The following is a 55,714-nucleotide window of genomic DNA, read 5'->3' as shown; positions in this document are numbered from 1 at the left end:
GCCCCATCACCGCCGCCCCCTGCACTTGCGCTTCCACGCTCTGCGGGTTGACCGCCAGGTTGCAGTGCACGCCCGCCGTCACTTGGTGCAATGTGGGCGTGCCGTCCTTCACCGAGGCTTCGACGACATAGGCCACCACCGAGTCGAACGACTCGTGCACCGCCACGCCCCAGGCCCGGCCCGCTTCGAGCTTCTTCTTGCCGTAGCCGGACTTGTCCACGGCGAGCTGCAGCGCCGCCTTGTGGCGCGGGTGCTGGTCGCCGATGAGCTTCATGCGGTACGCCACCGGGTCTTGCTTGGTGGTGCGGGCGATCTCGTCGAGCAGCGTCTCCATGACGAAGGCGGTGTGGGTCGAGCCCACGCTGCGCCACCAGAGCACCGGCACGTTGAGCTTGGGGTGGTGCACCGTGAGCCGCATCGGGATGTCGTACGGCTCCTTCATGCCCTCGACGGCGGTGGCGTCGATGCCGTCCTTGACCATCATCTGCTCGAACAGGGTGCCCATCAGCAGAGACTGGCCGACGATGGCGTGGTCCCAGGCCGTGACCTTGCCCTGCGCGTCGAAGCCGATCTTCGCGGTGTGCAGATGCATCGGGCGGTAATAGCCGCCCTTGATGTCGTCCTCGCGGCTCCACAGCGTGCGGATCGGCGCCTTGATGCCCGCCGCCTGCGCGGCCTTGACGACGCCGCAGGCCTCGGCCACGAAGTCGCTGGTCAGCAGGCCGCGACGGCCGAAGCCGCCGCCCGCCATCTGCACGTTGACCTTGACGTTCTGCGGCGGCACGCCCAGCACCGTGGCGGCCGCCATGCCGTCGATGCCGGGCATCTGCGTGCCGGTCCACACTTCGGCCTTGTTGCCGACCAGGTGGACGGTGCAGTTGAGCGGCTCCATCGGCGCGTGCGCCAGGTAGGGGAACACGAACTCGGCGTTGATCTTGTGCGGCGCGCTGGGCAGCTTCGAGACATCGGCGTTGTACTTGCGCGGGCCCGGCAGGGTCGCGAGCTCGCGGTACTGCGCGAGCTGCTTCTCGCTGTCGACCTTGTCGACGCCGCTGGTGTCCCAGTCGATCTTGAGCGCATCGCGGCCCTGCTTGGCGGCCCAGTAGCCATCGGCGACCACGGCCACGCCCTGGGCGCCGCGGTCGAGCGGCACGCGCAGCACGGCCTTGACGCCCTTGACCGCCTTCGCGGCGCTGTCGTCCACCGACCTGAGCTTGGCGCCGAACACCGGCGGATGGGACACGACGGCGGTCAGCATGCCGGGCAGGCGCATGTCGATGCCGTAGTTCTGGTGGCCGCTGGACTTGGCCTGCGCGTCGAGCCGGCCGGTGGGCTTGCCGATGAGGCGGAAGTCCTTCGGGTCCTTGAGCTTGACGGTCTCGGGCACGGGCAGCTTCATCGCGGCTTCGGCCAGTTCGCCGTAGCCCAGCTTCTTGCCGCCGGGGCCGATGACGAAGCCATCGCGCGTCTGCAGCGTGGCGGGGTCGACCTTCCACTTGGCCGCCGCCGCGCCGACCAGCATGGCGCGCGTGCGGGCGCCGAGCTCGCGGTACTGCGTGTACGAGTTCTTGATCGAGCCCGAGCCGCCCGTGATGTGCATGCCGAACATCGGATCGATGTACGCCGGATCGTTGGTGCCGTGCACGCTCTTGACCTTGGACCAGTCGGCGTCGAGTTCTTCCGCCAAGATCATCGGCAGCCCGGTCTGCACGCCCTGCCCGAAGTCGAGCCGGTTGATGGTGATGGTGGTGGTGCCGTCGCGGTCGATGCGCACGAACGCCGACGGCTGCTGCAGCGGCTTCAGGCCGGCCGGCTTGGCGGCGGCCGCCGCCGCTGCGCTCGTGTCCTGCGCCAGCGCGCCCACGGGGAAGACGCCGAGCGCGAAGCCGCTCACCGCCGTGATCTTCAGGAAGCTGCGCCGCGCGAGGCCTTGGGATTCGGTGCCGGTGCGGTCGTCGTCGCGCGTCATCAGCGCGCGAAGGTGGGCGGGCAGCTCGAAGGTGTTGGGGTCGAAGTTCATGGTGGTCTCCCTTTTCTTCAGGCCAGCGTCTTGGCGGCGTCGGCGACCGCGGCACGGATGCGCGCGTAGGTGCCGCAGCGGCAGATGTTGCCGGCCATGGCCGAATCGATGTCGGCCTCGCTGGGCAGCTTGCCGGGCGGGAGCGTCTTCAGGAAGGCGGTGGCCGACATGATCTGGCCGCTCTGGCAGTAGCCGCACTGCGCCACGTCATGCTTGACCCAGGCCGCGGAGACGGCCTTGCCGACCTTGTCGCCGCCGTCGGTGACGGCTTCGATGGTGGTGATCTTCTGGCCCGCCGCGGCGGAGATGGGCGTCACGCACGAGCGGATCGGCTGGCCGTTGAGATGCACCGTGCAGGCGCCGCACAGCGCCGCGCCGCAGCCGAACTTGGTGCCGGTCATGCCGAGCGTGTCGCGCAGGGCCCAGAGGATGGGGGTGGAGGGATCGGCGTCGACCTGACGATCCTTGCCGTTGATGTGGAGGGTGGTCATGGTGGGGCTCTCTCTTCGATGAATAACGGTTCGGGTAAACAATAGACCTGTGGCGGGATCAGGTCAAGCGGCCAGGCCGGTCTTTCAGGCCTTGATGCCGTCCCAGCAGAGCCCGAAGGCCATCGCCAGGTTGGCGTCGGTGCGCTCGAGCGCGCCGGAGCGAAGCAGGTTGGCGGTCTCGCGCACCGAGCCGGCGAAGCTGTTGATCAGCAGCACGGTGGGCACGTCCTTCAGGATCTGCTGCGCCTTGGCGGTGTCGATCAGGTCGATCCAGCCCTTGATGAGCCGGGCGGAGAGGTTGCGGCTCTCTTCGCTGAACCAGGGCGAGTTGTAGTACTGCTCCAGGAACACGACCTGCGCATAGTGCGTGAGGCGGTGCTCGAGCCAGTTCATCCACATGTGCCGGAAGCGGCTGCGCAACGGCGCCTTGGGGTCGTCGCCGTGCAGGAGGCTGGCGGTGGTGTTTGTCTTGGCCTGCTCGTAGAGCGCGACCATCAGCTCTTCCTTGGACTTGAAGTAGACGTACAGCGTGCCCGTGGCCAGGCCCGCCTCGCGCGCGATGGCCGCCATGGTCAGGCCGCTCAGGCCGGTCTGCTCGACCAGCGTGAACGTGGCTTCGGCAATGGCGCGGAGTTTTTCGTCGTCCTTGGGCTTCACGGGGCGATCTTAGCGCCTTCTGGTCTTTGGGCGAACAAAAATTCGCTTAAAGAGCAAGAACTGCACTGCGGCCGGCCTGACCGCGACCGGTCGCCCGGGCTCGGGTCAGGTCTCGCGCGGCGGCCGCGCGTCCTTGCCGGCAGGGTCACCGCCCTCGTCGCGATAGCGCAGTTCGTTGCCGACTCGGCTCGGGTACTTCAGCGCGTCCATCGAGCCTGCGCGCCCCGTGAAAGGGCGCATCTCGCTGCCGGTGTACGTTTCGCGGCGCAAGGGGGGCCGGGGTCCGGTCGTCGGCACCGCAGCGGTGACGCGCTGCTCGTCCTGGCCCAGCAGCGCTTCGCGCCCCTTGGCCGTGATCGCGTGCAGATGGCTTGCCGTCCCGTCCTGTCGGGGGCTGGAAACTTCCCGGACGTAGCCCTGTGTGCGCAGTGCCGCCAGATCGTCGGAAACCGGTCGACCCAGGCTCTGGCCGATGACGGTGCCGAGGGACAGGTCCATGCGGGCAACCGCGCGCAAAACGGCGAGATGGTCGGGGGTGAGGATGGCGGGGGATGGGGCGGTCATCTCGCATTGTCCACGCGTCGCGCCCCAAAGCGAAATCGACCACCCGACGAAGCGTCGGCGGCCGCGCGACCACGGCCCTGCGCAGGCAAGCCCTCATAGGGGTTATGCGAGCCGACGTATCGCGCGCCCGTATTTTTCGATGAGACTGCTTGCGGCCCGAACGGCGCCGATTCACTCTTCACGAACCTCCCCATGCACACGACCGCGCACGCGCCTCGCACAGAAAGAATACGCAGCTTGCCCAAGGCGGAGGTGCATGCGCATCTGGAGGGATGCTTTCAGCCCGCCGTTCTCGCGCAATGGGCGACGGAGGCAGGCGTTCCGATGCCCAGGCCCCGCGAGCATCTGCTGGCGTTCGAAGGGCTTGCCGATTTTCTGCATTTCCTCGACTGGGCCTGTGGGCTGGCTTCGACGCGGGAGCGCCTGGCCGAGTTGAGCTACGGCTTCAGCCAGCGGCTGGCCGAGAGCGGCGCGGGCTACGCCGACGTGATCGTCAACCCGACCCACTGGAAGGCGTGGCACGGGCGTCTGCCCGAGATGATCGACGCCATCGATGCCGGCTTTGCGTCCGCCGAGCAAGACGGCCTGCCACCCGTCGGCTTGTGCGTCAGCCTGCTGCGCACGCAATCGTCGGACGCGGCGGCGGAGCTGGTCGACGCGCTGATTGCCCTTGGGCATCCACGCGTGGTGGCGCTTTCGATCGACGGTAACGAGGCTGCGGCCGGCCGGACCAGTCCGCGGTTCGCAGAGGCGTTCCGCCGCGCCGGCGCCGCGGGCCTGCGTCGCACCGTGCACGCCGGCGAGTCCAGCGGCCCGGAGGGCGTGCGCGACGCCATCGAACTGCTGGGCGCGGATCGCATCGATCATGGCGTGCGCGCGATCGAGGATCCAGCGCTCGTGGCACTGCTGGCCGAGCGGCGGATTCCCCTTGGCATCTGCCCGACTTCCAACCTGAAGCTGGGGGTCTATGCGTCGATCGACGACCATCCGATCGACCGGTTGCGCCGCGCCGGCGTGGTCGTTTCGATCAACACCGACGACCCGGTCTTGCTGGGCGCGAGCCTGGAGGGCGAATACGCGCTGTGCAGCGACGCATTCGGCTGGTCGGACGAGGATCTTCGAACCCTCGCGCGCCATTCGATCGACGCCAGCTTTGCCAACGCCGACGTCAAGGCGAAGCTCCTCGAGCGCCTGTCGCGCTGGTGAGAGCAACAGCCGCTACGACCGCTCAGCGGGGCGCGCTGGCTGCGGCGCCGCCGCGTTCCGGTCCACCAGGAACATCCTGACCAGCCGGCCTTCGCCGAGTGCTTCGGCAAGGACCTGGAAGGCGAAGTAGGGAATCAGCACCAGCAGCAGGATCAGCATGCCGGACAGCGACTCCGCGAGCCGGCGGCCGAGAAAATCGTTCATGGAATCGCCGATCGACCGGTGATGGACAAGGCCCACGACGGCCTCCTCGACGACCGTCAGGACGACCAGGAACACCAGGAAGGCGAAGGCCTTGCGCAGCGTCGGCCAGATCAGCGCCCTGGCACGGTTGTGCTCGCCGATCTTGAGCGTCTTGCCCAGCATGATGAACTTGGCCAGCAGCAGCGCCTTGACGAAACCGGCGCCCCAGTGGACCAGCTCGATGCCCTCGGCGTGCAGCACGGCGGCCTTCATCACGTTGATCGCGCCGAAGACGATGAAGAGGTAGCCCGTGAGGACCCCGATTTCCTTGAGCTCGTTGATGGCCCGCTGTCGCAAGGGCGGTTTGACACTGGGGGGCTTGGCAGCCATGGCGCTCTCCAATTGGGGCAAAAGTTCGCCGCAACATGCTGTGAGAAGCGGCAGGTTTTGAATATAGGTCCCAAGCGCACTTGCGGCGGGTCCGCTGAGGGACAGCACGCCGCAAGCCCATGCCGATCGTTCGGTTTTGCCGAAAGCCAGCATCGGCATTCGACGTCTGGTGCAAACGGTCCGCGGCCCGCACACTGACTGCAGCCCCTCAGTCTACCCAAAGGATCCCACCGTGAACCGTCTCGAAGGAAAAGTCGCTCTCATCACCGGCGCCAGCGCCGGCATCGGCCATGCCACCGCCAAGCTCTTCGCGGCCGAAGGCGCCAGGCTGGTCGTCGGCGCGCGGCGGGCGGCCGAACTCGACCAGCTCGTCGCCGAGATCCGCGCCGCCGGCGGCGAGGCCGTCGCGCTCGCCGGCGACGTGCGCTCGGAAGACTACGCGCGCGCCCTCGTCGCATTGGCCGTTTCGACCTACGGCCGCCTCGACATCGCCTTCAACAACGCAGGCGTCCTGGGCGAAGGCGGCCCCAGCACGGGCGTCACCGAAGCCGGCTGGACCGACACCCTGGCGATCAACCTGACCGGCGCCTTCCTCGGCGCCAAGCACCAGATCGCGCAGATGCTCGAGAACGGGGGCGGCTCGGTCATCTTCACCTCCACCTTCGTCGGCCACACCTTCGCGTTTCCGGGCGTCGCCGCCTATGCGGCGAGCAAGTCCGGCCTCATCGGCCTCACGCAGGCGCTGGCCGCCGAATACGGCCCGCAAGGTGTGCGCGTCAATGCGATCCTGCCGGGCGCCGTCGACACCGACATGTACCGCGGCATGAACGACACCAAGGAGTCGCAGGCCTTCGTCACGAATCTCCATGCGCTCAAGCGCGTGGCGCAGCCGCAGGAGCTGGCTCGCTCCGTGCTCTACCTGGCTTCGGACGATTCGTCTTTCGTCACCGGTACCGCATCGCTGGTCGATGGCGGTGCATCCATCACCCGCACCTGATCGGAAAACCGCCATGAAACTGTCCAGCCTCCTCGGCGCTCTCGCGCTCACCGTCGCCGCGTTCTCGATGCCGGCGCACGCGCAGGTCAAGCCCTATCCGGCCGGCTTCCGCACCGAGACCATCGACGCCGCGGAAGGCGCCAGGCTGCACGTGCGCATCGGCGGCACCGGGCCTGCCGTCCTGCTGCTGCACGGCTTCGGAGACACCGGCGACATGTGGTCCCCGATGGCCGCCGCCCTGGCGCGCGACCACACGGTGGTGGTGCCCGACCTGCGCGGCATGGGCCTGTCGTCCAGGCCGCAAGGCGGCTACGACAAACGCACGCAGGCGGCCGACATGCGGGCGGTGCTCGACAAGCTGGGCATCGACAAGGCGGATGTGGTGGGCCACGACATCGGCACGATGGTGGCCTACGCCTACGCCGCGCGCTATCCCGACAAGACCACGCGCCTGGTCGTGATGGATGCGCCCGTGCCCGGCATCGCACCGTGGGACGAGATCGTCCGCTCGCCCCAGCTGTGGCATTTCGACTTCGGCGGCGCGGACATGCTGCGACTGGTGAAGGGGCGCGAGCGCATCTACCTCGACCGGTTCTGGAACGAGTTCGCCGGCGACCCGCGCAAGGTCGACGAGGCCACGCGCGCGCACTACGCCAAGCTCTATGCGCGCCCCGGGGCGATGCAGGCGGCTTTTGCGCAGTTCCTTGCGTTCCGGCAGGACGCGAAGGACAACGCCGAGTCCGGAAAAACCAAGCTGGCGATGCCGGTGCTGGCCATCGGCGGAGAGAAATCATTCGGCGCCATGGAGGCGGTGGTGATGCGCAACGCCGCCAGCCACGTGACCGAGCTGGTCGTCCCGGGCTCGGGCCACTGGCTGATGGAAGAGGCGCCCGACAAGACCATCGGCGCCGTGCAGGCCTTCTTCGCCCAGTGATCGCGCATGCGGGCCCTTGGCGCCCGGCAAACACGACTACAGTGCTTGCCGGACGTAGCAACAAGGACTTTGCGCATGTTGAAGCTGGATGGCTTGGCCACCTTCGTGGCGGTCGCGGAGTCGGGCTCCCTCAGCGAAGCATCGCGGCGACTGAACCTCTCCAAGTCGGTCGTGAGCGAGCGCCTCGCCGACCTTGAAAAGGAGCTTGGCGTTCGTCTTCTGCACCGCTCGACGCGTAAGCTCACGCTCACCGAGGACGGCACCACCTTCCTGGCGCGCGCCTCGGCCATCATGCGGGATGTCGAGGAGGCCGCGGCCGAACTGGCGCAGCGGCGCGGCGCGCTGGTCGGGCCGCTGCGGATTTCCGCGCCGGTCACCTTCGGCCGCATGCACCTGGGTCCGGCGCTGTATCCGTTCATCGCGGCCCATCCCGGCGTCGAGCTGACGCTGGAGCTCGACGATCGACGCGTCGATGCCGCATCGGACGGCTACGACGGCGTGGTTCGGCACGGACCCCTCGTCGATTCGCGCCTGGTCGCGTGGACGCTGGCCCGCAGCCGCCGGGCGCTGGTCGCCTCGCCGGACTACATCGAGCGGCAAGGCCGGCCCGCCAGCGCCGAGGACCTGCAGCGCCACCGTGGCGTCTTCTATACGAACCGCGGCGTGGCCGACTGGCAGTTTCGCCGCGATGGCGAGCTCGTGTCGGTGCGCGCGTCGCGCGCCCTGCGCGTGAACAACGGCGACATGATGCGGGACGCCTGCGAGGCGGGCCTGGGCATCGCGCTGCTGCCCACGTTCATTGTCGGAGAGTCCCTGCGCGCCGGCAGGCTGCTCGCCGTCGACATCGGCCTTCCCTCGGAGGAAGAGTTCCTGTACGTGGCGCATCCGGAAGGCCGGTCGCCCTCGGCGAAGCTGCGGGCGATGACGGATGCGCTCAGGACCGCGTTCGGCGACCCGCCCTATTGGGATTCGGACCCCAGCATCACGGAACCGACATAGGCACGTCATGCACGGCATCTAAACTCGAACACGCTCGACAAGGGTCGAGAAGATTGAATCGAAGTTAGAACTGCTACCGAGTGAAGAGTATCAAGGGCGAAGTCACCATTCCGTTCGTGCATCCGATCTACGTCCGATGCGTCCTGGACTGCCTGAACAACCGCGGCGTGCGGCCCTCCGAGGTTCTCGCGAGTGCGGGCCTGGCCTGGCAGGACCTCTGCGACGGCAAGCCGTTGTTGGATTTTTCCGTGTTCCGGCGCTTTGTCGCCCACGCCATCAAGTGCAGCGGCGAGCCCGCGCTGGGTCTCATCGCAGGCTCGATGATCCTGCCGTATCACAGCCCGGTCGGCATCGCGGCCGTGACCAGCGAAACGCTGGGGCAAGGCCTTCAGTTCGTGAACAAGCACGCCAATCTGATCTTCCGGAGCATGGACTTCCACATGGAGAACGGACCGCGATGGAGCACCATCCGGGTCAGGCCGTTGCGCCCCTTGTGCGAGACGCATGTGTTCGTGATGCAGTCCATCGTCGGGGCGCACTGCCAGCTGGTCGAGGCGATCCTGGGGCGGCCGACCGACGAGCTCACGGTGGGGTTGCCATACGCCCGCCCGGCCGGAACCGATGTGCCCTGCCTGCGCTACGTCCGAAAGGTGGAGTTCGATCAGAAGTACCTGACGCTCCAGTTGCCGACCCAGCTGCTTTCCGAGCGTGCGCCCTCCGCCGATGCAAAGGCATTCGAGGCCGCGGCGCAGGATTGCCGAACCATGGAAGCCGAGCTCGGGCACGTCGAGTTCATCCAGCGCGTCAAGCAGGCGCTTCTCGAACGCCTCACGACCAACCCCGAGCTGAGCGATCTGGCGCCGGACCTGGGAGTGTCCTCGCGGACGCTGGTGCGCAGGCTCGCCGATGCGGACCTCACCTACTCCGACATGAAGGATGGCTTGCGCAAGACGCACGCCGCCTGGTACCTGGAACACACCGAGCTGTCGATCGAAGCCATTGCTTCACAGCTGGGATACAACGACCACACCAATTTCAGTCGCAAGTTCAAGGACTGGTATCGCGTCCCTCCCAGCAAGATGCGGCAGGCCCTCCGAAGCAGCCGGCACTGAGGATGCGGAGAGCGGCAACTGGCTTGACCAGTCGCCGGTTTCCTTGAAGTGCGGCCTATGTCGTCGCGCCGAACCGGCCGACGACCTGTTGCCGGCTGCCGTGGCCGGCACCCAGCCGGACCTGGAGGCGGCCCATCGAGAGCAGCGGCTTGCGCTCCGCGGCGCCCATGCCCTTCGGACCGGCCAGCGCACCAGCCCCGGACCTGACTGAAAGGCTCTGGGGCGCGGTGCCGTCGATGCCGCCCACGTACCCGATCGTTTCGTTGACGCGCGCGAGCATCTCGACGCAACGTTCTTTCAGATCAATGCCACGCTGGGTCAGCAGGACCTTGCGGGTCGTGCGCTGAAGCAATGGCTCTTCCAGCATGGCTTCGAGCCGCGCAATGCTCCTGCTCACGCTCGACTTGTGGATCTGCAATGCGTCGGCAGCCGAGGAGAAGCTGCCGAGCGAGGCGACATACGCAAAGATCCGGAGATCGTTGAGGTCGATCATCTTGTCTGGCATATGCCTGAATGGGGTACTGTTTTGCACTTGGTACTCTCCCTTGCCGATTCCTGAACTCGCCGCAGCGAGCCGATGAATGAAAGCAGGCTGCCCGACATCGGTCGGGCAGCCTTCAGGGATCACCTGGTGATTCTGACTTGTGCGCTTGTCAGATCAGAAAGAGTGACGGATGCCGAGGTCGTAGCCCGTCGAGCTCTTCGGGGTCAGCGTGCCGGTCAGGGCGTTGGTCGTCGTGTAGAAGCTCGGGCCGCCCACGGTCAGGTCGGCGCCGTTCTTGTTGCTGATGCGCGCCACCGTGGCGTACAGGGCCGTACGCTTCGAGAGGTTGTGCACATAGCCCAGGGCGAACTTGTCGGCCTTCGGGTCCGGACGGAAGCCGAACAGCTGGTTGATGTACGTGCCGGTGTTCTTGTACTCCACTGCCGAGTACGAAACACGGATCACGCCGGGACCGACCGGAACGGTTGCACCGATCAGCCAGCCGTCAGCGCCGGGTTCACGGAAGCCGAAGGGGTTGGTCGCACCGGCAACGATGCCGCTCGACGTGTCTTGCTTCTGCTTGGCGTTCGAGTACTCGCCGAACAGCTTGACCACGCCGAAGTCGTACGAAGCGCCGAGGTTCCAGGTGTCGAGGTTGTTCGTGGTGCCAGCGTAGTAGTTCGACGCGATGGTGCTCTGTGCGTAGGCGAGAGCGACGTCCAGAGGACCGTTGGCGTAGCCGATGCGGCCACCGACATAGCGACCGGCGCGTTCGTTGCCGGCCGTGTTCAGCAATGCCGGGTTGTTCACGATGGCCGCGGCGGTCGGAGGGGTCAGCGCGCCCGGGTCGTAGCTCGTCTTCTCGTTGAAGGCGTACATCACCTGGCCGTAGAAACCACCCAGGTTCGGCGGCAGGAAGTAGCCGATCGAGTTGCTGGCACGGCTGTAGGTCGTGTTCTGGATGAAGCCGCCTTGCGAGATCACGCTGCCCGGATTGTTGTAGCCGTTGGCGGTCACGATCAGGTTGGTACCCACGCCGTTGGCGCCGAACGGATCGAACACGGTGTCGTTCCAGTACGTCGGTGTGTAGTCGCGACCGAGGCGCACTTCACCGAAAGCACCCGAGAGGCTCACGGTCGAACGACGCTGGAAGTTCAGGCCGCCGCCGCCCGCAGCACCGGTGCCGTCGTCGTTGTTGATCGCGCCTTCGAGCCAGAAGCCGGCCGACAAGCCACCGCCGAGGTCTTCCGTGCCGCGGAAGCCCAGACGGCTGGAGTTGTAGCCGGAGTTGCGCAGAACCGTTTGGCTCTTCGTGACGTCCCGGCCCAGAGCGCCTTCGGACTTGTTCGAGAAGCTGCTGATGGTCGCGTCGACCACGCCGAACAGGGTGACGGACGACTGAGCCGAAGCAACACCGGCAACAGCCAGAGCAGCCAGGGCAACTAGAGATTTTTTCATTGCAAGTTTTCCAAGGATAAACAAGGGGATCCGGTGCGAATGGCTCACCGTGACGGGCACTGGGTGTGCCCACCAGACCCCGGGCCAACCTCCTTTTGGGAAGTTGCCGCTATTGCATCCGAGCCGGTTCAACGCGACGGTCGGATGTATGCAAAGTCGATCCAAAACTATGCAATGCCGACGCAGGAGTTCCATGCGCCGTTGTGCGATTGCGACAAGGAGAACGCGCTACTGCATCTGCCGCACGATATCCAGCGCCTCCTCGATCCGCTCCACCGCATGGATCGTCAGCCCCTCGATCTCCTTCGTTCCCTTGCGCGGCGCATTGGCCTTGGGCACCACCGCCACGCTGAAGCCCAGCTTGGCCGCCTCGCGCAGCCGCTCCTGCCCGCGCGGCGCCGGCCGCACCTCGCCGGCCAGCCCCACCTCGCCGAAGGCGATGAAGCCCTTGGGCAGCGGCTTGCCGCGCAGGCTCGAGGTGATCGCGAGCATCACCGCCAGGTCGGCCGCGGGCTCGCTGATGCGCACCCCGCCCACCGCGTTGACGAACACGTCCTGGTCCATGCAGGCCACGCCCGCATGCCGGTGCAGCACCGCCAGCATCATCGCCAGGCGGTCGCGGTCCAGGCCCACCGACAGCCGGCGCGGGCTGGGCCCGCCGTTGTCGACCAGCGCCTGGATCTCGACCAGCATCGGCCGCGTACCTTCGAGCGTGACCAGCACCACGCTGCCGGGCACCGGCTCGGCATGCTGGCTCAGGAAGATGGCGCTCGGGTTCGCCACGCCCTTGAGGCCGCGCTCGGTCATCGCGAAGACGCCGATCTCGTTGACCGCGCCGAAGCGGTTCTTGATGGCCCTCACCAGGCGGAAGCTCGAATGCGTGTCGCCTTCGAAGTACAGCACCGTGTCGACCATGTGCTCCAGCACGCGCGGGCCGGCCAGCGCGCCTTCCTTGGTGACGTGGCCGACCAGCACGATGGCGGTGCCGCTGGCCTTGGCGAAGCGCGTGAGGTGCGCGGCGCACTCGCGCACCTGGGCCACCGAGCCCGGGGCCGAGGTGAGCTGGTCGGAGTAGACGGTCTGGATCGAGTCGATCACCGCGATCGCGGGGCGGTGCGCGTCCAGCGTGGCGATGATCTTCTCCAGCTGGATCTCGGGCAGCACCTGGACCTGCGAATGGTCGAGGCCGAGCCGGCGCGAGCGCAATGCCACCTGGGCGCCGCTCTCCTCGCCCGTGACGTAGAGCGCATTGCGGCCGACGCGTTGCAGGGCATCGACCGCCTGCAGCAGCAGGGTCGACTTGCCGATGCCGGGGTCGCCGCCGATCAGCGTCACGCCGCCGTCGACGATGCCGCCGCCCAGCACGCGGTCGAGCTCGTCGAGCCCGGTGGGCGTGCGCGCGATGTCGGTGGCTTCGATTTCAGACAGCGTCGCGAGCTCGTCCGAGCCGGCCAGCGACGAGAACTGGGTGCCGAAGCGGTTGTTGGCGGCGCCGCCCGCGGGGGCGCCGACCTGTTCGATCAAGGTGTTCCAGGCGTCGCAGCTCGGACATTTGCCGAGCCACTTGGGGCTGGTGCCGCCGCATTCGCTGCAGACGTAAATCGTTTTTTCTTTGGCCATGGCGTCGAGTGTAGGAGGGGCGCGCAATGCCCAGCGCCAGCGAAAGGCAGGAAGGACTTGACCCCTCAAGGATGCAAGTGCAGAATATGTAGCACGCTACAAAGATGGCTACATAAATCATGTTCGAACTCAAAGATCTACCGAACCGAGAGACGCTTGCCCAGTTTGCGAAGCTCTACGACAACCCGGACGTGTCCGGGCTGCACACCTGGCTGCTCTGGGCGGCTGCCACGAATGAAATGCTCACCGCCTTCGAGGACAACCTTGCGCGCAATGGGCTTTCCCAGACGCAGTTCTTCGTGTTGCTGCTGCTCAAGCGCAACCCCGAGGGGCTGAGCGTGGGAGCGCTCGCGGATGGCGTGGCCATCACCTCGCAATCGATGACGCGCGCGGTTGCCAAGATGGAGGCGGCCGGAATCTGCAGCAAGCATGCCGACCCCGAAGACGGACGCCTCTGGATTGTCCGGATGACCTCCACGGGGGAGGCCATCCTGCGCAAGGTACTTCCGCGGCACTACGCGTGGGTTGCCAGCTTCATGAGCCACTACGACGAGAAAGAAAGGGAGGCCCTCGTGAAGTTGATGCGCAAGGTCGGGCCTGCACTCGGCGTCTCCCCCCTGCTTTCAACCGTCGAATGAGCAGCAAGGGGGTTTTTTTACCCAGATATGTAGCACGCCACATAAATACGCCGGTACTGCCGCCTGGTGGCCGCGCGATCTCCCTTGCGAGGGATGACCTTTTTCCCGAGGAAACGAGCAATGCACAAGTTGACATCTGAAGCTTCTCTCGCACACGCGCCATCGCTGATGGTGCAGATGGTGCTGTGCGCCCTCGCGGTCGTCTCTCTGCTCTATGTGCCCGTGCCGATCATGTCCCAGCTCGCTCGGAACTACGGGCTGGCCCCCGAGATCGCCGGGTACGCCTTGGGTGCCTTCGGCGTTGCCTATGCCTTGGGCTTCCTCGTTTTCGGCCCGCTATCCGATCGGATCGGACGCAAGAAGGTGATGGCGGGCGGACTGCTTGCGCTGGCAGCTGTTTCGATCGGTTTGGCGCTGGTGTCGACGCCCGCCTTGTTTCTGGTGGGACGGGCGCTGCAAGGCTTCGCCGCGGCCTCGTTCCCCCCGGTGGCGCTCGCGTATCTCGCGGAAGGCGGCACACCTCGCCAACGCATGTGGGGGATGGCCTGGATGAGCACCGCGTTCCTCTCGGCCGGGCTGCTGGGGCAGATCTATGGCGCCACGGCGGCGGCACGCTGGGGATTCGGCTGGGCGTTGATGCCCTTGGTCGCGATCTACGTAGCGACAGCGTTGCGCATCAGCGTGGCACCCGAGACTGCGCTGCGGGCACCGGCCTCGCTGTGGGATGGCTACCGGCCTCTCGCCGGCCTGGTCCGCGACCCCAAGCTGCGCCGTGTCTACGCACCCGCCTTTCTGCTGCTGATGTCGTTCGTGGCCTTCTACATCGGCCTAGACACGCATCTGGGATCCGTCATGGAAGAGCAAGGAATCAGTCGCCTGCTGAGTCGAGAGATCGCGCTGCCGGCCTTCCTTGCCCCCTTGCTTGTCGCGACCTCCATCCCGCGCTGGGGAGCGCACCGGGTCGCGAGCTTCGGCCTCGCCGTGACCACGCTGGGATTGGCTATGAGCGCCATGGCTGGCGGCGACCATGTTCGCCTGCTCCTTGCTGCCAGCGCGATCTTCGTGGCCGGCGTCGGCATCAGCGTGCCGGGCCTCATTGCGAGGGTGGCAAGCGTCGCGCCGCCATCCGCGCGAGGACTCGCAGTGTCCTTCTACACCTTCGTTCTCTTCATGGGAGCGAGCCTGGGGCCGTCGCTTGCGAGGCTCGGCGCCGGGTGGTCCGAACAAGCGTTCTTCCTGATGCTCGCAGGCTGCATCGGAGTCGCGGCGCTGTACAGCGCAGTGGAGGCAAGACCCACGGCTGCGCGCACCGCGTAGCCAGCGAGGAACTTGCGCAAGGGTGTGTGTGGAGAGGTTCGGGATACCCACCGGAGCTCTCGCTTTCAAAAAGGAGGTCAGATATGGGTGTTTATGTGGTCGTTGCAGACCAGTTCGAGCAGTTCTCCAGGCAGCCCAACATGCTGCCGTACGGGGCGTTGCTGAAGTGGCTGGCCAACAAGGATCCCGCACTTCGGGGCAAGACATTGATCGCGGGCCAGGGGCTCGGTGTCGCGGAAGTCGATCACGCATTCCGGCTGGGTGTCACCCAGGGGCTTGCGGCCGAGTTCGCGCTCTGGCGCATCTGGATGAACACGATGCCCGCCGGACGCGCCCTGTCTCACAAGAAGAAGGCCGAGAACGTGTTGATCTCCGCTCCCGAGAAACTGGAAGACGGCACTTACGCCGCCGACCTCCTTCTGCATGCGGATAACGAACTCATGCAAGACCACCTCACAGGCCAGCATGTGCAAGGCATGGTGTTGACCGAAGCGTGCCGCCAGATGCTCCTTGCTGTCACCGAGCGGTTTTGTCTGGACGACTACAAGCCGGCGAAGCGCTACTTCGTGCTGAACGAAATGGCGGTGCGCTACATGGCCTTCGCATTTCCTCTGCCAGCGCAGGTCCGCTACCGGGTTCTGGAGCAGAAGCAGCCCAAGCCGGACCGCGTGCTTGTCCATGCGGACATGGAGGTCTGGCAGGGAGACCAGCCGGTGTCCGGAATGAACGTCAAGTTCTCCGTGATGGACGCCACGGTTCTCGGTGAACGCGAAGCCTCGCTGGCGAGCAAGGCCATCGCCGCGCAGGTGACTGGATTGCACCGGCGCTTTGGCATTGCACCCAACGAGGACGCAACCATGGTCATGACCGAGCCAATCCGGAAAGCAGCGTAATGAAACCAAGGCGGCCTCTCCCAGAGAGGCCGCCAGGAGGAGGAAACCAGAATGCAACAGAAGCGCATGGCGTTTTTCGATGTGGACGAGACGCTCATCAACGTGAAGAGCATGTTCAGCTTTCGAGCTTTCTACTTTCGCTGGCTGTGGGGCGAAAAGAGAGGCACGTTCGCAGACCAGGAGGCTGCCCGCCGCCTCCAGCTGCAAGTGAGAGAAGGGATGGATCGCTCCGTCATCAACACCCTCTTCTACGAGGCCTTTCGGGGCCACTGGCCGCAGTTGGTTCGCGAAGCCGCGCATGAGTGGTATCTCAGCGAACGGTCCCGACCTGACTTCTTCATCGCGTCAGCCCTGGCGGCATTGAGAAAGCACCAGCGAGACGGGGTCGGTGTGGCCTTCGTGTCCGGCTCCGCCGTCGACTTCCTCACGCCCCTGGCAAAGGAGCTGGATGTTCGGTACCTGCTGGCGAATCGGATGGAAGTCGAGGACGGACAGTTCACCGGGGCACTGATTCCGCCGCAGACCATCGGCGATGGAAAGCAGATCGCCGTCTCTTCGCTGCTTTCCGAGTTGGGCATCGACCCCTCTGGTTGCTACGGCTATGGCGATCATCTGTCGGACTTGCCTTTGCTGAAATGCATCGGGCATCCGCATGTCGTCGCGCGAGATCCCGCGCTGGTCGAAGTTGCGCGCCTCCTCGGCTGGTGCGTCCTGAACCCCATGGCGCACGCGGCCTGAGGAAGTCGAATGTCCATCCGAACAATCGCCTTCAGTCGCCTCGCCATCCTCGGCGGGCTCGCGTTGTGGATGAGCATCGCGGTGCTCAACAACCTGCTCGATCCGGGCACCAACCGGTTTCACGTGGGCAACACCCTGTCCATGCACCTGCTCCGGGACGACCCTGTTCTGGGACTCGGCCTGCGATGGCGCGCATGGTCCGTCGATTGGAGTACCACCGTGCTCTATGCGGTGGCGATCTTCCAGATCGTGATCTCGCTTCTGTTGTGGCGCGCTGCATTTGCCTACGCGCGGGCCTGGCAACGGGACGATCGCACCCTCCTCGATGCCGCGCGGAACAGGGCCGTCGCGGCACTGGTGTTCTTTCTTCTGCTCTGGTTCGGCTTCACGTGCGGTGGTCTGTGGTTCGGCTACTGGATGAAGCAAGGGGCGATTCAGTCCGTTCACATGACGCTCATCCTGATCGGACTTGCATCACTGATTTTGGTGCACATGGAACCCGAGCCATCGACAGCGGCAGAGCGCCCTGCTCAAGCCACCCACAACTGACTGCAATCTCTTGGAGGACAAAGTCGTGAATGACTTCAGAAGGTATTTCATTGTTCTTTCGACCGTCGGCTTGCTGGCCGCTCCATCCCTCGCAACCACCCCGCCACCCCAGGAAAGACCCGAGATGACCGCCATTGCTGCACAGATTCGAGTTCCCGACACGCACTTCCAGGTCGACCGACGCGACGTGAGTGTGGACGGGGAGAACGCAGTCCTGACGCGCTACGAACGCAGCGACAAGCGCAACAGCGGCCTCGGCGGCGAGCACTTCAGCAGCATCCTGGCCGCCAACGGGCGGCTGAAAGGATTCGCCCATATGTCTCTGGACTTGTCCGCGAAGCCACTGCCTTCGCGAGCTCGTTCCGAAGAGATCGCACGGGCCTTCCTGAAGGAGTTCGCACCGGACCTTCTTCCTCGCATGAGGATCAGTTGGATCGAGCCGCACGACGAGTCCATCCGCGTCAACCGGCGTGGACGAGAGGAGACCGTGACGCTCACTGGCATGAAGGTGAAAGCGCGCAACCTGACCGATGGCCGATGGTTCTGGGTGATCGTCGGCAGCGACGAGAAACCCATGGTTTTCGAGCGCGACATCGTGTGGGTCACGTTTCCCGGTCAGCGTCAGACAGAGAAGTGGCTGCACGACAGCTGGCTGGCGGAACACCGGATGCCCCCCCACTCAGGGCTGCTTTGAGGCCGATTCGATCCGTACAGGTCTTAGTCCATACGGGAAAAGCTGGGAGTGATTCATGGATATCTTTCGCATCAGTATCAGACAGGCTTCAGTCGTTCTCGCCATCGCCATGCTGACCGGCTGCGGCAGTCAGAAGGAAGGCGCGCGAGCCGCGCAGGAGGCTCCGACGGTTGAAGTCGCGGAGGTCATCGAGCAGTCGATCATCGACTGGGATGAGTTCACCGGGCGGCTGGAGGCTGCCGAGTCGGTACAACTGAAACCCCGCGTTTCGGGGTACATCGACCGGGTCGCTTTCCAGGACGGGGCTCTCCTGAAAAAGGGCGCGCTCTTGTTCCAGATCGATCCGCGCCCCTTTCAGCTGGAGGTCAGGCAGTTGGAGGCGAAGTTGAGGCAGGCTCGCGCCACCGCCACGCGTACCGCCAATGAGGCCGAGCGTGGCGAGCGGCTGCGGCTCAGCAATGCCATCTCCTCCGAACTGGCAGACGCTCGCAAATCTGCCGCCGAGGAAGCAACGGCGGTGGCGCTTGCCGTCGAGGCTCAACTTGACGCGGCCCGACTGAATCTCGGTTTCACCCGGGTCACGGCGCCCATCGATGGCCGTGTCAGCCGTGCAGAGATCACGGCCGGCAACCTGGTCAATGCCGGCGAGACCGTGCTGACGACCTTGGTCGGCACGACAAGGATCCACGCCTACTTCGATGTCGACGAACAGACGTATTTGAGGCACACGCAGCACGCGCGACAGCACGGCAGAACCCCGAGCGCGCATCGCCCGGTCCATCTCGGGTTGGGCGACGACGACGGAACGCCGCACATCGGGCATCTCGATTTTCTCGACAACCAGGTCAATCCACGCACCGGCACCCTGCGCAGCCGAGCCGAGATCGACAACAGCAAAGGGGAATTCACGCCTGGCCTCTTTGCCCGTGTGAGGGTCATGAGGGCCGAGCCCTACGTCGCGACGCTGGTGAGGGACGAAGCCGTGGGCACCGACCTTGGCAAGAAGTTCGTACTGGTGCTCGACCATGACAACAAGGTCAGCTACCGCACGGTGCAACTGGGACCCAAGGTCGAAGGCCTGCGCATTGTTCGCAGCGGCCTCCGGCAGGGTGACCGAATCGTGGTCAACGGTCTCCAGCGTGTTCGGCCCGGCATGCAGGTGAACCCTCAGGACACAGCCATGGCCGGCGAAGCCTCCCTGGCCAGCCTGACACGCCTGCAAGAGGCACAGAGGGCAAGTCAAGCGCAGCCTGCCAACAGCGCCCCTCGGGGCTAGGCAGAGAAAGGAAACCAGGCTTGAAGTTCTCTCAATTCTTCATACAGCGGCCCATCTTTGCAATGGTGCTGTCCCTGCTGGTGCTCATCGCCGGCGGCATCTCACTGCGTCAGCTGCCGGTGAGCGAGTACCCTGAAGTCGTGCCTCCCACCATCGTGGTGCGAGCGAAGTTTCCAGGGGCGAATCCCGGCACCATCGGCGAAACCGTGGCTTCGCCCCTGGAGCAAGCCATCACCGGGGTGGCGAACATGCTCTACATGTCGTCTCAGTCCACCTCGGACGGCGTCATGACATTGACGCTCACGTTCGCGCTCGGAACGGAACTCGACGGTGCGCTGATTCAGGTGCAGAGCCGCGTCAACCGAGCCCTGTCACTTTTGCCCACCGAGGTGCAGAGGCTCGGCGTGACCGTGGACAAGATCTCTCCCGCGCTGGCCCAGGTGGTGCATCTGATATCACCGAAGCGCGAGTACGACCAGGTCTACCTGTCCAACTACATGGTGATCAATGTCATCGACGAGCTCTACAAGATCGATGGGGTCAGCGATATCCGGTTGCTCGGCATGGGCGACTATTCCCTGCGGGTCTGGCTTGACCCCCACAAGGTCGCGGCGCGCAATCTCACGGCAACGGATGTCATTCAAGCCATCCGTGAGCAGAACCGGCAAGTCGCCGCAGGCTCGCTGGGCAATCCGCCTGTCGCGGACGGCAATGCCTTCCAGTTGTTGATCAATGCACAAGGACGTCTTGTCACCGAAGACGAGTTCGAGAGCATCGTCATCCGCGCGGGAAGTCATGGCGAGATCACACGCCTTCGGGATCTGGGACGCGTGGAGCTCGGATCCAGTCAGTATGCGCTGCGCGCCCATCTCGATGGACAGCCTTCGGCAGCCTTGCAGATCTTCCAGACGGCTGGCGCCAATTCCATCGAACTGTCCAACAGGATCCGCAAGCGCATGGCGGAACTCGCCGAGGGCTTCCCGCCGGGCATCGAGCATTCCATCGGGTACGACCCCACCGTTTTCGTGCGCAGCTCGATCACGGCCGTCGTGTACACGCTCTTTGAAGCGGTCGCTCTCGTCGTTCTGGTCGTTGTCGTGTTCCTGCAAACCTGGCGTGCGTCGATCATTCCTCTGATCGCCGTGCCGGTGTCCCTGATCGGCACGTTCGCCGTCATGCACTTGTTTGGCTTCTCGGTGAATACGCTGTCGCTGTTCGGACTCGTCCTGGCCATCGGCATCGTGGTGGACGATGCCATCGTGGTCGTGGAGAACGTGGAGCGCAACATCGGACTCGGCCTGTCACCCATCGAGGCGACCCAACGCGCCATGCAGCAGGTCACCGGACCGATCATCGCCACGGCGTTGGTGCTGTGCTCGGTTTTCGTCCCCACCGCATTCATCTCCGGGTTGACCGGCCAGTTCTACCAGCAGTTCGCGCTGACCATCGCCATCTCGACGGCAATCTCCGCACTGAACTCGCTGACCTTGTCTCCAGCCCTGGCGGCGATGCTGCTCAGGGGCCACCACGAGCCCAAGGACCGCTTCTCCATCTTCCTTGACAAGTTGTTTGGTGGCTGGGCGTTTCGTCCGTTCAATCGCTTCTTTCAACGGACGAGCGAGGGCTATGTCGGCGCCGTCGCCCGCATTCTGCGCAGCAGTTCCATCGCATTTCTGCTCTATGCCGGGTTGATCGGACTGACCTACCTGGGCTTCACACAGACACCCACCGGCTTCATTCCGCAGCAGGACAAGCAGTATTTGGTGGCTTTTGCCCAGCTGCCCGAGGGTGCCAGCCTGGATCGTACCGAATCCGTCATTCAGAGAATGTCCCAGATCGCGCTGCAGCAACCCGGCGTCGCCAACACGGTCAGCTTCACCGGCTTGTCGATCAATGGCTTCGTCAACAGTTCCAGCGCGGGCCTGATGTTCATTCCGCTCAAGTCGTTTGAGGAACGAAAGGACGCCTCCCTGTCCGACATCTCCATCGTGCAGGCGTTGGCCGCCAAGTACGGTGACATCCAGGAAGCGTTCGTGATGGTGGTTCCTCCGCCACCGGTCGAGAGCCTGGGTACCATCGGTGGGTTCCGCGTGCAGATCGAGGACCGTGGCAACCGCGGCCACGAGGCGCTCTACAAACAGACGCAGAACATCATCGCGAAGGCGCGGCAAGTCCCCGAGCTCGCGGGTGTCTTCTCGAGCTACCAGATAAACGTCCCTCAGCTCGACGCCGACATCGATCGCGAGAAGGCGAAGACGCACGGCGTGGCGATCACGGACATCTTCGAAACCTTGCAGGTCTACCTGGGATCGGTGTACGCCAATGACTTCAATCGCTTCGGTCGGACCTACCAGGTCAACGTCCAGGCCGATCAGAAGTTCCGCCTCGAACCCGAGCAGATTGGCCAATTGAAAGTTCGCAACAACCTGGGCGAGATGATCCCGCTGGCCTCGTTCGTGAGGGTCGGCAACACATCCGGCCCCGATCGAGTGACCCACTACAACGGCTTCATCTCGGCTGAACTCAACGGCGGTCCGGCGCCGGGCTACAGCTCCGGGCAGGCGCAGGCTGCGCTCGAAAAGTTGCTCAAGGAGGAGCTGCCAAACGGTTTCGCCTTCGAGTGGACCGAGTTGACATACCAGCAGATGCTCGCCGGCAACACCGCGCTTTTCGTCTTCCCTTTCTGCGTGTTCCTTGCCTTCCTGATCCTGGCCGCGCAGTATGAAAGCTGGAGCCTGCCTCTGGCCGTGATCCTGATCGTTCCGATGACGCTGTTGTCTGCCATCGCCGGAGTGATCATCGCCGATGGGGACAACAACATCTTCACGCAGATCGGCCTGATCGTACTGGTCGGACTGGCGTGCAAGAACGCCATCCTCCTGGTCGAGTTTGCCAAGGATCGGCAACAGGAAGGCATGGATCGGACGAGTGCGGTGCTTGAGGCCTGCCGCCAGCGCCTGCGGCCCATTCTGATGACCTCCATTGCCTTCATCATGGGCGTCGTTCCGCTGCTTCTTTCTTCCGGAGCCGGTTCCGAGATGCGGCGTGCCATGGGGGTGGCCGTGTTCTCCGGGATGATCGGCGTCACTTTGTTCGGCCTGCTGTTGACGCCCCTGTTCTACGTCACGCTGCGACGCTTTGCGGAACGCCGCAGAAGCCTGCGCGCTGCAGGCGATGCCTCCAAGACACGGGAGGTGAACGCATGAAGCGGCTCTCTATCGCCCCCCTCGGCCTTCTAGGTGTGCTCGTGCTGGGCGCCTGCGCGGTGGGGCCCGACTACAGGACACCGGACAACGGGCCATCGCAGGTTGGCGCAACGCCGGACCTGCGCTTCGACAAGAACCACTTCGAGGTCCAATGGTGGCGGCAGTTGGATGACCCCGCCTTGAACCAACTGGTCACGCAGGTGGTGGGCGGGAACCGTGACCTGCGTGTGGCCTTCGCTCGCCTGCGTGTCGCTCGCGCGTTGCGAGACGATACGGCCAATGACCGCTACCCGACGGTGTCGGCCCTGGCCACGACCGAGATCGGCAAAGGGCCATTGCCCGGCGTGACCGATGAACGAGTGCGCAGCGAGCGCCATGACGTCGGTCTGGCGGCCTTCTGGGAGCTGGATCTTTTCGGACGGATCCAAAGGCAACTCGAGTCGGACGTTGCCCTTGCCGGTGCTGCCGAGGCCGATCTGCAGAACCTGCAGGTCAGCTTGATTGCCGAGTTGGTTGATGCCTACGGACGGTTGCGTGGTGCGCAGATGCGCGAGCGCATCGCGCTGGCCCATCTGGAGAACCAGCGCAAGTCGCATCAACTCACCCAGCAACTGCACGATGTCGGGGTCGGCTCCGAGCTGGATGTTCTGCGCGCGAGCGCACGGCTGGCTGCAACGGAGGCCAGTATTCCGCAACTTCAAGCCGAGGCGGCGCGCTCGCAGCATCGCATCGCCACGTTGGTGGGCCTGCGCCCCAAGGCGGCGATGGTCGATCTGTCCCCCCAGGCGCTGCCTGCGATATCCAAGCCGCTGCCCATCGGGGATCCCGCCGAACTGCTGCGCCGCAGACCGGACATCCGAGCCGCTGAACGTCGATTGGCGGCCAGCACGGCGGAAATCGGCGTTGCCACGGCCGATTTGTTTCCTCGTGTCAGTTTCAGCGGCTTCCTGGGCTTTGTCGCCGGACGAGGTTCACGGCTAGGGCCGTCTGCAACGCAGTCCTGGAGCGTCGGGCCGAGCATCAGCTGGGCGGCGTTCGACCTGGGCAGCGTACGGGCTCGCCTGCGCGGTGCCGAGGCCGGTGCCGATGCGGCATTGGCCGAGTACGAGCAACAGGTGCTCTTGGCCCTGGAGGAGTCGGCGAATGCCTTCAGCGACTACGGCAGAAGGCAAGAGCGCCTTGTCTTCCTGGCTCGGCAGTCCGAGGCGAGCAAGGCGGCGGCAGAGAAAGCCGCGATCCACTACCGGGAAGGCTTGTCCGACTTTCTCGTCTTGCTGGACGCGGAGCGTGAGCAGCTCGCGGCCGCGGACGCTCAGGCACAGGCGGAAGTCGAGCTTTATCGAGGCATCGTTGCCATCTACCGCGCTCTTGGCGGCGGTTGGCAACCCAGTGAATCGGACTTGAGTTCTCTGGATGCGTCACCCGGGTCCACAGGAGTTTTTTGATGCGGCCCATGATTCTTGAATTCGTTCTCGCCGGCACGGTGTTGTCACCCCCCGCACTCGCGGCGGATCCCGCAGGTACCCATGGAGCAGCAAGCATGCTGACAAGAAAGAACTACGCGAGCCTGCCGACGCCGGCCGGGCCGTACTCGCTGGCCGTCCGCCACAACGAGACGCTCTATCTGTCTGGAATGACGGCGTTCGGCACAGGCGCTCAGGGCAAGAGTGTTTCGGAGCAGGCCCAAGCCATCCTCGAGCAGGTCAAGCGCATTGCGGAAGCTGAAGGCACCGGCATGGCGAACCTGATCAAAGTGACTGTCTTCGTGACCTCGATGGACGGAATTGCCTCGTTGCGGGATGTTCTTTCCAGAAACTACGACGGCGCCTATCCAGCCAGTTCGCTGGTGCAGGTTGCCGGACTCTTCTCCCCGGATGTGAACATCGAGATCGAGACTGTGTTCGCCACCTCGAATGGCGGCGCCGATGGAGCGCTCCGGCGCTAGTGTCCTGAGTTAGAAGTTCGCAGACAAAATCGCTCGACACCTGCAAGGATGTCGTCGGCGGTCTTGACCCTTTGGAAGGGCTTTGGCTTGGCGTTGTTGATGTCCAGATACTGCTTGATGGCCTGCTCAAGCTGGCGCGTAGAACGATGGGTTCCGCGGCGGATGTACTTTTCGGTGAGGGTGGCGAAACCCCGCGATGCGCGCCATCGAGGCTTCTGCGCGTGCAGGCCCTGGCGGGGCTCGCGCAATGGCTCGACGTCTTCCTCATCTTTTCGGTTCCCGCATTTCTGTGGAAAGCGAGCCCTTCGGAGATCGCCATCCTGGCCGCGTGCTTCGGGATCCCCGGCCTGGTTCTTGGGCCTTTCATCGGCGCACTCCTCGACCGCGCCGATCCGCGAAGGACCATGGTGCTCGGCATCCATGCGCGCTCGGTTCTTTCCGCCTTGATCGCGTTTGCACCAGGGTATGGCGCCTTCGCCGCCTTGGTCTTCTTGAAAGGGCTCGCAAACCAGTGCTACTGGCCTTCGAGTTTCATCCTGACCAATCAGCTTGTGAGCGAACACGAAAGGTTGAGGTACTTCAGCAGCCTCAGCGCTTGCGATCAGGTCTCGAAGATTGCAACACCGCTCTTGGCGGGGGCGCTGGCACTCCTCGCCGGATCACAGCTCGCATTCCTGGCGTCGGCCGCGTTGACGCTCTTCGGTTCCGTCTTTCTTCCCGGCCTCTTCTCGAAACTCGAGATCGAGCATCGTCCGCACCGGGCTCTGCGTGAGTTCGGGGACGAGTTGCTCTCCGGATTTCGTGCCATGGCCACACTCGATCGACGCTTGGTCGCCACCATTGCCTTGGCCGTCGGAATGTCGCTGACCATTGCCCTCTATGACCCTCACTTGGCGAGTTTCCTCAAGCATTCTGGCTTCGACGGTCGGGCTTTTTCGCTGGTCGTGGCGGGTACGGCTGGCGGTGCGATGACAGGTGCCCTGCTGGTCCGATTCGGCCTTGCTCGATGGACGCCTGCGCAACTCATCCGCAGCGGAATTGTTGTGTTCTCCGTGTCGATCGCTGGAATTGCCGTTGCCGCTATTTCTTCTACGAGCCTGGGAGTTTCGGTCTACGTCGCCCTTTGGGCTGTAAATGGCATGGGGTACGAGCTGTTCCTCATCGGGCAGGGAGTGAGCATGCAAAACCTTTGCCCGAGGAACCTTCTAGGTCGAGTCAGCAGTTCCACGCGCAGCCTTCAGATGCTGGCCGTCGTCACCGGTCCCAGCCTTGGCGCTTGGCTCATTACGACCCAGACGCGGGCGTGGCCATTCGTGGCAGCAGCTGGGCTGTCGATCGTGCTCCTACTCGCGTCGAACTGGGGAGACGAGACCCTGGGTTGACCAGTTCGACCAGGGCATGGGCCCGAATCTGAAGGTTGAAGCGGTCGAGCCGCACGCCAACACGACGCCCGCCCTGCCTCATCGCTCCTTGCGCCGCCCGCCCCGATCCCCATGTCGCGGAATCCAGTACCCCAGCGTTCCCGCCGCCGCCAGGGCGATCAGCCCGGTCACGGCGATGCCCGAGGCCAGCGACAGGCTGGCCGCCAGGAAAGAAAGCAGTGCCGGGCCGCAGGAGGAGCCGATGTCGGACATCAGGCGCCAGACGCCAAGGAAGTGCGCGCGCCCGTGGCGCGGCGAATGGTCGGCGCCGATGGTCATGATGATCCCCGAGCCGATGCCGTTGCCGAAGCCTATGGCCAGTGCCGCGACCAACAGCGTGAAGGTCCCGGTCGTCAGGGGCATCAGCAGCATCGCCAGCCCCATGATCAGCATCGACGGCACCGCCACCCAGACCCGGCCCTTCAGGTCCATCACCTTGCCGGCCGGGTAGAAGACCAGCATGTCGATGCCGCCGGCCAGGCCGTAGATCAGGGAAGCCACCGAGGGCGCGAGCGCAAGGTGGTCGGCCCACAGCGGGATCACGGCCTGGCGCGAGGCCCGCACCGCGCTGATCAGCACCACGCCGATGCCCAGGGTCAGGAACACATGCCGGTGGTCGCGCAGCGTCGAGACGATGGTCGGCGCGGCGGGCGCGGCATGCCCGGGCGGCAGCGGCGGCGCCTCCAGGTCGGGAATGCGTGCGCCGACGATCGCCGCCCCGATGGCACCGACGAAGCCGACCACGTAGGCCGCGGACAGGCCGAAGGCATGCACCGCAGCGGCCGCGAGAAAGGGGCCCAAGAACATGCCGATGCGCATCACGCCACCCAGCGTCGACAGCGCGCGCGCACGGTAGGCGATGGGCACCGCCTCGGTCATGTAGCTCTGGCGTGCCAGGTTGTAGACGGCCTGCGACATGCCGACCATGAAGCAGCCCGCGGCGAACACGCCCAGGTGCGACGTCCACACGCACAGCGCCATGCCGAGCGCGCTCCACACGCCCGCCGCGACGATGGCCCAGCGCTCGCCCCAGCGCATCGTGATGAACGACGCCGGGATGTTGTTGAGCAGCGAGCCGATGCCGATCAGCGCCACCATCAGCGCCGCGATCGGCACCGAAGCCCCCAGGTCGCGCGCCGTGAGCGGCACGATCGGCAGGATGGCGCCCTCGCCCAGCCCGAACAGCAGCGAAGGGCCGAAGACCGGCACGGCGATGCGCCGAAGGGAAAACGAAGACGAAGAGGACGCGGAGTTCGGGGGCGGAACGGCGGGCGGGGATGACATGCGCGGAGGGATTCGGGTGGATCGCCCCGGGCCGGCCGGCGGACAAAGGCGCGGCCATTGTCTCGCTGATGCGGGATGCCTGCAGGACGGCGGGCACGTGCCCCCGCCGCACGGTCGATGCTGCCGCGCACGCCGCAGCCGGGTCGCCAGGTGCTAGGTACAAACCCAGGCAAGACGCCGGCGTCCAGGGCGCCTATCGTTCGACCACGCCGAATCTGCCAAGGGCAAGAGGATGACCGCTCTGCTTCCTCGACCGCTGAGCCGATACGCCCAGAGCCACAAGGACCTCGACATGACCACCACCCTCACGCTCGTGATCTACATGGCCATCCTGACCTGGCTCGTCGTGCTTCTCGCGAGCCTCATTCGGGTCAAGGGCTGGACGCCGTCCGGCACCATGATGGCGCTCGGCAACCGCGACAAGCTGCCCGAGGCCACGCCCTTCGCAGGGCGCGCCGAGCGCGCCGCCCGCAACACGCTCGAGAACTTCGTGCTGTTCGCCGCGATCGCGCTGGTGGCGCATGCAGCGGGCGCGACCAGCCCGAGGATCGCCACGGGCGCGCAGATCTTCTTCTGGGCCCGCGTGCTGTACGTCCCGGTCTACTGCGCCGGCATCACCTATCTGCGCACGGCGATCTGGGTGGTCAGCATCGTGGGGCTGGGGATGATGATTTCTGGCATCTTGTAGTCGGGATCCGCCGCGCACCGTCGTGCGCTGCGCCCCGCCGCGCGAAGGGACCGCCGATGAACACCACGTCTTCGACCTTCGTCGCCGCCGACGGCGACGGCTACGAGAAACTGATGGGCCGCTGGAGCCGCCTCCTCGCGCTGCCCTTCCTGGACTTCGTCGGCACCGCGGACGGCGACCGGGTGCTCGATGTCGGCTGCGGCACGGGCCATCTGGCCTTTGCCGTGGCCCGCCGCACCGGCGCCGGCGAAGTGCGGGGCGTGGACCTCGCCGAGCCCTACATCGCGCATGCCAGGCGCCACAACCAGGACCCGCGCATCGTGTTCGAGGTGGCCGACGCCTGTGCGCTGCCCTTCCCGAACCGGAGTTTCGACCGCGTGCTCTCGCTCCTGGTTCTGCACTTCGTTCCGGACACGGGCAAGGCCATTGCCGAGATGCGGCGGGTCGCCAAGCCCGGGAGCGTGGTCGGCGCGACCGTCTGGGACGTGCGCGGCGGCTTCGTCTCCAACCGCATGTTCTTCGACACGGCCGCCGCACTCGATCCCGACGCGGGGCTGCGCCGCGCCCGCAACTTCACACGGCCGATGACGCGGCCCGGCGAACTGGCCGAGGCGTGGCGTGACGCCGGGTTCCAACGCGTGGACGAGACATCGCTCGCCATCCGAATGGAGTTCGCCTCGTTCGCGGACTATTGGGCGCCCTTCGAGGGCAAGGACGGCCCTGGCGCGGAGTACGTCGCCACCCTGGGCCAGGAGGCGCACGCACGGCTGCGCGACGCCGTCGAGGCCGCCTATCTCGACGGCGAAGCGGACGGCCCGCGCTCCTACGCGGCGCTGGCCTGGGCGGTCAAGGGCAAGGTGCCTGCGTAGGGCCGAGCCGGCAAATCAGCGACTCAGCCCGCGTTCTTCAGCGATTGCTTGGCCTTGTCGGCCGAGGCCTTCGACCTGTTCTTGTGATAGCCCGACTTCACGTTGTTGACGGTCTTGCCGACCGGGCCGCTCTTCTCGGCCTCGCTGTCCGCACGCTTCTCATCGATCTTGTGCTTGGCCGCGTCGGTGGCCTCCGAAGCGGCCTTGCTCACCTGGGCGCCAGCGGTCAGAACGGTGAGGGATGCGGCGAGCGCAAACAGGATCTTCTTCATCGTCAACTTCTCCGGGTTTGAATGGGCTCAAGGTGGCATGCCTGCGGGGGCTGCCGTGTCAGTCTTTGCCGCATCTGGCTGCGGCCCCTGACGGATGGCGCGCGTCAGGTTTTCCGCAAGGGTTTACCCGCAGCCCCGGCCACTTGACCCAATCATTTAATATATTAAATAATTCGGGCCGACATGAGCACCTCCTTCTCCCACCGCAATTTGCCGCGCCTGCTGCTGCAGGCCCGCGAGGCCGTCATGGGCCACACGCGGCCCAGCCTGCGCGAGCATTCGCTGTCCGATCAGCAATGGCGCGTGCTGCGCGTGCTCGGCGAACACGGCGCGGTCGAAACCGGTCGCGTGGCGCGCGAGGCCTTCATCCTCGGGCCCAGCCTGACCGGCGTGCTCGCGCGCATGGAGCGCGACGAACTCATCACGCGCAGCCGCGACCCCGAGGACCAGCGCCGCACCGTGGTCGAGGCCACGGCGCACGGGCGCCGGCTGGTGAAGAAGCTCTCGACCAGCATCGAAGCGCACTACGCGTGGATGGAAGAGGCCATGGGCAAGGAAAAGCTCGCCCAGATCTACACCTTGCTCGACGAACTGATCGCACTGGAACAACCATGAGCTACCTCCCCACAGGCACCGTCTACGGCGTGCTGCTGAACTTCCGCGCGGAAGTCGAGGCACTCGCGCCGCAGATGAACCAGCCGCCGTACAAGGCACCGCCCAAGGCGCCGGTGCTCTACGTCAAGACCGCCAACACCTGGAGCCCGCACGGCAGCACGATCACCGTGCCGGCGCAGGTGGCCGAGGTGGAGGTCGGCGCGACCATCGCGATGGTGATCGGCGTCGACAACGACGTCGAGGGCTTCGTGCTGATGAACGACCTCTCGATCCCGCATGCGAGCTTCTTCCGCCCGCCGGTCAAGTTCAAGTGCGTCGACGGTTTCCTGGGCATCGGCCCGGCGATGCGCGACGCGCAGGAGGTGGCCGACCCGGCGCAGTTCAAGCTCGAAGTGCGCATCAACGGCGAGCTGCGCCAGTCGGTCGATTTCTCGCAGACGGTGCGCAGCGCCGCGCAGCTGCTGGCCGAGGTCGGCGATTTCATGACGCTCGCGCATGGCGAGGTGCTGATGCTCGGCTGCGACGCCGGCCGCCCGCTGGCGCGCCCCGGCGACCGCATCGAGATCAGCGCGCCGGGCTTCGAGTCCCTGGTCAACACGCTCGCGAAGGAGCAAGCATGAAGCGCGCACGCATCCTGTTCGAAGGCGCGGTGCACGAAGCCGTCGAGGCCGATGGCCAACTGCGCCTGGCCGACGGCCGCCTGCTGCAGGCCGACGCCGTGTCGTGGCTGCCGCCGCTGGCGCCGGTGCCGCGCCCGCGCACCATCCTCGCGCTGGGCCTCAACTACGCCGACCATGCCAAGGAGCTGGAGTTCAAGGCGCCCGAGGAGCCGCTGGTGTTCGTCAAGGGCGAGAGCACGCTCACCGGCCATCGCCACCTGACCTATCGCCCGGCCGACGTGCAGTTCATGCACTACGAATGCGAGCTCGCGATCGTGGTCGGCAAGACCGCGAAGAAGGTCAGGCGCGACGATGCCTACGACTTCATCGGCGGCTACACGGTGGCCAACGACTACGCAATCCGCGACTACCTCGAGAACTGGTACCGCCCCAACCTGCGCGTGAAGAACCGCGACACCTGCACGCCGATCGGCCCCTGGCTGGTCGACGCCAGGGACGTCTCCGATCCGATGGCGCTGGCGCTGCAGACCACGGTCAACGGCAAGCTCACGCAGTCGGGCAACACGAGGGACATGATCTTCGACGCGCCCTTCCTGATCGAGTACTTCAGCAGCTTCATGACCTTGTCGCCCGGCGACCTGATCCTCACGGGCACGCCCGATGGCGTGGTCGACTGCCGCCCCGGCGACGTCGTCGTGACCGAGATCGCGCAGATCGGCGCGCTCATCAACACCATTGCCGCGGTCTGAGCGGCCAAGCAAACGGAGACAACATGAAGAAGATGATCATCGCGTCCGCCATGGCCGCACTGGCCGCATCGGTGGTGGCCTTCGATGCGCCGGCGCAGTCCTTCCCGACCAAGCCCGTGCGCTGGGTGGTCGGCTATCCGGCCGGCGGCGGCACCGACTTTCTGGCCCGCACCGCGGGCGCCCAGTTGTCGCAGCAGATCGGCCAGCCGGTGCTGGTCGACAACCGCCCCGGGGCCAGCGCCATCATCGCCTCCGAGAACGTGGCGCGCTCGCCGGGCGACGGCTACACGGTGTTCTCTGCCGACAACGGCGTGCTGGTCTACAACCCGGTGCTCTACAAGAAGCTGCCCTACGACGCCGAGAAGGACTTCGTCGCGCTCGGCATGATGGGCCGCTCGCCGCTGATCCTCACGGCCGCGCCGGGCGCGGGCTTCGCCGACGCCAAGGCGCTGATCGCGGCGCTCAAGAAGGCGCCGGGCCACTACAGCGTGGCGACGCCGGGCGCCGGCAGCCCGCACCACCTGGCGCTGGAGCTGTTCCAGCGCGAGGCCGGCGTGCAGCTGCTGCACGTGCCCTACAAGGGCGGCGCCCCGGCGCTGCAGGACCTGATGGGCGGCCAGGTGCCGCTGATGATGCTCGACCTGCCCAGCGGCATCAGCGCCGTCAAGGCCGGCAAGGTGGTGCCGCTGCTCGCCATGTCCGGCGAGCGCGTGCCGCAACTGCCCCAGGTGCCGACCGCCAAGGAGCTCGGCTTTGCCGGGGTCGAGGCCTACACCTGGCAAGGCCTGGTGGCGCCCGCCGCCACGCCGAAGGACGTTCAGCTGAAGCTCGGCACCGACCTGCTGAAGGCCATGAACGACCCTGGCGTGCGCCAGAAGCTTTTCGATGCCGGCTGGGAGACCCGCCCCACCGACGCCGCCGAAATGAACCGCTACGTGCAGTCGGAGCGCAAGAAATGGCAGGCGCTGATCGCCTCGCGCGAGATCCGGCTCGACTGAACCCGAAGGAAACCCCATGCAGATCGACCACCTCATCAACGGCAAATCCGTCGCCGGCCGCGACTACTTCCAGACCGTCAATCCCGCCACGCAGGAAGTGCTGGCCGAGGTCGCCTCGGGCGGCGAGGCCGAGGTGAATGCGGCGGTCGCCGCCGCGAAGGAAGCCTTTCCGAAATGGGCCGGCATGCCCGCGCCCGAGCGCGCCAGGCTGATCCGCAAGCTCGGCGACCTGATCGCGAAGAACGTGCCCGAGATCGCGCAGACCGAGACCAACGACTGCGGCCAGGTCATCGCGCAGACCGGCAAGCAGCTGGTGCCGCGCGCGGCCGACAACTTCTACTACTTCGCCGAGATGTGCACGCGCGTCGACGGCCACACCTACCCGACGCCCACGCACCTGAACTACACGCTGTTCCACCCGGTGGGCGTGTGCGCGCTGATCTCGCCGTGGAACGTGCCCTTCATGACCGCCACCTGGAAGGTCGCGCCCTGCCTGGCCTTCGGCAACACGGCGGTGCTCAAGATGAGCGAGCTGTCGCCGCTGACCGCCGCGCGGCTCGGCGAGCTGGCGCTCGAAGCCGGCATCCCGGCCGGCGTGCTGAACCTGGTGCACGGCTACGGCAAGGAAGCCGGCGAGCCGCTGGTGGCGCACCCGGACGTGCGCGCGATCTCGTTCACCGGATCGACCGCCACCGGCAACCGCATCGTGAAGAGCGCGGGGCTCAAGAAGTTCAGCATGGAGCTCGGCGGCAAGAGCCCGTTCGTGATCTTCGACGACGCGGACCTCGACCGCGCCCTCGATGCGGCGATCTTCATGATCTTCAGCAACAACGGCGAGCGCTGCACGGCCGGCTCGCGCATCCTGGTGCAGCAGTCGATCTATGCCGACTTCGCGGCCAGGTTCGCCGAGCGCGCCAAGCGCATCACGGTCGGCGACCCGCTCGACGAGAAGACCATCGTCGGCCCGATGATCTCGCAGGCCCACCTGGCCAAGGTGCGCAGCTACATCGAGCTGGGCCCGAAGGAAGGCGCCACGCTGCTGTGCGGCGGCCTCGGCGCGCCCGATCTGCCCGAGCGCGTTCGGCGCGGCAACTACGTGCTGCCCACCGTGTTCGCCGACGTCGACAACCGCATGAAGATCGCGCAGGACGAAATCTTCGGCCCGGTGGCCTGCCTGATCCCGTTCAAGGACGAGGCCGATGCGATCCGGCTCGCCAACGACATCGCCTACGGCCTGTCGAGCTACGTGTGGACCGAGAACATCGGCCGCGCGCACCGCGTGGCCGCGGCGGTCGAGGCCGGCATGTGCTTCGTCAACAGCCAGAACGTGCGCGACCTGCGGCAGCCCTTCGGCGGGACCAAGGCCTCGGGCACGGGGCGCGAGGGCGGCACCTGGAGCTACGAGGTCTTCTGCGAGCCGAAGAACGTGGCGGTGTCGCTCGGCTCGCATCACATCCCGCATTGGGGAGCCTGACCATGGGACAGCTCGCCCTCGCCGCCAAGATCACGCACGTGCCCTCGCTCTACCTGAGCGAGCTGGACGGCCCGCGCAAGGGCAGTCGGCAGGCTGCCATCGACGGGCTCAAGGAAATCGGTCGCCGCTGCCGCGCGCTGGGGGTCGACACCATCGTGGTGTTCGACACCCACTGGCTCGTGAACGCGAGCTACCACCTGAATTGCGCGCCGCATTTCAAGGGCGTCTACACCAGCAACGAGCTGCCGCACTTCATCAGCAACATGCCCTACGAGATGCCTGGCAATCCGGCGCTCGGCAAGCTGCTGGCGAAAACGTGCAATGAATGGGGCGTGGAGACGCTGGCGCACGATGCCACCACGCTCGGGCCCGAATACGGCACGCTGGTTCCGATGCGCTACATGAACGAGGACCTGCACTTCAAGGCGATCTGCGTCTCGGCCCTGTGCACCAGCCACTACCTGAACGACAGCGCCCGCCTGGGCTGGGCCATGCGCCGTGCGGTGGAGGATCACTACGACGGCACCGTGGCCTTCTTCGCCAGCGGATCGCTCTCGCATCGCTTCGCGCAGAACGGCCTGGCGCCGCAGTTCGCCGACCGCGTCTGGAGCCCGCTGCTGGAGCGCATGGACCACGAGGTGGTGCGGATGTGGGAACACGGCGAGTGGTCCGACTTCTGCGCGATGCTGCCGGAATATGCGGTCAAGGGCCACGGCGAAGGATTCATGCACGATACGGCCATGGTGCTCGGCGCCCTGGGCTGGTCGGCCTACGACGGCAAGGCGGAGGTGATCACGCCCTACTTCGGATCTTCCGCCACCGGCCAGATCAATGCCGTCTTCCCGGTCACGCCGCAGGATGGCCATGCGATCCCGAAGGCGCAGGCGTCGAGCGCCGAGGGATTCCAGAGCGTGACGCGCCTTTGATCCGTTGAACTCGTCCCCCCGGAGAACCGCATGCCGCACCTCGTGATCCTCTACACGCCCAACATCGAGGGAGAGACCGACATGTCGGCGCTGTGCCGCACGCTGGCCGACTGCATGCTCGCGCAGCGCGACGACGAAGGCAGGCAGGTCTACCCGACCGGCGGCACGCGCGTGCTGGCCTACCCAGCCGCCCACTACGCGGTGGCCGACGGCAAGGCCGACTACGCCTTCGTCTATCTCAACGTGCGCATGGGCTCCGGGCGTTCGGCCGCCGTGCAGAAGCGCATCGGCGATGCGCTGCTCGCGGCGACCAAGGCGCACTTCGCGCCGGTCTTCGATGCGCGCGCCATCGGCATCACGCTGCAGATCGACGAGAGCCCGGGCCAGGTCTACGACGGCAAGCACAGCAATCTGCATCCCCTCTTCAACAAGGCCTGAACCATGCTCGCCCCGAAACTCATCAAGCAGCTCGCCGCCGAACTCCACGAGAGCGAGAAGTCGCGCGTGCAGGTGGAGCATTTCTCCAAGCGCTATCCCGAGATGACCATCGAGGACGGCTACGCGATCTCGCGCGAATGGGTCAAGGCCAAGATCGCCGAGGGGCGCATCGTGAAGGGCCACAAGATCGGCCTCACCTCGCGCGCCATGCAGCAGGCCAGCCAGATCAGCGAGCCCGACTACGGCACGCTGCTCGACGACATGTTCTTCGACCAGGGCGGCGACATCCCGTTCTCGCGCTTCATCGCGCCGCGGGTCGAGGTCGAGCTGGCTTTCGTGCTCGGCAAGCGGCTCCAGGGCCCGAACGTGACGATCTTCGACGTGCTCGCGGCCACCGACTACGTGGTGCCGGCGATCGAGATCATCGATTCGCGCATCGAGCAGTTCGACCGCCACACCAAGCAGATGCGCAAGGTCTTCGACACCATCTCCGACAACGCGGCCAATGCCGGCATCGTGACCGGCGGCCGGCCGGTGAAGCCCGACGCGGTCGACCTGCGCTGGGTCAGCGCCCTGCTGTACAAGAACGGCGTGATCGAGGAGTCGGGCGTGGCCGCCGCAGTACTCAACCATCCCGCCACCGGCGTGGCCTGGCTCGCCAACAAGCTGGCACCGTGGGACGAATGCCTGGAGGCCGGCGAGATCGTGCTCGGCGGTTCGTTCACGCGGCCGACCCCGGCGCTGCCCGGCGACACTTTCCATGCGGACTACGGCCCGCTCGGCACGATCTCCTTCCGCTTCGTTTAACCATGGCCCCCACGCTTGCCACTTCGTGTGCTGCGCTGCCCCCCGAGGGGGCCGCAGTCGCCTTGGGGCGGCCCGGCGGCGACTGAAAGACCCCACATGAACACCCCTCCGAATCCCTTCAAGCAGGCGCTCGTCGAAAAGCGTGCCCAGATCGGCCTCTGGCTCGGCCTCGCCGACGCCTACAGCGCCGAGATCTGCGCCGGCGCCGGTTTCGACTGGCTGCTGATCGACGGCGAGCATTCGCCCAACGGGCTGGCCAGCGTGCTGCAGCAGGCGCAGGCGATCGCGGCCTACCCGGGCGCGAACGCCGTCGCGCGCGTGCCGCTGGGCCATGGCGACGCCGGCGCGGCACTGATCAAGCAGTACCTGGACCTCGGCGTGCAGACGCTGCTGGTGCCGATGGTCGACACGGCCGAGCAGGCCCAGGCCCTGGTGCGCGCGATGCGCTATCCGCCGCAGGGCATCCGCGGCATGGGCGGCGCCCGGGCCTCGGGCTGGGGCCGCTTCGCGAACTACCCGAAGGAAGCCAACGACCGCGTCTGCCTGCTGGTGCAGGCCGAATCGCGCGAAGCGCTGGCCAACCTGGACGCGATCGCCGCGGTCGAGGGCGTCGACGGCATCTTCATCGGCCCGGCCGACCTCTCGGCCTCGATGGGCCACGTCGGCAACTCGGGCCACGCCGAGGTGCAGGCCGCGATCGAGGACGCGATCGCGCGCATCAACCGCGCCGGCAAGGCCGCGGGCATCCTGACCCCCGACGAGACGCTGGCGAAGAAGTACCTGGAACTGGGCGCGCTGTTCGTCGCGGTCGGCCTCGACACCAACCTGCTGGTGCGCCACACGAGCGCGCTGGCGGCGCGCTTCAAGGGCGTCGCCAAGGCGCCGGCGGCGGGCGGCACCTACTGACGCCATGGACCCGGGATGCGAGGACAGAAAGGCGCCCAACGTGAGGTAAACGCGGGGGTGTGGCAGGGCGGCTTGCTGGAAAAATATGCCCTCAGCGCGCGGCCTGGCCACCAGGGCGCCGTGACCCACTCCGGCGTCGCCGACCGGCTGCGCGACGAGTCCTGAAACATCCAAATCCTGGAGACATCCGCCATGAACTTCACCCGCCGCCACCTGCTGCAGACCACCAGCGCCTCGGCGCTGCTCGCAAGCCTGGGCCAGCACGCTTTCGCGCAAGCGCAAGCCTTCCCCTTCGAGACCGCGCGCCTGATCACCGGCTTCGCGGCCGGCGGCACCTCCGACACGACCTGCCGTCGCGTCGCGACCCGGCTGCAGCCCGACTACGGCAAGGCTGTCGTGGTCGAGAACCGCACCGGCGCGGGCGGCCAGATCGCCGTGACCTACGTCAAGAGCCAGCCGGCCGACGGCGCCACGATCCTGCAGACGCCGACCTCGATCCTCACGATCTATCCGCACATCTACAAGAAGCTGCCGTACGACCCGCTGGTCGACCTGACGCCGGTCACGCTGGCCTGCGTGTTCGACTTCGGCTTCGCGGTCGGCCCGGCCGTGCCGATGTCGGTCAAGACCGTGCCCGAATTCCTGGCCTGGGCCAAGACCCATCCCGAAGGCGCCAACTTCGGCTCGCCGGCCGCCGGCTCGACGCCGCACTTCATCGGCGCGCTGCTGGGCAAGAGCGCGGGAGTCGATCTCAAGCACGCGGCCTACCGCGGCACCCAGCCGGCGATGCTCGACCTGCTGGGCGGCAACATCGCGGCCGTGTCGGGCCCGATCGGCGACATCACGCAGCACCTGCCCACGGGCAAGGTCCGCATCCTCGGCGTGTCCGGCGCCAAGCGCAGCCGCTTCGCGCCCGATGTGCCGACCTTCGAGGAACAGGGCATCAAGAACATGACGCACAGCGAGTGGTTCGCCTTCCTGCTGCCGGTCAAGGCCTCGCCGGAAGTGGTGGCGCGCGCCAACAGCGCCTTCAAGGCCGCGCTGGCGCAGAAGGACGTGATCGACGGCCTGGCCGGTTTCGGCCTGGAGGCGATGTCGTCGTCGCCGGCCGAACTGACCGAGCTGCTCAAGAAAGACACCGCCAAGTGGGCGCCGATCGTGAAACAGGTCGGCTTCACCGCGGAAGGCTAGCCATGAAAAGGAACTGCAGATGAACACACTCGCCACCCCGTCGCCCTCGGCGCTGGTGCATCCCGCCCTCCACCCCGACGAGCGCGCCGCCAGGCTGGAGCTCGCCGCCTGCTACCGCGTGTTCGCGATGCTGGGCTGGACCGAGATGATCTACAACCACATCACGGTGCGGCTGCCCGACAGCGTGACCGGTGGCGAGAAGCAGTTCCTGATCAACCCCTTCGGCCTGCACTACAGCGAGGTCACGGCCAGCAACCTGGTCAAGATCGACCTCCAGGGCAAGGTGCTCGACGGTTCGACGTACCCGGTCAACCCGGCCGGCTTCACGGTGCATGCCGCGATCCACGACGGGCTGCCCGGCGCCCATTGCGTGATGCACACCCACACCACCGCCGGCGTGGCGGTGGCCTGCGTGCAGGGCGGCCTGCAGCAGACCAATTTCTATACCGCGCAGCTGCACGGCATGGTGGCCTACCACGACTTCGAGGGCATCACCATCCACGCCGACGAAGGTCCGCGCCTGCTCAGGAGCATGGGCGACCGGCAGGCGGTGATCCTGCGCAACCACGGCCTGCTGGCCTGGGGCCAGACCCTGCCGCAGACCTTCGCGATCCTTTGGACCCTGCAGCGCGCCTGCGAGATCCAGCTGGCGACCTTCTCGATGGGGCCGGCGATTCCGGTCGCCGAGGAGATCGCGCAGCGCTGCACGCGCGATGCGCTGCAATTCAATCCGGCGCACGGCGCCGGCCAGGATGTGTTCGATGCCCTGGTGCGCCAGGTCGACCGCATCGACAACAGCTACAAGAACTGAAGCCATGAAAGTGTGCATCTACGGCGCCGGCGCGATCGGCGGCTGGATCGGCTCGAAGCTCGCGCAGGCGGGCTCGACCATCGACGTGGTGGCGCGCGGCGCCACGTTGGAAGCCCTGAAGCGCGACGGCCTGGTGCTGGTGAGCGGCGACACGCGCGTGGCGGTGGCCGTCAACGCCAGCGAAGACCCGAAGGCCCTGGGCGTCCAGGATCTCGTGATCGTGGCGGTCAAGGCGCCGTCGCTGCCCGCGGTGGCGCAGCAGATCGCGCCGCTGCTGGGCCCTGGCACCATCGTGCTGACGGCCATGAACGGCGTGCCGTGGTGGTTCCTGCAGGGCGGTTTCGGCGGCCCGCTGGCCGGCGCGCAGCTCGAGGCCGTGGACCCGGGCGGCCGCATCGACGCCGCGATTCCCGCCAGGCACGTGATCGGCTGCGTGGTGCACGCGAGCTGCTCGCTCGACGCGCCCGGCGTGGTGCGGCATCACTTCGGCAATGGCCTGATCATCGGCGAGCCCTCGGGCGAGGCGACCCCGCGCGCGAAAGCGCTGCTCGACCTGCTGGCGGGCACGGGCATCGACACCAAGCTCTCGCCGCAGATCCAGAAGGACGTCTGGTACAAGCTCTGGGGCAACATGACGGTCAACCCGATCAGCGCGCTGACCGGCGCCACCACCGACGTCATCCTCAACGACGACCTGGTGCGCGGCTTCATCTCCACGATCATGCTGGAGGCCAAGGAGATCGGCGCGCGCATCGGCGTGCCGATCGCCGACAGCCCCGAGGACCGCCACGCGGTCACGCGCAAGCTCGGCGCCTTCAAGACCTCGATGCTGCAGGACGTGGAAGCCGGCCGCGCCGTGGAACTCGACGCGCTGGTGACGGCGGTACGCGAACTGGGCCAGCGCGCCGGCGTGGCGACGCCGTTCACCGATGCGCTGCTGGGGCTGGCGCGGCTGCGGACGCGGCAGCTGGGCCTGTACTGAGCCGACGGACAGGCTCAAGGCTCGCAGGTGTCGCCGGACGGGTAGGTCGTGGAACTCCCCGACCGAGCCGCGTTGTATTGCGCATAGCGCGCGGCACGCTCTCGCGTATTCGCAGTCATCGCTTCGATCTTCCGCGTGTACCCGTACGATTCGCTGCGCGGATCAAAGCGATCGCCAGCGCACTTCGTCGATGCCATCAGCCGATCACCGCTGCGGTCCAGGCCGGCCTTGTCCTTGAGGTCAATGAGAAGCGTCATCTGCAGATCCCTGGCTTTCTGCATCAGCGCCCTACGCTGGCTCTCGTTGATGGGCCGTGTGTGGATCCATGCCTCGATGTCATCGCGCACGCCGTTTCGATTGAGATCCGGCCCTGAGATGTCTCGCGACCGGTCGAGCGCCGGAACGGCGCCGATTCGCTCCAGAGCAACGATCTGATCCTTGAGCGTCGACAACCCTGCGATCGAGGGGGGCTGAGGAACCACCGCGCCGGGGCCCTCTGCCAATGCCTCTGCCGTGGGTGCGCCGGTGGGAACCACGACGGTCTCGTTGCCGCTGCCGCCACAGGCGACGAGCAGTGCAGGCAGCACGCCGACCGCCCTCATTGCCACGGCGCGGACCAGTCGAGTCTTCGACAATTGGGTCATATTCGCTCTCCCTCAAGGACTTGCAAGCCCATCAAACGCTGACGCTACCAACGCCTTGACCTTGGCACGTCCCTCACGTGCGGCGTCCAGGTAGGTGGCCACCAGCATATGGCCGCTCGCATCGACCGAGCTGAACGGAAGGCTCCAATTGGCAGGCCTCACGCTGCTGCCCCCTTGGATACGAAGCGCATTGACCACCAGATCCAGATCAGACAGTCCGTACTCTCCACGCGTGGTAGGCGAGGCGGGCGCGACATGGACGACCTTGACCGCCACGCGCGGGTGACTGGCCAGCAGCCCGTCGTGTGCCGCGTTGGCGAAAAGGTTTCCCTGCGAATGCGCCAAGAGGACGAGGTGGGCATCTTCACCGGCAAGGATTCGCAACTTGGCCAAGTGGGAGTTCAGGTCGGCTTCGGTCGGCGGATCGCTGAGCAACCGAGCCCAGCCCCCGACGATCTGGCCCAAGGTGGCATTGAAGGTCGCGTCGAGCAACCGCGCGAGTGCCAGGCCGCCGCTGCCCAGTCCCTTGATCAGGCTTCCGGTCAATGAGTCGGGGTCGCCATGGCGCCCGGCAAGCAGATCCCAATAGTGCTCCCACCGATCGTTCAACACACCGTCGAGTTCGACGCCGCGCTGCACGAAAGTTTCAGCAATGTCTTGAAGTGGGCTGCCAGACCCGCCTTTTCCAGTCTGGTTGTAGAAGGATTCGTAGCGAATCGGAGCGTTGTCATGGCTGGCGCCCACCAATTTCTTGAGGGCATCCAGGCCCATTCCGGCCTCCTCTTCGGTATTCCAAACTCCGTTGAAAAACCCGAACACCTTCGGTGGTCCCGTCACCGTGATCGTCGAGCTTGCCGTTGAATTGCAGCCAGCGCAGTCGCCGGTGACCGTCTCGGTCGTCGCTTTCCTGGCGGGGGCTTCGTACACGCAGGCCAGATTGCCTTTGGCGTCGGCGGCATCGACGCAAAACAGACTGCCATTGATGGCTGCGGGCGCGAGTCTGACTTTCGCACCTTTGAAGGGGATGGGAGTGCCCTGCGTCTGGATTCGCACGCGCAGGTTGGCCCTCCTTCCCACCCTGAGTTCAAGCGGCTCGATGACGACGTCCGGCCCGCTCACACGTGTGACGCAAATCGTTCCGGCGCCGCGGGCATCGTCTCCAAAGCCGGCTGAGTCCACGCCAGAAAAACTGTCGATGGATGTTTGAACCTTGCATTGGCCTCCGTCGAGCCACGGCGTGTTCAGAATCCTGTCGTGATAGGTCACGCTATACACGTTGCCACCAGAATCACCCCCGAACGGGGACCAAAAATCGCTTCCCGAGTCATTGACGTAGCTAAACGGGCCAGCGCTTTGCACCGTGCGGAGCGTGGCGTTGCCGCACACATTGGACGCCCCGGTTGGGCCATCCCGCTCAGTCGCAGTGAGCATGATGTTCGACCGGTCAATGTCGTAGAGGGAAATGAAGGCGGGCCCAACAGCCAGACTCGGGTCGACGCGAACGTCCCCGTGGTACATCAAACAGCGGGTTTCGACTTGGGCACTTGTCGCCAGGCCAAGCAGACTGAGCGCTATGCCACACGAGGCTCGACGGACGAACGCAAGCACGTCCAGTCGCCTCGCTCGCGACGCAGAAACACTTCCGGAAGGCGCGCAGGCCTCCACCGACCGCAGGCGGTTTCGCATAGGGGCACTCCCTGAATCTTCTAGTTGCCCGCGCACTGGTCGTGCGCATGTGGCGCGACTATAGGATCTCCATCGCGATCGCGCTAGCGCCCGAGCAGCACCCGCACCGCCGCGGGCAGCGAATGCACTTGCGGCATGAAGTGGTCGATCGCGGCGCCCAGCAGCACCGCGCAGAACAGCGCGCCGAGCAGCGGCTTCCAGCTCAGGCGCACCGCGACCGCGAGCCAGCCTTCGCGCGCGATGCGCACCGCGGCGCGCGCCGAGACATACGAGAAGGCGAGTTCGACCGCCACCGCGAGCAGCGCGTCCCAGCCGAAATAGAGCAGCACCAGCGAGCCGGCGCCGAACACGATCGCCAGGCCGATGAGGAAGATCGCGACCACCGGCACCACGACCACGGCGCCTTCGTCCATGCCGGCCACGAGGTCGAGCGCACCGCCGCGCAGGTGCGGCAATCCGCCGGCGTCGAGCGTCGCGGCCGAACCCTGGGTCGAAGGCCAGCTGCCCATGCCCGGATCCATCAGGTCGGGGTCGAACTGCATGTTGCGGCGCACCAATCGCTCGGCCCACCAGCGCAGCAGCAGCAGGTAGGCCCCGTAGCCGGCGCCCAGCGTCAGCGCGTAGCGCAGGGCCAGCGAGTCGACGCCCAGGCGCATCTGCAGGTGCGAGACCCCCCACATCAGCAGCAGGATCGCGGTGCCGATCGCGAAGCCGTGCAGGCGCAGGTCGTAGCTGCGGCGCAGCTCCTGCTCGAGGCGCGACTCCCAGAGCCGGACCGAGCGCCAGTCGGAGAGGACCTTCAAGCGCTGGCCTTCAGTCGTTCAGTCGGCGGTGATCGGCACGCGGGGCGCCACGGCGCACATCAGCTCGTAGCCGACGGTGCCGCCGGCCTTCGCGACCTCGTCGATCGGCAGCAGCGCGCCGCTGGAGGCGCGGCCCCACAGCGTGACCTCGCTGTCGAAGCCGGCGTCGGGCACCGGTGTCAGGTCGACCGTGATCATGTCCATGCTGACGCGCCCGACCATCCGCGTGCGCACCCCGTTCACCAGCACCGGCGTGCCGGTGCCGCAGTGGCGCGGGAAGCCGTCTGCGTAGCCGACTGCGGCCACGCCGATGCGCAGCGGGCCCTCGGCGCGGAAACTGGAGCCGTAGCCGATGGTGTCGCCGGCCTTCAGCGTCTGCACCCCGATCAGCCGCGTGGACAGCGTCATGGCCGGCTGCAGCTGCCAGTGCGCCGCATCGTGCTCGGGAAAATCGGGCGCGCTGCCGTACAGCACGATGCCCGGACGCACCCAGTCGGCCCGCGTCTCTGGCGCGTGGCGCAGCGTGGCGGCGCTGTTGGCGATCGAGCGTTCGCCCGGCAGGTCCTGGGCGGCGTGGTCGAAGACCTCGATCTGGTGCGCGATGCCGCGGTCGCCGTCGGCATCGCTGAAATGCGTCATCAGCGAGATCTCGTCGACCTGGGGCAGCGCGTTCAGCCGCGTCCAGGCCGAGCGGAAGCGCTCGGGCGTGAAGCCCAGGCGGTTCATGCCGGAGTTCATCTTGAGGAAGACCCGCTGCGGCACCTGCGTCTTGTGGGCGGCCAGCATGTCGATCTGGGCGTCGCAGTGCACGGCGTGCCAGAGGTCGAGCCGGGAGCACAGCTCCAGGTCGCGCGGCTCGAACACGCCTTCGAGCAGCAGGATCGGCCCGCGCCAGCCCAGTGCGCGCACCCGTTCGGCCTCGGCCAGGTCGAGCAGCGCGAAGCCGTCGGCGGCCCGGAAGGCATCGAAAACCCGTTCGATTCCATGGCCGTAGGCATTGGCCTTGACGACCGCCCAGACCCGGGAATCGAGCGCGGCGCGGCGGACGCGGTCGAGGTTGTGGCGCAAGGCGGCGGCGTGGACGGTGGCAAGGATGGGACGTGGCACTGCAAAAACCCGGTCGAAAGCTGAAAACGCTCACACAAAAAGGCCCGGCGTGATGCGCGGAATGCGCCATTCTGACATCGCGCACCCCATGCTATAACCGCGCACCCGCCCCTGAAGCGGGCCATTTTTCCACTATCGCCAGCGGTACCACCCGCGGCCAGCCAGCTCATCGATGAAGCGCGGTTTCTACACCATCATGTCGGCCCAGTTCTTTTCGTCGCTGGCCGACAACGCGCTTTTCGTTGCCGCGGTGGAACTCATGCGAACCAGCGGCGCGCCCGAGTGGCAGCGCGCCGCGCTGGTGCCGATCTTCACCGTCTTCTATGTGGCGCTGGCGCCGCTGGTGGGCGCCTTCGCCGACGCCTTGCCGAAAGGCAAGGTGATGTTCATCAGCAACGCGATCAAGGTGGTGGGCTGCGTGATGATGCTGTTCGGCTCGCATCCGCTCCTGTCCTACGCCATCGTCGGGCTCGGCGCCGCGGCCTATTCGCCGGCCAAGTACGGGATCCTGACCGAGCTGCTGCCGGCCTCCCAGCTGGTCAAGGCCAACGGCTGGATCGAGGGCCTGACCATCGCGTCGATCATCCTGGGCATCGTGCTCGGCGGGCAGCTGGTGGGCCATACGCTGTCGAGCCACCTGCTGGCGCTGGACTTCCCCGTCATCGACACCGGCATCAATACGCCGCCCGAGGCCGCGATCTCGGCGCTGATCCTGGTCTACATCGTGGCGGCCTGGTTCAACACGCGCATTCCGCTGACCGGCGTCGAGATGCGGCCGCTGCGCGCCAATCCGCAGCACGGCATCGTGCGCAACGTGTTCGCCCTGCTGCCCGACTTCTGGCACTGCAATTCGCGCCTCTGGCGCGACAAGCTCGGGCAGATCTCGCTGGCCACCACCACCCTGTTCTGGGGCGCCGGCGGCAACCTCAAGTACATCGTGCTGGCCTGGGCCTCGCTGGCGCTGGGCTACAACACGGCGCAGGCCTCGTCGCTGACCGGCGTGGTGGCGATCGGCACCGCGGTGGGCGCCATCGTGGCCTCGGTGCGGATGCGGCTGGACATGGCGACCCGCGTGATCCCGCTGGGCATCGGCATGGGCGTGCTGGTGATCGGCATGAACTTCATCGGCAGCATCTGGCTGGCCGTGCCCTTCCTGATCCTGCTTGGCGGCCTGGGCGGCTTCCTGGTGGTGCCGATGAACGCGCTGCTGCAGCACCGCGGCCACAACCTGATGGGCGCGGGCCGGTCGATCGCGGTGCAGAATTTCAACGAGCAGTCCTGCATCCTGGTGCTGGGCGCCTTCTACAGCGCCTGTACCGGCATCGGCCTGTCGGCCTATTCGGCGATCACCGCCTTCGGCATCGTGGTGGCCGGCTTCATGTGGCTCATCAAGCGCTGGCACCAGAACAACCTGAAGCGCTACCCCGAAGAAGTCGAGCACCTGCTCGCCATCGCGCGCAGCGACAAGCACCACTGACCCTGTTCCCTTGCCTGCTCTCGCGCTGATCTTCAACGCCTTCGTCTGGGGCGTCTCCTGGTTTCCCTTCCGGCAGATCGAAGGCCATGGCCTGCATCCGGTGTGGGCCACCTGCCTGGTCTATGCCGCCATCGCGATCGCCATGGCGCTGCTGCGCCGCAGCATCCTGGGCCTCTTCGCGCAGCAGCCGGCGCTGATGCTGCTCGGGCTGGCGGCGGGCTTCACCAATGTCGGATTCAACTGGGCGGTGACGCAGGGCGACGTGGTTCGGGTGGTGCTGCTGTTCTACCTGATGCCGCTGTGGAGCGTGCTGCTGGCCTGGGCCTTCCTGGGCGAACGCCCGAGCCTGGCGGCGCTGGCCCGCGTGGCACTGGCGCTGGCGGGCGTGGCGGTGGTGCTGAAGACGCCCGAGACCGACTGGCCGGTGCCGTCCAGCCTGCCGGACTGGCTCGGCGTGGCCGCCGGCTTCGGCTTCGCGGTGACCAACATCCTGTTGCGCCAACTGCGCAGCGCGCCCGGCGAGGCGCGCGCGCTGGCCATGTTCAGCGGCTGTGCGCTGGTGGCCGGCGTGACCGCGCTGGCCGGCACCGCGCTGGGCGTGATCGCGGCGCCGCCGCTGGTGGCGCCGGCCTGGTGGGGCTGGGCGCTCGTGCTGGGCACCGGCTTCGTCTTCGCGAACGTCTGCCTGCAGTACGGGGCGGCCCGGCTCACGGCCAGCGCGACCTCGGTGATCATGCTGTCGGAGGTGCTGTTCGCGAGCATTTCATCGGTCGCGCTCGGAGCGGCAACGATGGAGGAGCGGATCTGGTTCGGCGGCGCGCTGATCGTGCTGGCCGCCGTGTGGTCGGCATTTGCAGGCGAGCCCGCGGCCGGCGATGATCGAAGACCCATTCCGTGCAAGGACATGCCATGACCAGCATCTACGACTTCGAGGTCCGCCGGATCGACGGCCAGCCGGCCCCGCTGTCCGACTACCGCGGCCGCGTGCTGCTGATCGTCAACACGGCCAGCAAGTGCGGCTTCACGCCCCAGTTCGAGGGGCTGGAGGCGCTGTACAGGAAATACGCGGCCCAGGGCCTGGCGGTGCTGGGCTTCCCGTCCAACCAGTTCATGAGCCAGGACCCCGGCACCAACGAGGAAATCGGCGCCTTCTGCACGCTCAACTACGGCGTCAGCTTTCCGATGATGGAAAAGATCGACGTCAACGGCGCGGACGCAGCGCCGCTCTACAAGTGGCTCGTCAAGGAGGCTCCGGGCTTGCTGGGCAGCACCGCGATCAAGTGGAACTTCACCAAGTTCCTGGTCGGCAAGGACGGCCGGGTACTCAAGCGTTACGCGCCCGTAGACAAGCCCGAATCCATCGCCGGCGACATTGAAGCGGCGCTGAAAACCTGATCAGAAGCGGAAGTCGGCGGTTTTGGAGCCGCTGCCGAGCGTCACGGCCTGACTCTTGACGACGCCTTCGCTCGCGGCCTCGACCGTGTACCGGCCGGCCGGCAGGTCGATCAGGCACACGGGCCCGTTGGCGCGCATCGCCAGCGCGGTGCGGCCGCCCGCGTCCTTCACGGTGACGTCGACATCGGCCAGGTAGTCGCCGCCGGCGCGCGCGAACAGCAGCGACAGCGGATGGTCCTTCATGGCCGCGCGCAGGGCGGTGGATTCTTCGGAACCGATGCCGCCGCAGACGTAGCGGCCGGCATCCTGGACCTTCATCGCCGGCATCGCGGTGATCTGGGCCTGGGCGGCCCAGGGCGCGGCGGCACAGGCGCAGAGGGCCGCGCCGCGCAGGAGGGTTCGGAAAGAGGCACGCATCAGAAATCTCCCGTTGGGAACACCCCGGCATCCTCGCGCGTCGCCGGCGCGTCGGGGGTCGGACCAGACCCCTTGCGGCTGTGCGATCAGGCCGCCGTTTCGGGCGCCAGCGCGGCGTCGAGCAGTTCGACCCAGTGCCGCACCGGGGTCTCGGTGCCGCTTTGCAGGTGGGTGATGCAGCCGATGTTGGCCGACACGATGGCCGCGGGATGCAGCTGGTTCAGGTGACCCAGCTTGCGGTCGCGCAAGGGGTAGGCCAGCTCGGGCTGCAGCACCGAGTAGGTGCCGGCCGAGCCGCAGCACAGGTGCGACTCGTTCTGCGCCACCTGGATGTCGAAGCCGAGCGCGCGCAGGTTCTGCTCGACGCCGCCGCGCAGCTTCTGGCCGTGCTGCAGCGTGCACGGCGGGTGGTAGGCGACGACGCCCCGGGGGGCGCTCACGCGCGCCTTCAGCAACGGCACCAGCTCGAGCAGCAGCTCGCTCAGGTCGCGGGTCAGCGCGCTGATGCGCTCCGCCCTGGCCGCGTAGGCCGGGTCGTCCTTGAGGATGTGGCCGTATTCGCGCACCGTGACGCCGCAGCCCGAGGCGTTCATCACGATCGCCTCCACCGCGCCGCTGTCGACCTGCGGCCACCAGGCATCGATGTTGGCGCGCATCTGCGCGCGGGCGCCGTCCTGGTCGTCGAGGTGGAACTTCACGGCGCCGCAGCAGCCGGCGTTCTTCGCGATCACGGCCTCGATGCCGGCGGCGTCGAGCACGCGCGCGGTTGCGCTGTTGATGTTGGGCGCCATCGAAGGTTGCACGCAGCCGGCCAGCATCAGCACCTTGCGCGCGTGGCTGCGCGTGGGCCACCTGCCTGCGGGCCGCGGCGCCGGCACCTTGGCCTGGAGCTGGGCCGGCAGCAGGCCGCGCACCGACTGGCCGAGCTTCATCGCCGGCGCGAAGAGGGCCGAGGGCAGCGCCTCCTTGAGGGTCCAGCGGACCGCGCGCTCGAGCGTCGGGCGCGGCACCTTCTGGTCGACGATCTTGCGGCCGATGTCGACCAGGTGGCCGTACTGCACGCCGCTCGGGCAGGTGCTCTCGCAGTTGCGGCAGGTCAGGCAGCGGTCGAGGTGCAGCTGGGTGCTGCGCGTCGGCTGCTTGCCTTCGAGCACCTGCTTGATCAGGTAGATGCGCCCGCGCGGGCCGTCGAGCTCGTCGCCGAGCAGCTGGTAGGTCGGGCAGGTGGCGGTGCAGAAGCCACAGTGCACGCATTTGCGCAGGATCGCCTCGGCCTCGCGGCCGTCGGCGGTGCCCTGGAATTCGGGAGCGAGTTCGGTTTGCATGCGGAGCTTCAGTTCGCGGGGATCGTGGGGTAGAGCCGTGCGCGGTCGAAGACGGCGTGCGGATCGAACTCGTTCATCAGCGCGCGGTGGATGCGCTCGATGGGCGCGCTCAGGGTGTCGAAGCGGCCGGCGGTCGACGCGCGGTCCGCCGCGCACCTGAACAGCGTCGCGTGGCCGCCGGCGGCGCGGGCCGCCGCGCGCAGGCGCGAACCCTGCCCGGGCGCCGACCCGTACCAGCGCTGGCCGCCATGCCATTCGACCAGCGGTGCGCCGTCCGCCGCGAGCACCGGCGCGGTCTGCGGCACCGAAAGCCGCCACAGCTCGCCCTCGCCTGCTGCGAACCAGGGATGCTGCTGGTCGCGCAGCGACTGCCAGCCAGCCGCCGCGCGGTCGCGGTCCTGCCGCTCGCCGCCCAGCTGCGCGCAGGCCGCCTCGACCGCCGCCACCGCGCCGCGCAGGCGCAGCGACAGCACGCCCGCGCCGTCGCGCTCGCGCCAGGCGCTGGCGTTGAGCGGCAGCGGCCGGCCGCCCCATTCGTTGAGCAGCTCCAGCGCGTCGGCCTGGCTGCAGGCGAATTCGAGCGTGGCCTCGGCCGGCGCCACCGGCAGCACCTTGAGGCTGGCTTCGGCGATCAGACCGAGCGTGCCCATGGAACCGGCCAGCACGCGCGAGACGTCGTAGCCGGCGACGTTCTTCATCACCTGGCCGCCGAAGGTCAGCACCTCGCCGCGGCCATTCACGAGCGTGACGCCGAGCAGGTAGTCGCGCACCGCGCCGACGCTGGCGCGCGCCGGCCCGCTCAGGCCGGCAGCGATCATTCCACCGACCGTCCCTCCCGGCGCGAAGCGCGGCGGCTCGAAGGGCAGGCACTGGCCCTGTTCGGCCAGCAAGGCCTCGAGCTCGGCCAGCGGCGTGCCGGCGCGCACCGTGACGACCAGCTCGCTGGGCTCGTAGCTGGTGACGCCGCGCAGCGCGGCGGTTTCGAGCGCCTCGCCGCGTGCGGGCTCGCCGTAGAAGGCCTTGGTGCCGCCGCCGCGGATGCTCAGCGTGCGGCCGTCGGCCGCGGTGGCGCGGATGCGCTCGATCGCCTCGCGCAGGGCTGGGAATTCCATCGTGTTGTCTTCTCTCGTTGGGTCGTCAGAAGCGCGGCAGCTCGGCAAAGGGCATCGCCTGCCCAGCGCGAAACACCTGCTTGCCGTACTCGGCGCAGCGCGACAGCGTCGGGATGACCTTGCCGGGGTTCAACAGCCCCTCGGCGTCGAAGGCGCGCTTGACGCCGAACATCTGCTCGTTCTCGGCCGCGGTGAACTGCACGCACATGCTGTTGAGCTTCTCGACGCCGACGCCGTGCTCGCCCGACACCGTGCCGCCCATCGCGACGCTGGTCTCGAGGATGTCGGCGCCGAACAGCTCGCAGCGGTGCAGCTCGTCGGGGTCGTTGGCGTCGAACAGCACCAGCGGATGCAGGTTGCCGTCGCCGGCGTGGAACACGTTGCAGCAGCGCAGGTCGTACTTCTTCTCCATCTGCTGGATGGCCAGCAGGATGTCGGCCAGGCGCTTGCGGGGGATGGTCGAGTCGAGGCACATGTAGTCGGGACTGATGCGGCCCGAGGCCGGGAAGGCGTTCTTGCGGCCGCTCCAGAACCTGAGCCGCTCGTCCTCGCTGGTGCTGCAGGTGATGGCCGTCGCGCCGCAACCGCGCAACACCTCGGTCATGCGGCCGATTTCCTCCTCGACCTCCTCGGGCGTGCCGTCGGATTCGCACAGCAGGATGGCGGCGGCCTCGAGGTCGTAGCCGGCGCGCACGAAGTCCTCGACCGCGGCGGTCATGGGCTTGTCCATCATCTCGAGGCCGGCCGGGATGATGCCGGCCGCGATCACCGCGGCGACCGCGTCGCCGGCCTTTCGCACGTCGTCGAAGCTGGCCATGATGCAGCGCGCCAGCTGGGGCTTGGGCACCAGCCTGACCGTGACCTCGAGGGTGACGGCCAGCATGCCCTCGCTGCCGATCACCAGCGCCAGCAGGTCGAGGCCGGCGCAGTCGAGCGCCTCGCTGCCGAACTCGATCGGCTCGCCTTCGGCCGTGAAGCCGCGCACCCGCAGCACGTTGTGCAGCGTGAGCCCGTACTTGAGGCAGTGCACCCCGCCCGAGTTCTCGGCGACGTTGCCGCCGATGGTGCAGGCGATCTGGCTCGACGGGTCGGGCGCGTAGTAGAGGTTGAAGGGCGCGGCGGCCTCGCTGATCGCGAGGTTGCGCACGCCGCACTGGACGGTCGCGGTGCGGCTGACCGGGTCGACCTCGATGATCCGGTTGAACTTGGCCAGCGACAGCGTCACACCCGACGCGTGGGGCATCGCGCCGCCCGAGAGCCCGGTGCCGGCGCCGCGCGCGACCACCGGCACGCCGAGGCGGTGGCAGATCTGCAGCACCGCCGCCACCTGCGCTTCGGTTTCCGGCAGCGCCACGACCATCGGCCGCTGGCGATAGGCCGTGAGGCCGTCGCATTCGTAGGGCGTGGTGTCCTCGGCGTGCCAGATCAGCGCATGCGCGGGCAGGTGCGCCTGCAGCGCCTGGACCACCTGGGCCTGGCGGTCCGGCTTGGGCAGCGATTCATGGGGAGCAGGAGCGGGCGACGCGTTCATGGCCGCATTTTCGGCGCAGGCAGGCGCTGCCGGATTGAGGGTTTTTCTCTCGCGACTTGAGGAAAATTTGTCGGCCCTAGCGCAGCGTCTGCACGATCCAGTCCGCGAAGGCCTCGCATTCCCAGCGCTCGAGCGCGCCCGGCTGCCAGCAGATGTAGTGGCTGTGCGGCGAAGGGACGGGCCGGTCCGACAGCGCCACCAGGCGCCCGGATTCGAACCAGCTGGCGCCCATCTTCTGCCGCACCAGCGCGACGCCGAAGCCGCTGGCCGCGGCGTCGTACACCAGGCCCAGGTCGTTGAACTGCGAGCCGAGCTGCGGCTCGGGATGGTCCAGCCCGCAGCTCGCGAACCAGGTGCTCCAGGGCTCGAGCGGACTGCGGATCAGGCGCGCGGCCGCGATCTCGGCCTCGGTGCGAAACCCGGTGAAGGGCCCGAACTCGTTGAGGTAGCTCGGGCTGCAGGCCGGCACCACCTGCTCCTCGAGCACGAGGCGGCTTTCGCGATCGGCATAGGCGCCGGTGCCGTAGCGCAGTTCGAGGTCGGCCTGCTCGGCCGTGACGTCGAGCAGTGGGATCGAGACCTGCAGCACCAGGTCGACGTCGGGGTAGATGTTGCGAAACAGCTCCAGCCGCGGCATCAGGAACTGGCGGCTGAAGGTCGGCGTGACCGCCAGCCGCAGGCGCGTCGCGCGCTGCGCCGCATCGGCGTTCGGCACCGCCTGCAGCGCCGCCAGGCCGGTGCGCACGTTCGCGAGGTAGGCCGCGCCATCGGCCGTCAGGCTGAAATCGCTGCGGCCGAAGAGCTTGACGCCCACATGCGACTCGAGCTGGCGGATGCGATGGCTCACGGCGCTGGGGGTGACGCACAGCTCGTCCGCCGCGCGGCCGGCATGGCGCAGCCGTGCCACCGCCTCGAAGGTCAGCAGGCACTGGATCGGCGGGATGTGTTGGAGGGCCATGGCCGCGATGGTAGGGCCTGGGCTCCGGAGGCAGCGAGTACGCGCAGCGACGCAGCGTGGGCGCTCAATCCTCGAAGAAGGCGACCGGAAGCCCGGGCTTGTCCACCCGCGTCCGGACCACGCAACCCGAGGCCGGGCGCTCTTCGAGTTCGTCCGCGGGCCGGCCGCGGCGGGCACTGGTGACGAACAGCGTCTTCAGGTCGTCGCCGCCGAAGCAGGGCATGGTCGGGCACTGGACCGGGGTCGCCAGCGCGCCCACCCGCTGGCCCGACGGCGAGAAGCGCAGCAGCTGGCCGCCTTCGAACATGGCCACCCAGTAGTTCCCTTCGGCGTCGACCGTGGCGCCGTCGGGCCGGCCCTCGTAGCGCAGCGCCGACGCCGGCGTCCACCCCGCGGGCTTGTCCTGGAACTGCTGGAAGACGCGTTCGCGCGACAAGGTGTTCGCACCTGCGGCCCAGTCCCAGGCCCGCACCCGGTGCGCCGCGGTGTCGGCCCAGTAGGCGGTGGCGTCGTCGGGCGCGAAAGCCAGCCCGTTGGCCGTGGTGACCTGGTTGGCCATCGACACCAGCGCCGGGGCGCGCCCGCCGCGGGCGTCGAGGCAATAGAGCGCCGCGTTGGCGCGGTCCTTGGCCTCGTTGATCGTGCCGGCCCAGAAGCGGCCCAGCGCATCGCACTTGCCGTCGTTGAAGCGCATGGTGCGGATGTCGTGGTCGACGCGGGCCAGCGGCTTCAGTTCGCCGCCCCAGACGGGCGCGCGGTAGACGCCGTCGCGCAGCGCGATCACCAGCCCGCCGCGCCGCGCCGGCGCCATGCAGCCGGGTTCGGTCGGCAGGCTCCAGCGCTCGACCGTCGGGCTGCCGTCGATGTCGCCCCGTGTGCGCAGCACCGCGCGGCCGGGAATGTCGAGCCAATAGAGCGAGCGCTCGCCCGGATGCCAGAACGGCGATTCGCCGAGCTGGCTCAAGCTGTCATTCAATGTGGTCCACATAGGCCCGCAGCTTAGGCCCAAACCAGGCCCGTCGCCATCCAAGGCAAGGGCCGGCGCAGCCAGGCCCGTTGGTGAAACACCGCGGATCTGACTTTGCCAGTCCGCTGGTGTTGCCCCCGGTAGGGGGTGGGCGCCCGGACACGAAGTGCCGGGCAACCTGGGGGCGAGCTACCGGTTATATGCGGTCTCGCCGTGCGAGGAGATGTCGAGACCTTCGCGCTCTTCCTCTTCCGAGACCCGCAGACCGATGGTCAGGTCGGCGATCTTGAAGGCGATGAAGGCGACCACGCCCGACCAGACGATGGTCAGCACCACGGCCTTGAGCTGGATCCAGACCTGGGCGCCGATGCCGTTGGAGACGATGCCTGCCGTCACCCAGTCGCCGACCAGGCCGGGGCCGCCGAGCGCTTGGGTGTTGAACACACCGGTCAGCAGCGCACCGACGATGCCGCCGACGCCGTGGACGCCGAAGACGTCGAGCGAGTCGTCCGCGCCGAGCATCTTCTTGAGGCCGTTGACGCCCCAGAGGCAGGCGAAGCCGGCGACGAAGCCGACGATGATCGCGCCCATCAGGCCGACGTTGCCGGCGGCCGGGGTAATGGCGACCAGGCCGGCAACAGCGCCGGATGCGGCACCCAGCATCGAGGCCTTGCCACGCATCAGCGCTTCACCGATGCACCATGCGAGCACCGCCGCGGCGGTGGCCGAGAAAGTGTTCATGAAGGCCAGCACGGCGCTGGTGCCGGCTTCGAGTGCGGAGCCGGCGTTGAAGCCGAACCAGCCGACCCACAGCAGCGAGGCGCCGACCATGGTGAGCGTCAGCGAATGCGGCGTGAAGGATTCCTTGCCGTAGCCGATGCGCTTGCCGACCAGATAGGCACCCACGAGGCCGGCGACGGCGGCGTTGATGTGCACCACGGTGCCGCCCGCGAAGTCGAGCGCGCCCCATTGCCAGATCAGGCCGGCCTTGTCGTTCATGGCGTCGACCACTTCCTTGCTCGCGTAGGCGTCCGGGCCCATCCAGAACCAGACCATGTGCGCGATCGGCGCATAGCTGAAGGTGAACCAGATCACCATGAACAGCAGCACGGCCGAGAACTTGATGCGTTCGGCGAAGGCGCCGACGATCAGGCAGCAGGTGATGCCCGCGAAGGTGGCCTGGAAGGCGGCAAACAGCAGCTCGGGGATGTACACGCCCTTGCTGAAGGTCGCGCCCGGGGCGAACACGCCGGTGGCCGGATCGAAGATGCCCCGCATGAAGAGCCGATCGAAGCCGCCGATGAAGGCGTTGCCCTCGGTGAAGGCCAGGCTGTAGCCGTAGATCATCCACAGCACGACGATCATCGAGAACGTGACCATCACCTGCATCAGCACCGACAGCATGTTCTTGCTGCGCACCAGGCCGCCGTAGAACAGCGCCAGGCCGGGAATGGTCATCATGATCACGAGCAGCGTCGAGACCATCATCCAGGCGGTATCGCCCTTGTTGAACGAGGGTGCCGGCGCGGCAGCAGCAGGAGCCGCATCGGCGGCGGGAGTTGCTGCGGCGGGAGCAGCAGCGGCCGGCGCTACGGCTGCAGGCGCGGCAGCAGCGGCCGGCGCCGATGCCTCGGCCGCCGGGGCGGCGGGCGCCTGAGCGAAGCCGGACGTACCGGCGCCGAGCAGGCTCAGGCCCAGCGCGAGTGAGACAAGGAATTTTTTCATTTCGGTTTGTTCTTTCGTGCCTTGCGTGTCAGAGGGCTTCGCGGCCCGTTTCACCGGTGCGGATGCGCACGACCTGCTCCAGGTCGTAGACGAAGACCTTGCCGTCGCCGATCTTGCCGGTGCGCGCGGCGCTCTCGACCGCTTCGATCACGCGCTCCACGAGTTCGTCGGCCACGGCGGCCTCGATCTTGACCTTCGGCAGGAAGTCGACGACGTACTCGGCGCCGCGGTACAGCTCGGTGTGGCCCTTCTGGCGGCCGAAGCCCTTGACCTCGGTGACGGTGATGCCCTGCACGCCGATCGCAGACAGCGCCTCGCGCACTTCGTCGTTACAGCGTCTTGGTCAGGATCAGGATGAAGCGGGTGGCGTTGGGCGAGAAGGTGGTCTGGCCGATGGGTCCGATGGGCGAGGGGATGCCCGGGCTGACGACCAGGTTGAACGCGCTCTGCTCGTTGCCGCCCTGGATATAGCCGCCGAGCGACAGGCCGCTGCCGAAGTCGTAGGCGGCGCCGACGTTGTAGTCGAGGTAGTCCTTGTAGCCCAGGCTCTTGATGTCGCTGGTGAAGAAGGTGTAGCCGACGGCTGCCTTCAGGGTCAGCTTGGGCACGATCTCCTTGGTGTAGGCGAGGTTGAGGTAGCCGGTGTTGGTGCCGTCCAGGCCCGAGCCGCCCTTGTTGCCGGCGTAGTTGAAGTAGTCCTTGGAAACGGTCCAGGAGTACTTGGCGGTGAAGGCGCCGATGTTCTCGTCGGCCCAGGTGCCSGCGCCATAGATCTCGGTGGTGTTGCCGGCGCTGTTGCCGGGGTAGACGTAGGTCAGCACGCCGACGTCCCAGTCGATCGGGCCGCCCTTGAATTTGTAGCCGCCGTAGAAGTCCATCTCGATGGAGTTGCCCTGGAGCCAGTTGACGCTGGAGTTCCAGTTGCCGAGGTAGAAGCCGGAGTCGCCGAAGGCGTAGTCGAGGCCGCCCTGGATCGCGGGCTTGACGTAGTTGTCCTTGGCGAAGCCGTGCTTGCCGAGCACGTCCTGGTCCTGGCCGCGGAACTTGTAGTCGGTGGTCAGCGAGATGTTGCCCGTGAGATTCGGCGCGGGTGCTGCCGCGGCGTCGGTCGCGGCTGCGGCCTGCGCGCTGGCGAGCATCGGCCA

Annotated in this window: 56 protein-coding genes; 33 read left to right on the top strand and 23 right to left on the bottom strand. The window is 66.9% G+C overall.

Annotated elements, in window-relative coordinates; genetic code table 11:
- From AB4Z46_RS30485 to AB4Z46_RS30470, 4 genes are all read right to left on the bottom strand, one after another.
- Positions 1–2,020 (bottom strand): molybdopterin cofactor-binding domain-containing protein (locus AB4Z46_RS30485; RefSeq protein WP_442287302.1); only part of this gene is annotated, 2,020 nt, incomplete at its 3' end.
- A 17-nt stretch (positions 2,021–2,037) separates the two neighbouring features.
- Complete coding sequence (locus AB4Z46_RS30480; protein WP_442287301.1) at positions 2,038–2,511, bottom strand: (2Fe-2S)-binding protein; 474 nt, start codon at positions 2,509–2,511, stop codon at positions 2,038–2,040.
- 84 nt (positions 2,512–2,595) lie between these two features.
- On the bottom strand, positions 2,596–3,168 hold the full coding sequence (locus AB4Z46_RS30475; protein ID WP_442287300.1) for a TetR/AcrR family transcriptional regulator: 573 nt from the start codon (positions 3,166–3,168) through the stop codon (positions 2,596–2,598).
- A 105-nt stretch (positions 3,169–3,273) separates the two neighbouring features.
- A complete protein-coding gene (locus AB4Z46_RS30470; RefSeq protein ID WP_442287299.1) occupies positions 3,274–3,732 on the bottom strand; it encodes a hypothetical protein in 459 nt (152 codons plus the stop codon).
- A gap of 192 nt (positions 3,733–3,924) precedes the next feature.
- On the opposite strand from AB4Z46_RS30470, the gene add reads away from it, so the two are divergent.
- Positions 3,925–4,938: an adenosine deaminase gene (gene add / locus AB4Z46_RS30465; RefSeq protein WP_442287298.1), complete on the top strand. Its 1,014-nt coding sequence runs from the start codon at positions 3,925–3,927 to the stop codon at positions 4,936–4,938.
- Positions 4,939–4,950: 12 nt separating this feature from the next.
- On the opposite strand, the gene AB4Z46_RS30460 is transcribed toward add, so the two are convergent.
- On the bottom strand, positions 4,951–5,511 hold the full coding sequence (locus AB4Z46_RS30460) for a hypothetical protein (protein ID WP_442287297.1): 561 nt from the start codon (positions 5,509–5,511) through the stop codon (positions 4,951–4,953).
- Between the two features lie 232 nt (positions 5,512–5,743).
- Here AB4Z46_RS30460 and AB4Z46_RS30455 point away from each other — a divergent pair, with 232 nt between their 5' ends.
- The 4 genes from AB4Z46_RS30455 to AB4Z46_RS30440 all read left to right on the top strand — a co-directional run bounded on the left by AB4Z46_RS30455 (position 5,744) and on the right by AB4Z46_RS30440 (position 9,553).
- Positions 5,744–6,508, top strand: a complete 765-nt coding sequence (locus tag AB4Z46_RS30455) for an SDR family oxidoreductase (RefSeq protein ID WP_442287296.1) — start codon at positions 5,744–5,746, stop codon at positions 6,506–6,508.
- Between the two features lie 13 nt (positions 6,509–6,521).
- Positions 6,522–7,442, top strand: coding sequence for an alpha/beta hydrolase (locus AB4Z46_RS30450; RefSeq protein WP_442287295.1), 921 nt, complete (start codon positions 6,522–6,524; stop codon positions 7,440–7,442).
- A 93-nt stretch (positions 7,443–7,535) separates the two neighbouring features.
- A complete protein-coding gene (locus AB4Z46_RS30445) occupies positions 7,536–8,441 on the top strand; it encodes a LysR family transcriptional regulator (protein ID WP_442287294.1) in 906 nt (301 codons plus the stop codon).
- A gap of 80 nt (positions 8,442–8,521) precedes the next feature.
- Complete coding sequence (locus tag AB4Z46_RS30440; RefSeq protein WP_442287293.1) at positions 8,522–9,553, top strand: AraC family transcriptional regulator ligand-binding domain-containing protein; 1,032 nt, start codon at positions 8,522–8,524, stop codon at positions 9,551–9,553.
- Between the two features lie 55 nt (positions 9,554–9,608).
- Here the strand turns inward: AB4Z46_RS30440 and AB4Z46_RS30435 are convergent, their stop codons facing one another.
- From AB4Z46_RS30435 to radA, 3 genes are all read right to left on the bottom strand, one after another.
- Positions 9,609–10,181 (bottom strand): LysR family transcriptional regulator, encoded by a 573-nt coding sequence (locus AB4Z46_RS30435; RefSeq protein ID WP_442287292.1) that lies wholly within the window; start codon positions 10,179–10,181, stop codon positions 9,609–9,611.
- Positions 10,182–10,211: 30 nt separating this feature from the next.
- A complete protein-coding gene (locus AB4Z46_RS30430) occupies positions 10,212–11,495 on the bottom strand; it encodes a porin (RefSeq protein WP_442287291.1) in 1,284 nt (427 codons plus the stop codon).
- Positions 11,496–11,723: 228 nt separating this feature from the next.
- Positions 11,724–13,115, bottom strand: coding sequence for a DNA repair protein RadA (gene radA, locus AB4Z46_RS30425; protein WP_442287290.1), 1,392 nt, complete (start codon positions 13,113–13,115; stop codon positions 11,724–11,726).
- A 119-nt stretch (positions 13,116–13,234) separates the two neighbouring features.
- On the opposite strand from radA, the gene AB4Z46_RS30420 reads away from it, so the two are divergent.
- The 11 genes from AB4Z46_RS30420 to AB4Z46_RS30370 all read left to right on the top strand — a co-directional run bounded on the left by AB4Z46_RS30420 (position 13,235) and on the right by AB4Z46_RS30370 (position 25,753).
- Entirely contained in the window at positions 13,235–13,753 is a 519-nt protein-coding gene (locus tag AB4Z46_RS30420) for a MarR family winged helix-turn-helix transcriptional regulator (protein WP_442287289.1), read from the top strand.
- A 120-nt stretch (positions 13,754–13,873) separates the two neighbouring features.
- On the top strand, positions 13,874–15,070 hold the full coding sequence (locus AB4Z46_RS30415; RefSeq protein WP_442287288.1) for an MFS transporter: 1,197 nt from the start codon (positions 13,874–13,876) through the stop codon (positions 15,068–15,070).
- A gap of 83 nt (positions 15,071–15,153) precedes the next feature.
- A complete protein-coding gene (locus AB4Z46_RS30410) occupies positions 15,154–15,963 on the top strand; it encodes an AfsA-related hotdog domain-containing protein (protein ID WP_442287287.1) in 810 nt (269 codons plus the stop codon).
- Positions 15,964–16,014: 51 nt separating this feature from the next.
- Positions 16,015–16,701 (top strand): HAD family hydrolase, encoded by a 687-nt coding sequence (locus tag AB4Z46_RS30405; RefSeq protein WP_442287286.1) that lies wholly within the window; start codon positions 16,015–16,017, stop codon positions 16,699–16,701.
- Positions 16,702–16,710: 9 nt separating this feature from the next.
- A complete protein-coding gene (locus tag AB4Z46_RS30400) occupies positions 16,711–17,250 on the top strand; it encodes a DUF2165 family protein (RefSeq protein ID WP_442287285.1) in 540 nt (179 codons plus the stop codon).
- A gap of 25 nt (positions 17,251–17,275) precedes the next feature.
- Positions 17,276–17,944, top strand: a complete 669-nt coding sequence (locus AB4Z46_RS30395; protein WP_442287284.1) for a hypothetical protein — start codon at positions 17,276–17,278, stop codon at positions 17,942–17,944.
- Positions 17,945–17,999: 55 nt separating this feature from the next.
- Positions 18,000–19,220, top strand: coding sequence for an efflux RND transporter periplasmic adaptor subunit (locus AB4Z46_RS30390; RefSeq protein WP_442287283.1), 1,221 nt, complete (start codon positions 18,000–18,002; stop codon positions 19,218–19,220).
- Positions 19,221–19,240: 20 nt separating this feature from the next.
- Complete coding sequence (locus tag AB4Z46_RS30385; RefSeq protein ID WP_442287282.1) at positions 19,241–22,426, top strand: efflux RND transporter permease subunit; 3,186 nt, start codon at positions 19,241–19,243, stop codon at positions 22,424–22,426.
- The gene (locus AB4Z46_RS30380) at positions 22,423–23,871 is read left to right on the top strand and encodes an efflux transporter outer membrane subunit (protein ID WP_442287281.1); all 1,449 of its coding nucleotides are present in this window, start codon (positions 22,423–22,425) and stop codon (positions 23,869–23,871) included. Before AB4Z46_RS30385 ends, AB4Z46_RS30380 begins: the two co-directional genes overlap by 4 nt.
- 8 nt (positions 23,872–23,879) lie before the next feature.
- On the top strand, positions 23,880–24,371 hold the full coding sequence (locus AB4Z46_RS30375; RefSeq protein WP_442287280.1) for a RidA family protein: 492 nt from the start codon (positions 23,880–23,882) through the stop codon (positions 24,369–24,371).
- A gap of 146 nt (positions 24,372–24,517) precedes the next feature.
- Positions 24,518–25,753 carry an MFS transporter gene (locus AB4Z46_RS30370; protein ID WP_442287304.1) on the top strand — a complete coding sequence of 412 codons (1,236 nt, stop codon included), beginning with the start codon at positions 24,518–24,520 and terminating at the stop codon, positions 25,751–25,753.
- 78 nt (positions 25,754–25,831) lie between these two features.
- On the opposite strand, the gene AB4Z46_RS30365 is transcribed toward AB4Z46_RS30370, so the two are convergent.
- Positions 25,832–27,076 (bottom strand): MFS transporter, encoded by a 1,245-nt coding sequence (locus AB4Z46_RS30365; protein WP_442287279.1) that lies wholly within the window; start codon positions 27,074–27,076, stop codon positions 25,832–25,834.
- Between the two features lie 292 nt (positions 27,077–27,368).
- Here AB4Z46_RS30365 and AB4Z46_RS30360 point away from each other — a divergent pair, with 292 nt between their 5' ends.
- Together AB4Z46_RS30360 and AB4Z46_RS30355 are read left to right on the top strand one after the other, a co-directional pair.
- Positions 27,369–27,764 (top strand): MAPEG family protein, encoded by a 396-nt coding sequence (locus AB4Z46_RS30360; RefSeq protein WP_442287278.1) that lies wholly within the window; start codon positions 27,369–27,371, stop codon positions 27,762–27,764.
- 56 nt (positions 27,765–27,820) lie between these two features.
- The gene (locus AB4Z46_RS30355) at positions 27,821–28,633 is read left to right on the top strand and encodes a class I SAM-dependent methyltransferase (RefSeq protein ID WP_442287277.1); all 813 of its coding nucleotides are present in this window, start codon (positions 27,821–27,823) and stop codon (positions 28,631–28,633) included.
- 23 nt (positions 28,634–28,656) lie between these two features.
- Here the strand turns inward: AB4Z46_RS30355 and AB4Z46_RS30350 are convergent, their stop codons facing one another.
- Positions 28,657–28,905: a hypothetical protein gene (locus AB4Z46_RS30350; protein ID WP_442287276.1), complete on the bottom strand. Its 249-nt coding sequence runs from the start codon at positions 28,903–28,905 to the stop codon at positions 28,657–28,659.
- A 183-nt stretch (positions 28,906–29,088) separates the two neighbouring features.
- Between AB4Z46_RS30350 and hpaR the strand changes: the two genes are divergently transcribed.
- From hpaR to AB4Z46_RS30290, 12 genes are all read left to right on the top strand, one after another.
- Positions 29,089–29,520 (top strand): homoprotocatechuate degradation operon regulator HpaR, encoded by a 432-nt coding sequence (gene hpaR, locus AB4Z46_RS30345; protein ID WP_442287275.1) that lies wholly within the window; start codon positions 29,089–29,091, stop codon positions 29,518–29,520.
- A complete protein-coding gene (locus AB4Z46_RS30340; protein WP_442287274.1) occupies positions 29,517–30,140 on the top strand; it encodes a fumarylacetoacetate hydrolase family protein in 624 nt (207 codons plus the stop codon). The genes hpaR and AB4Z46_RS30340 overlap by 4 nt, the downstream gene beginning before the upstream one ends.
- Entirely contained in the window at positions 30,137–30,889 is a 753-nt protein-coding gene (locus AB4Z46_RS30335; protein ID WP_442287273.1) for a fumarylacetoacetate hydrolase family protein, read from the top strand. Before AB4Z46_RS30340 ends, AB4Z46_RS30335 begins: the two co-directional genes overlap by 4 nt.
- Positions 30,890–30,912: 23 nt before the next feature.
- On the top strand, positions 30,913–31,887 hold the full coding sequence (locus AB4Z46_RS30330) for a Bug family tripartite tricarboxylate transporter substrate binding protein (protein ID WP_442287272.1): 975 nt from the start codon (positions 30,913–30,915) through the stop codon (positions 31,885–31,887).
- A 16-nt stretch (positions 31,888–31,903) separates the two neighbouring features.
- Positions 31,904–33,361, top strand: coding sequence for a 5-carboxymethyl-2-hydroxymuconate semialdehyde dehydrogenase (hpaE, locus tag AB4Z46_RS30325; protein ID WP_442287271.1), 1,458 nt, complete (start codon positions 31,904–31,906; stop codon positions 33,359–33,361).
- 2 nt (positions 33,362–33,363) lie between these two features.
- Positions 33,364–34,287, top strand: coding sequence for a 3,4-dihydroxyphenylacetate 2,3-dioxygenase (gene hpaD, locus AB4Z46_RS30320; protein ID WP_442287270.1), 924 nt, complete (start codon positions 33,364–33,366; stop codon positions 34,285–34,287).
- Between the two features lie 30 nt (positions 34,288–34,317).
- Positions 34,318–34,725, top strand: coding sequence for a 5-carboxymethyl-2-hydroxymuconate Delta-isomerase (locus AB4Z46_RS30315; protein ID WP_442287269.1), 408 nt, complete (start codon positions 34,318–34,320; stop codon positions 34,723–34,725).
- A 3-nt stretch (positions 34,726–34,728) separates the two neighbouring features.
- Complete coding sequence (hpaH, locus tag AB4Z46_RS30310) at positions 34,729–35,532, top strand: 2-oxo-hept-4-ene-1,7-dioate hydratase (RefSeq protein WP_442287268.1); 804 nt, start codon at positions 34,729–34,731, stop codon at positions 35,530–35,532.
- A gap of 96 nt (positions 35,533–35,628) precedes the next feature.
- A complete protein-coding gene (locus tag AB4Z46_RS30305; RefSeq protein ID WP_442287267.1) occupies positions 35,629–36,438 on the top strand; it encodes an aldolase/citrate lyase family protein in 810 nt (269 codons plus the stop codon).
- Positions 36,439–36,630: 192 nt separating this feature from the next.
- Positions 36,631–37,629, top strand: coding sequence for a Bug family tripartite tricarboxylate transporter substrate binding protein (locus tag AB4Z46_RS30300; RefSeq protein WP_442287266.1), 999 nt, complete (start codon positions 36,631–36,633; stop codon positions 37,627–37,629).
- A 19-nt stretch (positions 37,630–37,648) separates the two neighbouring features.
- Positions 37,649–38,440, top strand: coding sequence for a class II aldolase/adducin family protein (locus AB4Z46_RS30295; protein ID WP_442287265.1), 792 nt, complete (start codon positions 37,649–37,651; stop codon positions 38,438–38,440).
- Positions 38,441–38,444: 4 nt separating this feature from the next.
- The gene (locus tag AB4Z46_RS30290; RefSeq protein WP_442287264.1) at positions 38,445–39,422 is read left to right on the top strand and encodes a 2-dehydropantoate 2-reductase; all 978 of its coding nucleotides are present in this window, start codon (positions 38,445–38,447) and stop codon (positions 39,420–39,422) included.
- Between the two features lie 14 nt (positions 39,423–39,436).
- Here AB4Z46_RS30290 and AB4Z46_RS30285 read toward each other — a convergent pair whose 3' ends face one another.
- From AB4Z46_RS30285 to alr, 4 genes are all read right to left on the bottom strand, one after another.
- On the bottom strand, positions 39,437–40,066 hold the full coding sequence (locus AB4Z46_RS30285; protein ID WP_442287263.1) for a hypothetical protein: 630 nt from the start codon (positions 40,064–40,066) through the stop codon (positions 39,437–39,439).
- 12 nt (positions 40,067–40,078) lie between these two features.
- A complete protein-coding gene (locus AB4Z46_RS30280) occupies positions 40,079–41,332 on the bottom strand; it encodes a hypothetical protein (protein ID WP_442287262.1) in 1,254 nt (417 codons plus the stop codon).
- A 503-nt stretch (positions 41,333–41,835) separates the two neighbouring features.
- A complete protein-coding gene (locus tag AB4Z46_RS30275; RefSeq protein WP_442287261.1) occupies positions 41,836–42,555 on the bottom strand; it encodes a hypothetical protein in 720 nt (239 codons plus the stop codon).
- A gap of 18 nt (positions 42,556–42,573) precedes the next feature.
- On the bottom strand, positions 42,574–43,662 hold the full coding sequence (gene alr / locus AB4Z46_RS30270) for an alanine racemase (RefSeq protein WP_442287260.1): 1,089 nt from the start codon (positions 43,660–43,662) through the stop codon (positions 42,574–42,576).
- Positions 43,663–43,834: 172 nt separating this feature from the next.
- Between alr and lplT the strand changes: the two genes are divergently transcribed.
- Genes lplT through AB4Z46_RS30255 form a run of 3 tightly spaced genes read left to right on the top strand, consistent with a single transcriptional unit; the run spans position 43,835 to position 46,534 of the window.
- Positions 43,835–45,139: a lysophospholipid transporter LplT gene (lplT, locus tag AB4Z46_RS30265; protein ID WP_442287259.1), complete on the top strand. Its 1,305-nt coding sequence runs from the start codon at positions 43,835–43,837 to the stop codon at positions 45,137–45,139.
- Positions 45,140–45,149: 10 nt separating this feature from the next.
- A complete protein-coding gene (locus AB4Z46_RS30260) occupies positions 45,150–46,052 on the top strand; it encodes a DMT family transporter (protein WP_442287258.1) in 903 nt (300 codons plus the stop codon).
- Positions 46,049–46,534, top strand: coding sequence for a glutathione peroxidase (locus tag AB4Z46_RS30255; protein WP_442287257.1), 486 nt, complete (start codon positions 46,049–46,051; stop codon positions 46,532–46,534). Before AB4Z46_RS30260 ends, AB4Z46_RS30255 begins: the two co-directional genes overlap by 4 nt.
- Here the strand turns inward: AB4Z46_RS30255 and AB4Z46_RS30250 are convergent, their stop codons facing one another.
- The 9 genes from AB4Z46_RS30250 to AB4Z46_RS30210 all read right to left on the bottom strand — a co-directional run bounded on the left by AB4Z46_RS30250 (position 46,535) and on the right by AB4Z46_RS30210 (position 55,708).
- The gene (locus tag AB4Z46_RS30250) at positions 46,535–46,951 is read right to left on the bottom strand and encodes a carboxypeptidase regulatory-like domain-containing protein (protein ID WP_442287256.1); all 417 of its coding nucleotides are present in this window, start codon (positions 46,949–46,951) and stop codon (positions 46,535–46,537) included. It lies immediately after the preceding gene.
- 86 nt (positions 46,952–47,037) lie between these two features.
- A complete protein-coding gene (gene glcF / locus AB4Z46_RS30245) occupies positions 47,038–48,276 on the bottom strand; it encodes a glycolate oxidase subunit GlcF (RefSeq protein ID WP_442287255.1) in 1,239 nt (412 codons plus the stop codon).
- An 8-nt stretch (positions 48,277–48,284) separates the two neighbouring features.
- Positions 48,285–49,388 carry a glycolate oxidase subunit GlcE gene (glcE, locus tag AB4Z46_RS30240; protein WP_442287254.1) on the bottom strand — a complete coding sequence of 368 codons (1,104 nt, stop codon included), beginning with the start codon at positions 49,386–49,388 and terminating at the stop codon, positions 48,285–48,287.
- A gap of 25 nt (positions 49,389–49,413) precedes the next feature.
- Positions 49,414–50,919, bottom strand: coding sequence for an FAD-linked oxidase C-terminal domain-containing protein (locus tag AB4Z46_RS30235; RefSeq protein WP_442287253.1), 1,506 nt, complete (start codon positions 50,917–50,919; stop codon positions 49,414–49,416).
- A 76-nt stretch (positions 50,920–50,995) separates the two neighbouring features.
- Positions 50,996–51,877, bottom strand: coding sequence for a LysR substrate-binding domain-containing protein (locus tag AB4Z46_RS30230; protein ID WP_442287252.1), 882 nt, complete (start codon positions 51,875–51,877; stop codon positions 50,996–50,998).
- A gap of 64 nt (positions 51,878–51,941) precedes the next feature.
- Complete coding sequence (locus tag AB4Z46_RS30225; RefSeq protein WP_442287251.1) at positions 51,942–52,865, bottom strand: SMP-30/gluconolactonase/LRE family protein; 924 nt, start codon at positions 52,863–52,865, stop codon at positions 51,942–51,944.
- 168 nt (positions 52,866–53,033) lie between these two features.
- Positions 53,034–54,569: an ammonium transporter gene (locus AB4Z46_RS30220; protein WP_442287250.1), complete on the bottom strand. Its 1,536-nt coding sequence runs from the start codon at positions 54,567–54,569 to the stop codon at positions 53,034–53,036.
- Between the two features lie 28 nt (positions 54,570–54,597).
- Positions 54,598–54,891 (bottom strand): P-II family nitrogen regulator, encoded by a 294-nt coding sequence (locus tag AB4Z46_RS30215; RefSeq protein ID WP_442287249.1) that lies wholly within the window; start codon positions 54,889–54,891, stop codon positions 54,598–54,600.
- 7 nt (positions 54,892–54,898) lie between these two features.
- Positions 54,899–55,708, bottom strand: a complete 810-nt coding sequence (locus AB4Z46_RS30210) for a TorF family putative porin (RefSeq protein ID WP_442287303.1) — start codon at positions 55,706–55,708, stop codon at positions 54,899–54,901.
- Positions 55,709–55,714 lie beyond the last annotated feature (6 nt).

The organism is Variovorax sp. M-6, assembly GCF_052114385.1.
GTDB lineage: Bacteria > Pseudomonadota > Gammaproteobacteria > Burkholderiales > Burkholderiaceae_C > Variovorax.
This window is presented reverse-complemented; position numbering and strand designations above follow the sequence as displayed.

Coding starts and splice junctions, on each gene's coding strand:
- AB4Z46_RS30480 (WP_442287301.1), bottom strand. CDS start 2,511: ATGACCACCCTCCACATCAACGGCAAGGATCGTCAGGTCGACGCCGAT.
- AB4Z46_RS30470 (WP_442287299.1), bottom strand. CDS start 3,732: ATGACCGCCCCATCCCCCGCCATCCTCACCCCCGACCATCTCGCCGTT.
- add (WP_442287298.1), top strand. CDS start 3,925: ATGCACACGACCGCGCACGCGCCTCGCACAGAAAGAATACGCAGCTTG.
- AB4Z46_RS30460 (WP_442287297.1), bottom strand. CDS start 5,511: ATGGCTGCCAAGCCCCCCAGTGTCAAACCGCCCTTGCGACAGCGGGCC.
- AB4Z46_RS30450 (WP_442287295.1), top strand. CDS start 6,522: ATGAAACTGTCCAGCCTCCTCGGCGCTCTCGCGCTCACCGTCGCCGCG.
- AB4Z46_RS30430 (WP_442287291.1), bottom strand. CDS start 11,495: ATGAAAAAATCTCTAGTTGCCCTGGCTGCTCTGGCTGTTGCCGGTGTT.
- radA (WP_442287290.1), bottom strand. CDS start 13,115: ATGGCCAAAGAAAAAACGATTTACGTCTGCAGCGAATGCGGCGGCACC.
- AB4Z46_RS30420 (WP_442287289.1), top strand. CDS start 13,235: ATGTTCGAACTCAAAGATCTACCGAACCGAGAGACGCTTGCCCAGTTT.
- AB4Z46_RS30415 (WP_442287288.1), top strand. CDS start 13,874: ATGCACAAGTTGACATCTGAAGCTTCTCTCGCACACGCGCCATCGCTG.
- AB4Z46_RS30410 (WP_442287287.1), top strand. CDS start 15,154: ATGGGTGTTTATGTGGTCGTTGCAGACCAGTTCGAGCAGTTCTCCAGG.
- AB4Z46_RS30405 (WP_442287286.1), top strand. CDS start 16,015: ATGCAACAGAAGCGCATGGCGTTTTTCGATGTGGACGAGACGCTCATC.
- AB4Z46_RS30400 (WP_442287285.1), top strand. CDS start 16,711: ATGTCCATCCGAACAATCGCCTTCAGTCGCCTCGCCATCCTCGGCGGG.
- AB4Z46_RS30390 (WP_442287283.1), top strand. CDS start 18,000: ATGGATATCTTTCGCATCAGTATCAGACAGGCTTCAGTCGTTCTCGCC.
- AB4Z46_RS30380 (WP_442287281.1), top strand. CDS start 22,423: ATGAAGCGGCTCTCTATCGCCCCCCTCGGCCTTCTAGGTGTGCTCGTG.
- AB4Z46_RS30375 (WP_442287280.1), top strand. CDS start 23,880: ATGATTCTTGAATTCGTTCTCGCCGGCACGGTGTTGTCACCCCCCGCA.
- AB4Z46_RS30370 (WP_442287304.1), top strand. CDS start 24,518: ATGGGTTCCGCGGCGGATGTACTTTTCGGTGAGGGTGGCGAAACCCCG.
- AB4Z46_RS30365 (WP_442287279.1), bottom strand. CDS start 27,076: ATGTCATCCCCGCCCGCCGTTCCGCCCCCGAACTCCGCGTCCTCTTCG.
- AB4Z46_RS30360 (WP_442287278.1), top strand. CDS start 27,369: ATGACCACCACCCTCACGCTCGTGATCTACATGGCCATCCTGACCTGG.
- AB4Z46_RS30355 (WP_442287277.1), top strand. CDS start 27,821: ATGAACACCACGTCTTCGACCTTCGTCGCCGCCGACGGCGACGGCTAC.
- AB4Z46_RS30350 (WP_442287276.1), bottom strand. CDS start 28,905: ATGAAGAAGATCCTGTTTGCGCTCGCCGCATCCCTCACCGTTCTGACC.
- hpaR (WP_442287275.1), top strand. CDS start 29,089: ATGAGCACCTCCTTCTCCCACCGCAATTTGCCGCGCCTGCTGCTGCAG.
- AB4Z46_RS30340 (WP_442287274.1), top strand. CDS start 29,517: ATGAGCTACCTCCCCACAGGCACCGTCTACGGCGTGCTGCTGAACTTC.
- AB4Z46_RS30335 (WP_442287273.1), top strand. CDS start 30,137: ATGAAGCGCGCACGCATCCTGTTCGAAGGCGCGGTGCACGAAGCCGTC.
- AB4Z46_RS30330 (WP_442287272.1), top strand. CDS start 30,913: ATGAAGAAGATGATCATCGCGTCCGCCATGGCCGCACTGGCCGCATCG.
- hpaE (WP_442287271.1), top strand. CDS start 31,904: ATGCAGATCGACCACCTCATCAACGGCAAATCCGTCGCCGGCCGCGAC.
- hpaD (WP_442287270.1), top strand. CDS start 33,364: ATGGGACAGCTCGCCCTCGCCGCCAAGATCACGCACGTGCCCTCGCTC.
- AB4Z46_RS30315 (WP_442287269.1), top strand. CDS start 34,318: ATGCCGCACCTCGTGATCCTCTACACGCCCAACATCGAGGGAGAGACC.
- hpaH (WP_442287268.1), top strand. CDS start 34,729: ATGCTCGCCCCGAAACTCATCAAGCAGCTCGCCGCCGAACTCCACGAG.
- AB4Z46_RS30305 (WP_442287267.1), top strand. CDS start 35,629: ATGAACACCCCTCCGAATCCCTTCAAGCAGGCGCTCGTCGAAAAGCGT.
- AB4Z46_RS30300 (WP_442287266.1), top strand. CDS start 36,631: ATGAACTTCACCCGCCGCCACCTGCTGCAGACCACCAGCGCCTCGGCG.
- AB4Z46_RS30295 (WP_442287265.1), top strand. CDS start 37,649: ATGAACACACTCGCCACCCCGTCGCCCTCGGCGCTGGTGCATCCCGCC.
- AB4Z46_RS30290 (WP_442287264.1), top strand. CDS start 38,445: ATGAAAGTGTGCATCTACGGCGCCGGCGCGATCGGCGGCTGGATCGGC.
- AB4Z46_RS30285 (WP_442287263.1), bottom strand. CDS start 40,066: ATGACCCAATTGTCGAAGACTCGACTGGTCCGCGCCGTGGCAATGAGG.
- lplT (WP_442287259.1), top strand. CDS start 43,835: ATGAAGCGCGGTTTCTACACCATCATGTCGGCCCAGTTCTTTTCGTCG.
- AB4Z46_RS30255 (WP_442287257.1), top strand. CDS start 46,049: ATGACCAGCATCTACGACTTCGAGGTCCGCCGGATCGACGGCCAGCCG.
- AB4Z46_RS30250 (WP_442287256.1), bottom strand. CDS start 46,951: ATGCGTGCCTCTTTCCGAACCCTCCTGCGCGGCGCGGCCCTCTGCGCC.
- glcF (WP_442287255.1), bottom strand. CDS start 48,276: ATGCAAACCGAACTCGCTCCCGAATTCCAGGGCACCGCCGACGGCCGC.
- glcE (WP_442287254.1), bottom strand. CDS start 49,388: ATGGAATTCCCAGCCCTGCGCGAGGCGATCGAGCGCATCCGCGCCACC.
- AB4Z46_RS30235 (WP_442287253.1), bottom strand. CDS start 50,919: ATGAACGCGTCGCCCGCTCCTGCTCCCCATGAATCGCTGCCCAAGCCG.
- AB4Z46_RS30230 (WP_442287252.1), bottom strand. CDS start 51,877: ATGGCCCTCCAACACATCCCGCCGATCCAGTGCCTGCTGACCTTCGAG.
- AB4Z46_RS30225 (WP_442287251.1), bottom strand. CDS start 52,865: ATGTGGACCACATTGAATGACAGCTTGAGCCAGCTCGGCGAATCGCCG.
- AB4Z46_RS30220 (WP_442287250.1), bottom strand. CDS start 54,569: ATGAAAAAATTCCTTGTCTCACTCGCGCTGGGCCTGAGCCTGCTCGGC.